Below are 54,140 nucleotides of genomic sequence, written 5' to 3' on the forward strand. Positions count from 1 at the left end.
CAGAAGATCGCGGCCTCGCTGAACAACGGCGACCGCAGCATCGAGGCCGTCGCCGCGCTGCTCGACAACGACCCGGCCCGCAAGATCCACGGCAAGGAGGCGTTCCGCGACTGGATGCAAGGGCTTGCCGACACCGCCGTCCGGGATCTCGCCGGGACGCACTTCGACATCCCCGACTCGATCAAGCGGATCGAGTGCATGATCGCGCCGACCTCGGACGGGTCGATCTACTACACCGCGCCGAGCGAGGACCTCACCACCCGGCCGGGCCGGATGTGGTGGGCCGTGCCCGCCGGTGTGGAGGACTTCGCCACCTGGCGCGAGGTCACCACCGTGTACCACGAGGGCGTGCCGGGGCATCACCTCCAGGTCGCGCAGACCATGCTCCGCAGCGACCAGCTGAACCGCTGGCAGCGCATCGGCTGCTGGGTCTCCGGACACGGCGAAGGCTGGGCCCTGTACGCCGAAAGGTTGATGGAGGAGCTCGGGTATCTCGAAGAGCCCGGCGCCCGGCTCGGCATGCTCGACGCGCAGGGATTCCGGGCCGCCCGGGTCATCGTCGACATCGGTATGCACCTGGAACTGGAGATCCCGCGCGACAACCCGCTCGGCTTCCGGCCGGGGGAGACCTGGAATGCCGACCTCGGTTTCGAGTTCCTGCGGGCGTACTCGCGGATGGAGACGGAGTTCCTGCGGGCGGAGCTCAACCGGTACCTCGGCTGGCCCGGCCAGGCGCCGTCGTACAAGGTCGGCGAGCGGATCTGGCTGCAGGCTCGCGACGAGGCCAAGGCGCGGGCCGGATCGTCGTTCGACCTGCGCACCTTCCACTCCGAGGCGCTGAACCTCGGCTCGATCGGGCTCGACCCGCTCCGTCGCGCACTTGCCCGGCTGTGAGCACGGCGGTGGATTCGGCTGTGGAAGCTGCGGAGAGTGCTGTTGCCGCGGGCAAGCAAAGGCCCCGGTTCATCCTCGCGTCGGCGTCGCCGGCGCGATTGCAGACCCTGCGCGACGCCGGCGTCGAGCCCGAGGTGATCGTCTCCGGCGTCGACGAGGACAACGTCACGGCCGAATCGCCGGGTGAGCTGGCGCGGACCCTGGCGACGTTGAAGGCGCGCGCTGTCGTCGCCAACCTGGACGATCACGCGACCGTGCTCGGCTGCGACTCCGTGCTCGAGATCGACGGCGTCGCCTACGGCAAACCCGGTACGGCGGAGGTCGCACGCGAGCGGCTTCGCGCGATGCGCGGGCGATCCGGAATCCTGCACACCGGGCACTGCCTGTTCGACACCACGACGCGGCACGAACTACGCGAGCTCGCCTCCACCACGGTGCATTTCGCCGATCTCACCGACGACGAGATCGACGCGTACGTGGCGACGGGCGAACCGCTGGTGGTGGCCGGTTCGTTCACGGTCGACGGGCTCGGCGGCCCGTTCGTCACCGGCATCGAAGGCGACTACCACAACGTCGTCGGCGTCTCTTTGCCCTTGCTGCGAAGGATGTTGGCCGAGGTCGGCATCCCCTGGCCGGCCCTGTGGCAACGCCCCGAACCGTTCGCATATGACGAGGCCGAAGCGGCCCGGTACGACGAGACGCGCGGCGGCACCGAGCGGGCTCAGGCCGCCGCTGCTGCCGTCCACTCGTTGCTCCCGGGCGGCGGCCGCGTCGTGGAACTTGCCGTCGGCACCGGAATCGTCGCCGCCGAACTGGTTGCTCTCGGCAACCTCGTACACGGTGTCGACCTGTCGCCGGCCATGCTCCGGCACGCAAAGGTTCGCCTACCTGGCCACGTCGCCGCGGCCGACGCCGCCCGGCTGCCCTTCGGCGACCGCCGTTGCGACGCGATCGTCGCCGTCTGGCTCCTCCACCTGCTGGAAGACAGCGACCCGATCCTGGCCGAGGTCGCCCGCGTACTACGGCCTGGCGGCGTCTTCGTCACCACCACGGAGAAGACGGAGTCCAGCCGCTACGCCTCCGGCCTCACCCCGGCCGACCACCGGATCCAGGACGCCCTACCCCACCTGATCGCCCGCGCCACGCAGTACGGCCTGACCCTCGACGGCGCCACCACCTTCCCCGGCCCCGCCAAGGGAACGGTGCCCCCGGCCACCTACCCGCTGGTCCGCTTCCGTCGCTCGCTCAGGTGATGCCGGCTTTGGCGTCCAGGAGTTGGAGGAGGTCGTGGGCGGCCAGTTCGACCTTCTTGTGGCGCCATTCGGAGGCTCGGTAGACCGACGCGATCAGCGCGGTGCGGTGGATGCGGCGGAAGTCGCCGAAGACGAAGGCGTAGCGGGCCTTGGTCTCGTCGTTGGCGCCGTCGGTGAGGCCGAGGTGCCAGGCGGCGTACTCGGCCCAGGAATGCTTGTCCAGGAAGGCGTTCTGGTCGTCGGCATGCGGCTGCACCTCGCCCCAGTCGCTGTCCAGCACGTACTGCCGGGCTTCGATCAACTTCCGGGCGTTCTCGACCGCTGCGTCGTTGACCTCGTATTTGGCCATGGGACCAGTGTTTACGGGTGAGCGCTTGCGCGCCACCTGCCGGGGCCCGGGCGCAGCGGCGAGCGCGCGTTGCGCCAGTAGGTGGCCCAGTTGCTGGCGCGGGTGGTGTCGGGGGCGGGCGCCGGTGCGGTGGCGCGGGCGGTGACGACGGCGATGAGGGCGGCCAGTTCCTCGGGAGTCGGGTCGCCCTTGACGACACGTAGTACGGGATCAGTCATTTCGAAGGCTCCGATCACAGCGGGATGTTGCCGTGCTTCTTCGGCGGGAGGGTGTCGCGCTTGGTGCGGAGCAGGCGGAGGGCGCGGACGATCTCGGAGCGGGTCTCGCTCGGTTTCACGACCGCGTCGATGTAGCCGCGCTCGGCCGCGATGTACGGGTTGGCGAGATGGTCCTCGTACTCCGTGATCAGTTGCTGCCGGCGGGTTTCGACGTCCTCAGCGGCTGCCAATTCCCGCCGGTGCAGGATGTTGACCGCGCCCTGCGCGCCCATCACCGCGATCTGGGCGGTCGGCCAGGCGAGGTTGATGTCCGCGCCGAGGTGCTTGGAGCCCATCACGTCGTACGCGCCGCCGTACGCCTTGCGGGTGATCACGGTGATCATCGGGACGGTCGCCTCGGCGTACGCGTAGATCAGCTTGGCGCCGCGGCGGATGATGCCGTTCCACTCCTGGTCGGTGCCGGGGAGGAAGCCCGGTACGTCGACGAAGGTCAGGATCGGCACGTTGAACGCGTCGCAGGTCCGGACGAACCGGGCCGCCTTCTCCGACGCGTCGATGTCCAGGGTGCCGGCGAACTGCATCGGCTGGTTCGCGACCACGCCGACCGGGCGGCCCTCGACCCGGCCGAAGCCGACCAGGATGTTCGGAGCGAACAGCGCCTGGACCTCGAGGAAGTCGCCGTCGTCGACCACGGCCTCGATCACCGTGTGCATGTCGTACGGCTGGTTCGGCGAGTCCGGGATCAGCGTGTCCAGCGCCGCGTCGCTCTCGCTCACCTCGAGATCCGCGGTGAAGTCGTACGCCGGCGGGTCCTCCAGGTTGTTCTGCGGAAGGTGCGAGACCAGGGCCTTCACCCAGTCGATCGCGTCCTCCTCGTCGCTGCCGAGGTAGTGCGCGTTGCCCGACTTGGTGTTGTGCGTCCGGGCGCCGCCGAGATCTTCCTGGCTGACGTCCTCACCGGTGACGGTCTTGATCACGTCCGGGCCGGTGATGAACATGTACGACGACTCGTCGACCATCACGGTGAAGTCGGTCACGGCCGGGGAGTAGACCGCGCCACCCGCACAGGGCCCCATGATCAAGGAGATCTGCGGGATCACCCCGGAAGCACGGACGTTGCGGCGGAAGATCTCGCCGTACAGGCCGAGGCTGACCACGCCTTCCTGGATCCGGGCGCCGCCGGAGTCGTTGATGCCGATCAGCGGGCAGCCGATCTTCATCGCCAGGTCCATCACCTTGACGATCTTCTCGCCGAACACCTCACCGAGGCTGCCGCCGAAGACCGTGAAGTCCTGCGCGAACACACACACCTGGCGGCCGTCGATGGTGCCGAAGCCGGTCACCACGCCGTCGCCGTACGGGCGGTTGGCATCCAGGCCGAAGGCGGTGGACCGGTGCCGGGCGAACTCGTCGAGTTCGGAGAAGGAGCCCTCGTCCAGCAGCAGCGCGATCCGCTCCCGGGCGGTCTTCTTGCCCCGGGCGTGCTGTTTCTCGACCGCGCGCTCCGAACCGGCGTGCACGGCCTCGTCCAGCCGGTGCTCCAGGTCCGCGAGCTTCCCGGCGGTGGTGTGGATGTTCACGGTCTCTCCCATAAGCGGGCAGCCTAACTTCCCTGAGCGGGTTCGTGTGCTGTGACGTCTGCCGCAACGTTACTGCGCAGTACGGCGGAACGCGGCCCGGCGGCACGCAGGTCTCAGTGCGGACCGGCGGCGAAGAGTTTGGTCAGCCGGGCGGCCAGGGCCAGGTCGCCACGGACCGAGAGGCGGTGTTTGAGGACTGCGGTGACCGGGTCCTCGTTGCCGGTGACGATCCTCAGCAGCGTCGCGGGATCGGTGCGGACCGAGATCTCGGGCTGCGCCGCGCTCCCGTCGAGGACGTCGCACCGCCCGTCGTGCACGCGGATCAGGTATTCGTCGACGCCACCGCCGCAGGCACCGGTGATCTGCCAGGCGACGACGGCCTCGAACCCGGTCGCCCGGGCGGGACGAAGGTACTCCGGCATCCGGCGAAAGATCTCGCGCAACGCGACCTCTCGCACGCCCCCGATGAGCCGATGCCGGAGCTCCCGCTCCGAAGTCCGGTCGACCAGCCGGGCCAACTCACCCGGCGCGAGAGTGGCGAGCTCACCCGCCGCCAACCACCGAGCAGTGCCACGTTCGGCCACCCGAACCTCCCCGGCGGTGATCGGAAAACCCGTCCCGGACCAGCCGGGCGAGTTCCTACCAGACCGTAGGAATTTCCTACGACCTGGTAGCTTTGTCAAGTGGTCAGCCCCGATGAACCGGTTGCGGAATCGCCGCGCCGCCGGGCCGCGCACCTCGGCCCGGAGCGCCGCCGGCCGATGATCCTGGACGCCGCGCTGGAGGTCTTCTCCGAGCGCGGCTACGCCGGTACGACGATGCAGTCGGTCGCCGACGCGGCCGGCGTGACGAAGCCGGTGGTCTACGACTCCTTCGCCAATCGCGACGAACTGCTGCTGGCCCTGCTGGCCCGCGAGGAGCAGCACCTGGTGACCTCGATCGTCGCCGCGCTGCCCGCGGACCCGGCCGTCGGTACGCCGGAGGAGCACGTGCTCGAAGGCCTGACCGCGTTCCTGCGATCGGTGGCGAAATCGCCCCAGTCGTGGCGGATCGTCTTCGGCGCGCAGTACGGTGCTGCACCGGTGGTGTCCAACCGGGTGCGGGCGGCCCGGGCGTTCCTGGTCGAGGGCCTTCGCCTCACCTTGCTGAAATCGTTGCCCGGGGTCACCGATCCGGACGCGAACCTGCCGGTGCTGGCCGAGATGCTCGCTTCGATGACCGAGAGCTGCGCCCGGATGCTCGTCGTGGACGGCACCGACCGCACGCCCGAAGAGCTGGCCAGGACGGTCTCCCGGATCGTCGCCGGTGGCTTCGGCGGGGTCTAGCCGGCCATCGGCCGGTGCGAATACTGTCGCGTCATGTGAACTCGGTGTGACGATCCGCGCCCACTGTGCGGACCAGGCGGCAAGAGACCGCCGGCCCGGATATCGTGGGCGAACGTGACCGAGACCGGCAGTCAGGCGAACGCCCGCACCCGTACCCGCGCACGTTTCGAAGTCCCCGAGGAGCTGCGCGCCGACGTGCGCCTGCTCGGCGAGATCCTCGGCCGCGTCCTGGTCGAGTACGCCGGCCAGCCGCTGCTCGACGACGTGGAGAAGCTCCGGGAGCTCACCATCGCCGGTGACGGCGAGGCGGCCGAGAACCTGGTCGCCTCCTGGCCGCACGAGCGGGCCGAGGACGTCGCGCGCGCCTTCACCTGCTACTTCCACCTGACCAACCTGAGCGAGGAACTGCACCGCGCCCGCGTACTGCGTGAGCGCGACCGCTCCTCGGACGCGCCGGCCGTGTCGGAGCTGGCCCAGGCGGTCGAGCAGATCTCCCGGGACAGCGGTGAGCAGCAGGCGCGTGCCCTGCTCAACGGGCTGGAGTTCCGCCCGGTGCTGACCGCCCACCCGACGGAGGCCCGGCGTCGCGCAGTACTGGCAACTATCCGGCGCATTTCCTCCTTGCTGGAGGAGCGCAGCGACCCGCGGGCCGGCGACAGCGAGCTGTCCGAGAACCAGCGGCGCCTGGTCGAGCAGGTCGACATCCTCTGGCGTACTTCGCAGCTGCGGACCAGCCGGCCCACTCCGCTCGACGAGGTCCGGTCGGCGATGGCCGTCTTCGAGGAGACGCTGTTCGATGTCGTGGGCAACGTCTACCGCCGGCTGGACGACGCGCTGGCCGGTGACGAGGCCGGGATCCGGCAGCCGGTGGTCGCCCCGTTCGTCCGGCTCGGCTCCTGGATCGGCGGCGACCGCGACGGCAACCCGAACGTCACCGCCGCGATCACCCGCGAAGCCATGCAGATCCAGGCCGATCACGTACTACGGGCGCTCGAGCGGGCCACTGACGAGCTCGGCCGTGCGCTCACCCTCGACTCGTCGACCACGCCGCCCTCGGCGCCGGTGCGGCGGATCCTGGAGGATGCCCGTGCGGTCAACCCCGCACTGATCGCCGACATCGAGACCAGGTCGCCGTCCGAGCCGCACCGCCAGCTCTTGCTGCTCGCTGCGCGCCGGTTGGCAGCGACCCGGGCCAGGGACGCCGACTTCGGCTACCCGCGCGCCGGTGACTTCCTGCACGAGCTGAAGGTGCTGCAGGACTCCCTGGTGTCGGCAGGGGCACCACGACAGGCGTACGGCCAGTTGCAGCAGCTGATCTGGCAGGTGAGCTCGTTCGGGTTCCACCTGGCCGAGCTGGAGGTTCGGCAGCACTCCTCGGTCCACGCCAAGGCGCTGGAAGAGGTACTGAGCGGTGGCGAGCTGTCCGACCAGACCGAAGAGGTGCTGGCCACGCTGCGGGTGATCGGCCAGATCCAGCAGCGCTTCGGCCCTGAGGCCTGCCGTCGGTACGTCGTGTCGTTCACCCGCAACGCAGGCGACCTCGCGGCTGTCTACGAGCTGGCCGACGCCGCGATGGACGGCCGGCCGATCGAGCTGGACGTAGTACCGCTGTTCGAGACCGGTGAGGACCTGCAGAACTCCGTGGAGGTGCTGGACAACGCGATCCAGCTCACCCGGGTCCGGCACCGCCTCACCGCGAACGACCGCCGCTTCGAGGTGATGCTCGGCTACTCCGACTCCGCCAAGGACGTCGGCCCGGTCTCGGCCACCCTCGCCCTGTACGACGCGCAGGCGCGGATCACCGCCTGGGCTCAGCGCAACGCGATCCGGCTGACCCTGTTCCACGGTCGCGGTGGAGCGCTGGGACGCGGCGGCGGCCCTGCGAACCGCGCTGTGCTCGCACAGGCGCCGGGGTCGGTCGCGGGACGGTTCAAGCTCACCGAGCAGGGCGAGGCGATCCCGGCTCGCTACGGCAACGCCGCGATCGCCCAGCGCCACATCGAGCAGGTGACCGCCGCGACGCTGCTGGCGTCGACTCCTGCCATCGAGGAGCGCGCGCTGGCGGCCGCGGACCGGTTCGCCGTGGTGGAGAAGACGCTCGACGAGGCTGCGCGTACGGCGTACCACCGGCTGGTGAAGGCGCCTGGCTTTGCGGAGTGGTTCGGGCGGGTGACTCCGCTGGAGGAGCTCGGGCAGTTGCCGCTGGGTTCGCGGCCTGCGCGACGTGGTGTGGCGGTGTCCTCGCTGGAAGACCTCCGGGCGATTCCTTGGGTGTTCGCCTGGTCGCAGGCTCGGGTGAACGCACCGGGCTGGTATGGGCTTGGCTCTGCTTTGTCGGCGGTCGGCGACGTCGCAGTACTGCAGGACGCGAACAAGAACTGGCCGCTGTTCCAGGTGATGCTGGAGAACGCGGAGATGTCGCTGGCGAAGACGGACCGGCGCATCCTCGGGCGCTACCTGGAGCTGGGTGACCGGCCGGACCTGAGCAAGCTGATGCTGGACGAGCACGAGCTGACCACCGAGTGGGTGCTCAAGGTGCTCGGCGGCGACCGGCTGCTCGCCGGCCGCAGAGTCCTCGGCCGCGCTGTCGAGCTGCGCAACCCGTACGTCGATGCGCTGAGCTACCTGCAGCTGCGGGCACTCCGGACGCTGCGGACCGACGACTCGCTGGACGAGCAGCAGATCGTCAGGACCAGGCGGTTGCTGCTGCTGACCGTGTCGGGTGTTGCCGCCGGCCTGCAGAACACCGGCTGATGTTCGGCGACCTGGAGAGGCCCCCGCTGGACGCACGGTTCCTGCAGGGGCGTCTGGTGCGGCCGGGCGCACTGTGGACTCGCATCGAGGTGCTGGCCGAGACGGAGTCCACCAATGCCGTCGTGGCCCAAGCAGCCCGCTCTGGGGCGGCTGAGGGGCTCGTAGTGGCAGCGGAGTACCAGTCGTCCGGTCGTGGGCGACTGGGCCGGACGTGGACTACTCCGCCGCGCTCAGCGCTGCTCATGTCGGCTCTGCTGCGTCCGGCAGCTGTCCCGGCCGGTCGCTGGCCTTGGCTGGGGCTGCTGGTTCCCCTGGCCGTCGCAGCCGCAGTACGGCGGGTTGGTGAGATCCCGGCGCAGGTGAAGTGGCCCAACGACGTACAGGTCGATGACCGGAAGCTTGCTGGGATTCTCCTGGAGCGGGTGGATACGCCCGACGGGCCTGCTGCGGTCGTGGGCATGGGGCTGAACGTCACGCTCAGAGCGGACGAGCGGCCTACGGAGGTGGCGACCTCGCTGGCCCTTGAAGGCGCGGCGACGACGGACCGGGCCACTGTGATGGCAGCAGTACTGCGGGAGCTGGCTGGTCGCTACGAGACCTGGGTGGAGGCCGCGGGGGATCCCGAGACGATCCTGCCCGACTACCGCGAGCTGTCGGCGACCTTCGGGCAATCGGTGCGGGTGGAGTTGCCGGACGGCACGTTCCTGGAGGGCGTGGCGTCGGATCTCGACGCCGACGGCCGGCTGGTGGTCCTCACCGCCGACGGCCCGCATCAACTGGCCGCCGGCGATGTGACCCACCTGAGGGTTACTCGGTAAAAACTCTTACTCGGTAAAGATCTTCACCGCGGTGATCAGCGTTTCGATGATGCCGTAGCCGAGCAGGACGGCGACCAGGAGCCAGGAGACGACCAGGCGAGGGGTCTGATTCATCGGGCTGCCTCCTTGGCTTCCGCGCTCGCGGTCTGCTCGTGGTACCGGTCGGCGACCGGCCGGATCAGCAGGTTGGCGACGAATCCGACCGCCAGCACGCCGACCATCGTGAACAAGGCAGGCCGGTACGCCGAGGCGGTCAGCGTGCCCGGTTTGCCTTCGCGGTCGAGGAACCCGTTCACGATCAGCGGCCCGGCGACGCCGGCGACCGACCAGGCCGTCAGCAGCCGGCCGTGGATCGCGCCGACCTGATAGGTGCCGAACAGGTCACGCAGGTACGCCGGGACGGTCGCGAATCCGCCGCCGTAGAAGGAGATGATGACCGCGGCGAGCAGGACGAAGATCGCCGTGTTGTTGTGGCCGACGGTCGCGAGCAGGGCGTAGAGCACGATGCCGACGCCGAGGTACATCGCGTAGATCGGCTTGCGGCCGATGATGTCCGAGGTCGTAGACCAGGCGAATCGTCCACCCATGTTGAAGATCGACAGCAGGCCGACGAATCCGGACGCGGCTGCGACCGCGACGGTGGACTTGCCGTCGGCACCGCGGAAGAAGTCCTGGATCATCGGGCTGGCCTGCTCGAGAATGCCGATCCCTGCCGTCACGTTGCAGGCGAGCACGACCCAGAGCAGCCAGAACTGCGGCGTCTTGATCGCGTTGGCAGCGGAGACGTTCGCGGTGGTGACGAGGGTCTTCGCCTGCACCGTCGAGGGGTCGAAGCCGTCCGGTTTCCAGCCCTCGGCCGGGACCCGGATGTTCACCACGCCGAACATCATCACCAGGAAGTAGCCGATGCCGAGGGTGAGGAACAGCGCGACCAGGGCATGGCCGCCCGCGACCGACGCGGAGTTGCCGGGGTCGTAGTTGTCGTCGTACAGGCCGAGCAGTTGGCGCGACAGCGGGCTGGCGACGAGCGCGCCGCCGCCGAAGCCCATGATCGCCAGACCGGTCGCGAGTCCCGGGCGGTCCGGGAACCACTTGATCAGCGTCGACACCGGCGAGATGTAGCCGATACCGAGACCGATGCCGCCGATCACGCCGTACCCGAGATAGACCAGCCAGAGCTGACCGGTACCGATGCCGAGGGCACCGACTACGAAGCCGGTGGCCCAGAAGCAGGCCGAGGTGAACATCGCCTTGCGGGGCCCGTTGCGCTCGACCCAGGTGCCGCCGAGCGCGGCGGACAGGCCGAGCATCACGATCGCGATGCTGAAGATCACCCCGATCGCGGTCTGGCTGGCGTCGAAGTGCTTGACCAGCGAGGTCTTGTAGACGCTGGTCGCGTAGGCCTGCCCGATGCACAGGTGCACGGCCAGCGCGGCCGGCGGGATCAACCACCGGCTGTACCCCGGTGGCGCGACCGTGTGCTCCCGGTCGAGTACCGACAAGATGCCCATCACGGCTCCTAAATCGTCGAGCCCCCCAGATCGGTGACGCATCCCCCTCGCGCATCTTGGCCGACTGTATGCATTTTGTGAAGTCTTCAACCACCGTGTCGATCCGGTCCGGCGAGGGAACTCCGCCGGTACTGCGGCCGCCGGGCCTCGTGCCGACCGACGACAGCGGGCCGTGTCGACCGGCGACAGGGGGCCCGAGAACTGTGAGACTGGGTGTATGGCGATCTCGGCGAAGTTGTTGGGTGAGGACGAGTACATCGTCGTCAGCACCCGGACGCACTGGAAAGCACTGATCTTCCCGGTGTTCCTGCTCCTGGTGGTGGCGGCCGGCGGCGGCTTCCTGGCCGCGATCGTGCCCGACGGCAGCATGCAGACCGCGGCCCGGATCGCGATCGGGGTGGCCGGCCTGCTGATCCTGCTCGGGTTCGCCGCGAAACCGTTCCTGAACTGGTTGTTCTCGACCTACACGCTGACCAACCGGCGGCTGATCACCCGGCACGGCATCCTCACCCGGACCGGCCGCGACATCCCGCTGATGCGGATCAACGACGTCTCCTACGAGCACGGCCTGATCGACCGGATGCTCGGCTGCGGCACCCTGCAGATCGAGTCGGCCGGCGAACGCGGCCAGGTGATCCTCCCCGACGTCCCGCACGTCGAGCACATGCACCTGCAGATGTCCGACCTCCTCTTCGGCGGCCCCGAAGGCAAGCCCGGCGACGGCATCCTGGATGACGAGGCCCCGCCCGAACACCTCCAACGCCGCCGCCCCGCCCCGGCCCCCGAACCCGACTCCCAAACCCTCTTCAACTCAGAAGACAACGACCGCTAGTCACGCTTCGCGCTGAGCGAGCAGTTCGTCGGTCGACTCCTGGTATGCGACGGCAGCCTTCGTGAAGTAGTCGAACAAGGTGGCCTGCTCCTCGCGGTCGTACCCGCCGATCACCGCGCCCAGTCGCCGGCGCGCGCCCGCCACCGCACGATCGACGTGATCCGGCGCCGCGACCATCTCGACGATCACCTTCCGCCGGTCCGCCGGGTCCAGCACCCGCCGGACGTGCCCACCCTTCTCCAGCCTGTCGATCAACCGGGTCGTCGCGCCCGTCGTCAGGCCGGTCCGGCGCGCCAGCTCGCCTGAGGTCAACGACCCGGCCAGGTCGAGCAGGTTCAGCGCGAAGTAGTCCGTCGGATTCAGTCCGGCCGCCTCGGCGCTCGCCAGGCTGTGGATGACCATCGCGCTCAGGTAGCGCCGGAAGACCACGCTCGGATCCACGTCAGTTGACACAGCCGACTCCTCCTCATAGTTTTACCTGCATCAGTGCAGATAAATACTCAAAACAACTACTGCAGAGGAGAAGCTATCATGATCGACACTCGCGTCGAGACCGAGATCCGCCAGATGCTGGACCGGCTCGCCGACAGCTGGAACCGCGGCGACGCGACGGCGTACGGCGAGCACTTCACCGCGGACGCGAGCTACGTGACCTTCGGCGGCACCGTCTACCGGGGACGCGACGACCTGGTCGCCGGACACGCGGCCCTGTTCGGCAAGTTCCTCAAGGACACCCAGATGTTCAGCGAACTGGTCGAACTCCGGCTGTACGGCGAAGACACAGCGATCGCCGTCACCCGCGGCGACGTCGGCAAGCGCCGCCCCCGCCGCTTGTCGAAGGTCCAGACCTTCACCCTGATCCGCGAGGCCGACGGCCACTGGCGAGTGGCCGCATTCCACAACACCAAGCACGCCCACCTGATGGAAGCCATCTCCTTCCGCCTCCTCCCCACCAGCGCACCCCGCCGGCGCTGACGGCTGCTGACGGCCGCGGGCGTGGTCGCGTCAGAGCTGCTCGATGCGGAAGATGGCGATCCGGTCGGCTGCCGCCGCTACCGCGTCGGGCGTCGGGGCGGCGGCGAGTCCATTGGTCACGTACCGCTGGGCCGCGCTGGCCGGCTGCGTTTCGACAACCTCGCGCAACAGCGGGCCGCGCTCCTGGACCGGCACCTCCACCAACCGGACCGCCGAGCTTCGCCGGCCTCGCTTCAAGGTGGCCGTGTCGGCCGCGCGGGCGTTGGCGACCCACGCTGCGTTCGGGAACGCCTGCACGACGTACCGGTCTCCGGACAGGGGGAGGACGGCGATCGGAAAGGTGCGGGGTTGTCCGGTACGCCGACCCGGGACGGTGAGCAGGTACATGGAACCGAAAGCGATGCCGATCCGCTGCAAGCCGATGATGACCTTGTTGATCCGGTTGACCATTCGCCGGTACTTCACAGCCGCGGATGCTTGCTGGGTCATGACTTCTCAGCTCCTCGGTCCTCGTCGTACCGGATGTCGTATCTGGCGGCGATGGGGTTGATCTTCACCGGATCGAGCCGTCCGTCGGTGAGTACCGCCGGCCCCGCCTCGAAGAGGTCTTCCAGGTAGCACTCCCAGCCGCCGGGCGAGGAGATCTGCAGCACGCGGGGAGGCGGCGTCGAGTTGCAGCGCAAGGCGTGCGGTACGCCGTGTGGCAGCAACACGAACATGCCCGCGGTTGCGATCACCTGACGGTCGTCGAAATCCACGCCCAGCTCACCATCGAGGACGTAGATCAGCTCATCCGCGACGTGGTGCGTATGGCGAGGAATGTCGCGCGCCACGCTCACCTCCAGCAGCGACAGTCTGCCTTCGACGTCATCGGTGGTTGCCTTCACGGAGAACGCACCCGGCAGCGGCACGCGCCCGGGTCGCGCCTCACCGGGCGCGAGCAGGAGAAAACGATCGTGGGACATGGGCAGCCTTCCTCGAGATCCAACGGCGACAGCCGAGAGTCATATTATATGATTTAGATATTATATGACTATGTGGGCGGTACTCGCCGCCCACTCATGGAGGGATCCGCATGACCGGAATTGGAAAACGACTGGCTACTACTGCACTGGCGGCCTCGCTCGTCCTTGCCGGCACCGCTGAACTGGGCGTCACGACCGCTAGCGCTGCTACCGCATGCCGAACCAACACCAAGAGTGTGAGCCTGCCTGGCAAGCCGGACGTGACCTTCAAGGTGCAGTTGTGCGTCAGTGGATCTGGAACCCTCCGGCACGCGCAGGCCACGTTCAGCTGGAGCGGCAACTACGGCTACATCGGCGGCACGCGCTTCAACGTGGTCTATCTGACCGTCCTGCTGGAGCAGCACGACGGCGGGCGCGGCGCGACGGGCAGTTACTACACCGCAAACGTTGACGATCAGTACTCAGGCACTGTGAGTCTCGGCGTGTCGAAGACCGGCAGCCTCTCGTCTGGTGGGTGGAGTGCTGACGGTGACCTTCAGTACGACGTCACGGATGACGGCAATCCGACCCACACCTGGGAGCTCTACGGTTCGCCCGAGATCAGCTGATTCGAGGCCCCGGCCCCGCGGCGAGCGCGCCGCGGGGCGGGGGATTGTCAGGTGTCGAGGTTGTCGGCGGCGGTTCGAGCGGCCGCGAGAGTGCGGTTCATGAAATCGGTGATCAGTTCGAGTTCGGCGTCGGTGTAGTCGGCGCAGATTCGATCGAGCGCGGTGTTCATCCCGCCGAAGAGCTCGTACAGCTCCGGGGCTCGGTCGGGCAGCGCGCGGACCCGGATCGCACGCCGGTCGGGGATCTCGGGGTCGCGTTCGCGGGTCACCCAGCCGCCACGCTCGAGGCGATCCAGGACGCCGGTCATGGTCGCGGGATGCAGCCCGGCTTGGCGCGCCAGCACGGTCGGGCTGATCGGTCCATGGAGGTTGAGCAACTCGAGGCAGTCCAGGTCGACGTCTTTCAACTCGGCTTGCCCGCTGACGTGACGATTGAACAGCGACAGCTGGTTGTTGAGGCCACGCAAGGACTGCCGGACGTCGGTGATCAGACGCCGCCGCCGACGCCTCACCGCAGCCGCCTCGGTAGCAGTCACAGCACCCGTCCTCTCCGACGATCCGATGGTCTCCTCACTTTACGGCACGCTCCCGCACCTGAATCCGCACGGACTCAGATAAAATACGGCGTCCGTACTACACGCGTTACAAAGTTCTCCCACAGTCGGCGGAGCCTCCCCTCCCGGTTCGGATGGGAGTCATGATGCGGGCCAGCGGAACTGTGAGTGCGACCGAGGCCAGGAGGGAAGCGGTCGCGAAGGCGGCGATCGCCGGGGCCGGCGAGGTGAGGTCGGCGAGGGTGCCGGCGACGATCGCGCAGACACCGAAGGTTGTCATCCGGAGGGCGGACTCGATGCCGAGCACCTGTCCGCGCAGATCTGGGGGAGTGAGCTCGACCAGTACTTCCTGCTGGGCCAGCGAGGCGGCGTAACCGCAGCTGCCGACGGCAACCAGCGCAGCCAGTACGCCGAGCGGAAGGTCGATGGCGAAGGCGAGAAACGGAACAGCCAGCACGAAGCGGAGCCAGCGCGCTGCCAGCCGGCGCTGCGAACGGTTCAGGAAGCGGCCGATGACCAGATCCCCCGACATCATGCCGGCCGCTCCGGCAGCCAGCAGCCAACCGGCGCCGGCGCCGGCGTACGGCACGAAGAGTGCTTCACACCCCACGATGAGACCGTTCGGGATGGTGAGCGCGAGCAGCAGGGGCCTGGTACGGCGCTCGCCCAGCAGCCGGCGGTTGCCGCGCCAGGTCTCGGCGAGGCTGGTGCGTGCTCCGCGCCGTGGCGCGCGGTCGAGGAGGCCGAAGCGGAGTACGGGGATCGCCAGCGCCGAGCAGCCGGTGGCCAGCCAGAGCACAGTGCCGGGACTCATTGCCTGGAGCAACAGTCCGGCGACGCCGAAGCCGGCGATCTGCATGGCGCCGACCGAGAGGTTCATTGCTGAGCGGCCGAGCACGAAGTGGTCCGGGGTGACGACATCGTTGAGCAGACCCCAGCGGACGCCGGAGCCGATCGAGAGCCCGTAGGCGACCAGGAGAGCGAGCACGAGGCGCGCGGCGGCGGGGAGTTGGAAGGCTGCCTGCGCGGCGACCGCGGTGGTCGACAGCAGCGCGAGGACGATGAGTATCCGGCGCGGCCGGGCGGTATCGGCGGCCGACATCAGGGTGGAGACGCCGAGCACCTGTGCGAGCGACGGACCGAACATGACGAGCGCCGCGAGCAGTGCTGAGCCGGTCGCCGCGTTCACCACCAAGGCGAGCGTCAGGCTGGTCATGGTCGAGGAGGCGTTGCCGAGAGCGCTTGCGATCCACAGCCCACGGAACTCGGCGTTGACGAAGAGCTGCCGGTAGGTCGGGACGAAAGCGGGCGGCGGCGCGGTAGTTGAGCTCATACCGGGAGCTTCGGGCGTGGTCGGGCGACGTCCTACAGTTTCGGGTGGAGGCGAAACCATTGTCCGAGTTCCTCGTCGACGCCGACACCTTGGCGACCGCGCGGTTCGCCACGTCCGAGCTCACCGAGACCGTCTCCGCGCTCAAGCTGCTGCTGCGACCCGTCGAGCCGTGGTTCCGCGCCTGGAAGGACCTCCACCGGCCGGCGTTCGAGCAGCGCCTCGCCGCCGAGCCGATCTGGGTGGCGTTGCTGGACAGCGCTTTCGGCCGAAGTTGGACCGCTGACTTCCTGACCAGCCTGCCGCTCGATCCGGATGCGCGGCTGGGGGATGAGCTCGACGCTCTGCTCGCGCTCGACGACGAACAGATCCGGGCGGATCTGCGCGTGGTCCGGTCGCCGCTGTCCGCGATCCTGGAGTCGGAAAGCGGGCTGGCTGCAAGGGCGGCGGAGCTGCTGACCTGGGTCTGGACGCACACGGTCGAGCCGGACTGGCCGCGCCGCAAGCGGATGCTCCAAGCCGACATCGTGTCCCGGACGTCGCGACTGAGCGAGCAGGGGTGGTCCGGCGTACTGCGAGGGCTTGGTCCCGATGTGCAGTGGCTGGGCGACGGACGCATCCAGGTCAACCGCTGGGACTACCCGGTGACCGATGTCCGGGGGCGCTCGCTGATGTTCATCGCCACCCACACGCAGCGAGTCAGCGTCAGTTGGCGGCTGCCCGACCGGTTCGCGCTGACCTATCCCGTCACCGGAATCTTCGCCGGCACCACCGTCCTTGCCGAACCACTCGTCGAACTGCTCGGCCGCAACCGCGCCCGCATCCTCAGCGCCGCCATCGACCCGATCAGTACGACGGCACTGGTCGCGGCGACGGGCCTCTCCCTGTCCACCGTCTCCGAGCACCTCCGCGTCCTGACCGCAGCCGGCCTACTCGAACGCCGCCGCTCCGGCCGCTCAGTCCTCTACTGGCAATCAGACACCGCGCACCGCCTAGCCCAAGCCCCACCAACCGACACCGGCCAGGGATAGTGCTCTGACGACGCTTGCCCCACGTTGCGTCGTTACAGCGGGATCAGGTCGGCGACCTCCTCGGGCAGGCCAGGCGACGTCAAGCTGTGTCCCATGCCTGGTACGACGTGCAGTACGGCACCCGGGATAGCGGCTGCGAGCGCCTCCGCGTGACGGAGCGGATAAACAGGGTCCTGGTCTCCGTGCACTATGGATGTCGGCGCTGTGATCGAAGAGAGCGGGACCCGCAGATCGGGAGATTCCATCCACACCGCCCGTCCGTGATTGGCGGCGGCCGCCGGATCGACAGCTCGCGACCACGCCAGCTCCAGCATCGCCCGGGTAGCAGGCTCGTCGAACGGGCGCACTGGCCCGTTGAACATCCGGAACAGGGCGACATCCGAATCCACACTCGGCGGCGACCCAGCGGCCAGGTGCGCGAGAAACGCAGGTGAAGGCGGCGGGAGATCATCTGGATCTGCAGGCTCTCCGGCCTGCGCTCGTGACCAGGCGGGACGCGGATCGTGGCTCATCGGCGAAGTGGAGAGCAGCGTCAAGGACCGGACGCGCTCCGGCGCGTGCACCCCCAGCCACTGCGCGATCATCCCGCCGAGGGAGGTTCCGGCGATATGAGCAGACGCCAATCCGTATCCGTCGAGTACAGCCAGACAATCGCGAGCCATGTCCCCGATCGTGTACGGCTGCGCATCGAAGTCGACAGTACTGGACCGGCCGGTGTCACGATGGTCGAACCGGATCACTTGAGCCCCGCGGCTCACCAGTCGCCCCACCAGCGCGTCCGGACACAAAATCCCCTGAGCAGCAGAGCCCATGACCATCAGAACGGCGGGCAGCCCTGGCTCTCCCGCCCGTTCTGTCCAGAGCCGCAGCGGCCCCGAGTCCACGAATCGCTCCAGCACGTCGATCATGCCCGCCGACTGTAGCCACGGCAGCTGTCCAGTGCGACCTAATTGCGTTCCCCCGCAGTACAGCGCACGGGAGCCCTTCCACTCCCTCGGGCCGAAGCGGGTGTTTCCCCGCAGTACAAGGGGTTTAGTTGAGACCCTTGAGGAGTTGGCGGGCCATGACGATGCGCTGGACCTGGTTGGTGCCTTCGTAGATCTGGGTGATCTTGGCGTCGCGCATCATGCGCTCGACGGGGTAGTCGTGGGTGTAGCCGTAGCCGCCGAGGAGTTGGACGGCGTCGGTGGTGACGGCCATGGCTACGTCGGAGGCGAAGCACTTGGCGGCGGCGCCGAAGTACGTGAGGTCGCTGTCGTTGCGCTCGGAGCGGGCGGCTGCGGCGTACGTGAGTTGGCGGGCCGCCTCGATCTTCATGCCCATGTCGGCGAGCATGAACTGCAGGCCCTGGAACTCGGCCAGTGCCTTGCCGAACTGCTTGCGCTCCTTGACGTAACCGAGCGCGTAGTCGAGCGCGCCCTGGGCGATCCCCAACGCCTGCGCGGCGATCGTCACGCGGGTGTGGTCGAGCGTCGCCATCGCGGTGGCGAAGCCGGTGCCAGGTGCGCCGATCATCCGCGACGCCGGGATGCGGACGTTGTCGAAGTACACCTCGCGGGTCGGTGAGCCCTTGATGCCGAGCTTCTTCTCCGGCGCGCCGAACGAGACACCGTCGTCGGACTTCTCCACCACGAAGGCGCTGATGCCCTTCGAGCGGGCGTCCGGGTCGGTCACCGCGAAGACCGTGTAATAGTCGCTCACGCCGGCGTTGGTGATCCACCGCTTCACGCCGTTGAGCACGAAGTCCGAGCCATCAGCGACCGCGCGCGTCTTCATCGACACTGCGTCGGAGCCGGCTTCGGGCTCGGACAGGCAGTACGAGAACATCGCGTCGCCGGCGGCCACCGGCGGCAGGTACCGGTCCTTCACCTCGTCGGAGGCGGACAGCAGCAGGGGCAGCGAGCCGAGCTTGTTCACCGCGGGGATCAGCGAGGTGGAGGCGCAGGCGCGGGCCACCTCCTCGATCACGATGACCGTGGCGAGCGCGTCCGCGCCGGCCCCGCCGTACTGCTCGGGGATGTGCGGCGCGTGGAAGTCGGACGCCTTGAGCGCGTCGTACGACGCCTTCGGGAACTCGGCGAGTTCGTCCACGTCACCGGCGTTGGGTGCCACCTTGGCGTCGCAGACATCGCGAACGGCGGCCCGGATCGCCTCGTGCTCCTCGGACAGCGCGTACAGCTCGAATGAGTTACTCACGAGTCACAATCTACGACGAAACACTCCGATGAGCGATGCAGCAGACCGCGAAAGTGATGAACAGCGCACAGCATGCAAGCGTTTGGCCATGAGCCGGTCATGAGGTGGCAATTGTGGTCGGTAGAGTCGCCCGCATGACTGAAGGCACGCCCACCCCCAGCGAGCGACCGCTGCGGATCTCGGTGATCGGTACCAACTACCTCGGCGCGAACACGGCCGCGGGGATGGCCGAGTTCGGTTTCGACGTGATCGGGGTCGAGATCGACGAGCACCGGCTGAAGCTGCTGAACGACGGCAAGGCCCCGCTCTACGAGCCGGGTCTGGATCCCCTGCTGAAGCAGCACACGGACTCCGGCAGGCTGCGGTTCACCAACGACTACCGCCAGGTGGCCGACTGGGCCGACGTGCACTTCATCTGCGTGGGTACGCCGCAGCAGGAGGGCAGCGACGCCGCCGATCTGGCCCAGGTGAACTCGGTGGTCGACATGCTGGCACCGCTGCTCACCAGACCGTGCCTGGTGGTCGGCCGGTCCACCGTGCCGGTCGGCACGTCGAAGCTGGTCGAGAAGCGCTTCCACAGCGAGTCGCCGGCCGGCCAGGGCGTCGAGATCGCCTGGCAGCCCGAGTTCCTGCGCGAGGCACACGGTGTCGACGACACGCTGCACCCGGATCGCCTCGTCTTCGGCGTCCAGTCGGCGGCCGCGGAAGCGACATTGCGGCAGGTGTTTGCAGCGCCGATCGACGAGGGTACGCCGGTCGTCGTCTGCAACCTGCCGACCGCCGAGCTGGTCAAGGGCGGCGCGAACGCCTTCCTGGCCACGAAGATCTCGTTCATCAACGCCCTCGCCGAGATGTGCGACGCGACCGGCGCCGACGTCACCCAGCTCGCGGACGCCCTCGGCCACGACAAGCGGATCGGCCGCGGCATGCTCAACGCCGGGCCCGGGTACGGCGGTGGCTGCCTGCCGAAGGACCTGCGCGCGTTCATGGCGCGCGCCGGTGAGCTCGGCGTGGAGGAAGTCATCACGCTGCTCCGCGAGGTCGACGACATCAACCAGCACCGGCGGGCCCGGGTCGTGGACGTGACCCACGAGCTCCTCGGCGCCGAGTGGGTCGGCCGCAATGTCACCGTGCTGGGGGCGGCGTTCAAGGCGGGCACCGACGACGTACGGGACTCGCCCGCACTCGATGTGGCCGGCCGGATCCAGCTGCACGGCGCGACCGTCACCGTCTTCGACCCGGAGGCGATGGAGAACGCGCGCCGGGTGCGGCCGACCCTGCGGTACGCCTCGTCCGCGGCCGAGGCGTGTGAGGGCGCGCACCTGGTCCTGCACCTGACCGAGTGGCCGGAGTTCCGCGAGCTCGACCCGGCCGCCCTGCGCGGCGCGGTGGCGCACCCGGTGATCGTGGACGCCAGGCTGTCCCTGGACGCCCAGAAGTGGCGTGACGCGGGCTGGACCTACCGCGCCCCCGGCCGCCCCTGACAAAAGCCCCCGGCCGCCCTGACAAAACTGAGCAGCCGCAAGTCCTGGAGAATCAGGGCTTGCGGCTGTTTCGCGTCAGGCGACGGTCGCGTTCCGGAGTACCGGCCGGGTAAGTGCACCGAGGCCGATCAGGGCCGAAGCGACGGCGATGCCGAGGCAGACGCCGGTGATACCGACTCCGTCCAGGTCGGCGAGCGAGCCGAGGACCGGGTTCATCACGACGAGCGCGATGCTCTGACAGAGCAGTACGACGGATTGCAGGCGGGACTGGTACTCGCGCTCCACCGAGTTCATCAGCAGCGGCAGGACGTGACCGGTGAAGGTGCCCACCCCGACGCCGCTGACCACGCCGGCGGCGATCACCAGCGGCAGCGGATGCAGGGACGACAACCCGAGCAGTCCGGCACCGGCGATCAGCAGCCCGAACGCGGCCACCATCCCCGGCCGCGGGAAGGCGCCCTTGGCCAGGATCCGCAGCGCGATCATGCCGACCCCGAGACTCCGGCTGGCGACCAGCAGACCGGCCGTCGCCGCGTTCCAGTGATGGTCGCGGGCCAGCAGCGGCAGCAGCAGGACGTCCAGCGGCATCAACAGCCCGGCCGCCATCGTCATCATGATCAGCAGGGCCCTGGTCAGCGGCCGCCCGAAGGCCGTCCTCACGCCGTCCGAGATCGAGCGCAGCATTCCGGTCGTGATCCGCCTCGGCACCGTGATGGCATCCCGCAGGGACAGCAGCACGACGATCATCACGATGAACGTCAGCGCGTCGAATCCGGCCGCCGAGGTCAGTCCGGCCCAGTTCACCAGCAGGCCGCCGACCGCCGTACCGGTGACCGCGAAGATCACACCGGTCACCTGGAAGCTGGCCAGCGCCCGGGGCACCTGCTCCGGCGGCACCAGCAGCCTCGGCATCGAGCGCGACGACGGCAGGAAGAACGCGTCGATCACACCGATCACCAGTGCCGCGGTGAACAGCAGCGCGACCGGCTCCCCGATGGCGATCGTGATCGGCACCAGCGCGGTGGTGATCGCGAACATCGCCGTACAGCTGACCAGCAACACCCGCCCGGCGCCGAACCGGTCGCCGATCGCCCCGCCGACCAGCAGCAGGGCTGCGCGCGGCGCCGCGGCCAGGAGAAGCACGAGCCCGGCGACGCGGCCACCGTGCTGGCTGGCGGACCATCCGATCGCGAAAGTGATCGTCAGATCGCCGAGGAGGGACACAGCGGCGCCGAAGAGCCAGATCCAGTAGCGGACCGGGATGCGCTGTGTGTCCGGTTCTGCGGGCGGAGTCACGATCGACGACCTTAGACGACATTCGGGTGGATCACACGGCTACCCGCTCGCAGCCTGTGGAAACCGCCCCGGTTCAGGATTTACGCAGCTCTGCCGCGCCTTCACGGACAGTGTGCCCCTTCGCCTTCGCCATATCCGCAAGTTCTGCCTGGAAAGCGCTCATCCGCTCCCGCAGCGCCTCGTCGTACGCGGCCAGGATCCGGACCGCCAGCAGGCCCGCGTTGCGCGCGTTCCCGATCGAGACCGTGGCGACCGGTACGCCGGCCGGCATCTGCACGATCGACAGCAGCGAATCCATCCCATCGAGATACTTCAGCGGCACCGGTACGCCGATCACCGGCAGCGGGGTGACCGCGGCGAGCATGCCCGGCAGGTGTGCGGCTCCACCGGCTCCGGCGATCAGCACCTTCAGGCCCCGCTCGTGCGCCGACCGGCCGTAGTCGATCATCTCCACCGGCATCCGGTGCGCCGAGATCACGTCCGCCTCGAACGGCACGTCGAACTCGACACACACCTCCGCGGCCGCCTTCATCGTCGGCCAGTCGGAGTCCGACCCCATCACGATTCCCACGCTCATTGCTGGTCCCTACTCGTCGATGGTGCCGGTCAGGTACGCCGCCGCGTGCCGGGCGCGCTCGCGGACCTCGTCCAGGTCGTCGCCGTACGCCGTGACGTGGCCGACCTTGCGCCCCGGCTTCACGGCCTTGCCGTAGAAGTGCACCTTGAGCCCCGGATCCCTTGCCATGCAGTGCAACAGGCCGCGATGCATGTCCTCGACATCACCGCCCAGCACGTTCACCATCACCGTGTACGGCGCTCGCGCGGCCGGCGAACCGAGCGGCAGATCCAGCACTGCACGCAGGTGGTTCTCGAACTGCGAGGTCACCGCACCGTCGATCGACCAGTGCCCGGTGTTGTGCGGGCGCATCGCCAGTTCGTTGACCAGCAGCCGGCCGTCGCGGGCCTCGAACATCTCGACCGCGAGGATCCCGACGACGCCGAGCTCCTTGGCGATCCGCAGCGCTGTCTGCTGTGCTTGCGCCGCCTTGTCGGGCGCTAGCCCGGGGGCCGGGGCGGTCACCTCGACGCAGATCCCGTTCTCCTGCACGGATTCGACGATCGGGTAGGCGACCGCCTGTCCGTGCGGTGAGCGGGCGACGATCGCGGACAACTCGCGGACGAAGTCGACCTTCTCCTCGGCCAGGATCGGCACGTTCGCCGCGAACGCCTCGTCGACGACCGGGTCCTCGGCGCTCTCGGCGACCCAGACACCCTTGCCGTCGTACCCGCCGCGGGTCGTCTTCAAGATGATCGGGAAGCCACCGATCCGCTTGGCGAAGTCGGCGATCTCGTCCCGGCTCGCGACCACCTGATGCGCCGGCGCGGGCGCGTCGAAGGCGTCCAGCCGCTGCCGCATCACCGCTTTGTCCTGGGCGTGCACGAGGGCGTCCGGGCCCGGCCGTACGGCGATGCAGGCGGCCTCGAGCTCGTGCAGGAGCTCGGTGGGGACGTGCTCGTGGTCGAAGGTGACCACGTCCGCCTCGGCGGCGAACCGGCGTACGGTCTCGGGGTCGCGGTAATCGCCGACGGGGGCGTCGGCGACGGCCTGCGCGGCCGAGACCGTCGGGCCCTCCGCGAGCACGCGCAGCTGGATGCCCAGCGCGACGGCCGTCTCCTGCGTCATCCGGGCCAGCTGTCCGCCACCGATCATGCCGACCACGGGGGTGCCGGCCGGCAGGTCTTTACGCTCGAACTTCACACGCCGGAGCCTAATGTGCTGACCTGGCGGGTATGGCGCTGGGCTGCCCGGATTTCGGCGCGGGCCCGATCGGCAGGTACCGTGAGAAGCTGTTCAGCCGCGCCCCGCGTTCACAGAGAGCATTCCGGTCCGTTGAAAATCGTCACCACGCTGTATCGCCAGGTCGAGCATCTGGTGCACGAAGTGGCCAAGTTCGGCCTGGTCGGACTGCTGGGCATGCTCGTGGACCTGCCGATCTACAACTGGCTGGTCTTCGACAACCCGCTCATCTTCGGTACGCCGGGCGACGGCATGCTGCACCACAAGCCGCTGACCGCGAAGGTCATCTCGGTCACCGCGGCCACCATCGCCACCTACCTGGGCAACCGGCACTGGACCTGGCGGCACCGTGAGCGCACCGGCCTGCACCGTGAGTACGTGCTCTTCTTCGTGCTGAACGGTATCGGCCTGCTGATCGCCGCCGGCTGCCTCGGCTTCTCCCGGTACGTGCTCGACCTGCACAACGCGCTGGCCGACAACATCTCCGCCAACGTGATCGGCCTCGGCCTCGGCACGCTGTTCCGCTTCTGGTCCTACCGGAAGTTCGTCTTCAAGGAAGAGCTCGCGCTCGAGGAAGCCGAGCACGAGCACGCCACGGACGACGCCGACAACACCGGCGACCTCCCCGCCATCCGCTGACCCAGTCGCCGCTTTCGCGGCGGGCGGTGAATCCTTTCGGCCTGGTCGAGCCTCTTGTGTAGGTGCAGATCAAAGTGAGAGACCATCAACCACGCGCCGGCGCCTGGGTCACCGACCAGCTGATCGCTTCGGCCCAGCAGGGCGACGTCGAATCGATCAGCGCTGTGGTCTACAGCGCGCATCCGCATGTCCTGCGCTTCGCCCGGACGCTGTGCGCGACGCCGCAAGACGCCGAGGACGCTGCCCAGGAAGCGTTGATCACCCTGTTCCGCAAGGTCGGCTCGCTGCGGGCCTCCGCCGCGCTGGCCTCGTGGATGTTCCGGATCGTCCGCAACGAGTGCCTTCGCCTGCTGCGTCGACGACGGCCTGAGGAGCTCGATCCGCCGGGCGCCGACTCCGTGGAAGACGACGTACTCCGCCGGCTCGAGGCCGACCGGGTTGCCGCAGCGATCGGTGCCCTCCCCGATCTGCAACGCCGCGTGCTGATCATGCGCGATGTCCAGGGGTACCCCGGCCGATCGGTCGCCGACGCGCTCGGGCTCAGCCTGGCGGCGATGAAATCCCAGCTGCACCGGGCGCGCCGCGCCGTACAGGCCGCTTTGGCCGGACCAGACGCGAGCTGACGACGGACCAGGGGAGATTCTCATGCTTGAAATCGGCTCTACCGCACCGTTGCTGGAGCTTGAAGACACCGAGGGACAAGGAGTGACGCTTGCCGAGTCCGGCAGCCGAGGGGTGCTGGTGTTCTTCCTCCGATCGGCGTCCTGCCCGGTCTGCAACGCGCACGTCCGGAACCTGATCAAGAAGGCCGACGAGTACGCCGCCGCCGGCGTACAGATCATGATCGCGGTGCCCGAGGGCCGCGAGGAGGCCGCTCAGTGGAAGTCCAAGGGGAAGATCCCGTTCCGGGTCGTGACCGGTCGTCGCGGCAGCCCGCACGAGGCGTTCGGTCTGGTCCGGAAGCTGTTCGGCTCGATGCAGCAGTCGGGCAGCGTCCTCGTCGATGCGGACAACGTGGTCCGGCACGCTCACGGTGCCACGAATCCGATGAACAGCTACGACAAGGCGGGCATCGCCGACGCCGTCGAGCGACTGCGGGCCACTTCGGCAAGCTGACCGGGCGGGCGTTGCCGAGGTTGCCCACCGCGCCGGTTAAGTCGCTGGCCGCTGGTCGGAGCTGCGTGTGAGGATGCGGCCATGACAGAGATCGCTGTTCGGGTAGGTGTGGCCGAGGACTACGACGCGATATCGGCGGTGTTCGGCACCGCGATGATGTTCGAGCCGTCCGCTGACGACGAGCTGGGCAAGCGGCTGTTCGAACCCGAGCGGGCGCTGGTGGCGACCGACGGCGAGCACATCGTCGGAACGACCAAGGCGCTGACGCGGGATCTGTCCGTGCCCGGAGCAGTGGTGCCGGCCGCGCATGTCACCGGCGTCGGTGTGCGGGCAACCCATCGCAGGCGTGGCGTGATGTCGGCGTTGATAGGTCGCCAGTTGCGCGAGATACCGGAGGCGATCGCCGTGCTGTGGGCCAGCGAGCCGGGCATCTACGGGCGTTTCGGGTACGGCGCTGCCGCGTGGGGCACGTCGTACGAGGTTGACCTGCATCGGGTCGGTCCGCCAGTCGTGCGGACTCGTCCGGGCGAGCTCAGTGAGCTGACTGTGGACGAGGCCTGCAAGGAGCTGCCGACGCTCCTGCGTCAACTCCAGGAACGGCGTCCCGGGGTGTCCGGCCGGTCCGAGCTCGAGTGGCAGAAGCACCTGGAGGACAAGAAGGACGACCGAGGCGGCCGGACCGCGCGCCAGATCCTCGTGCATCGCGACGAGACCGGCGCCATCGACGGGTACGCCTTGTGGCGCGGCAAGATGAACTGGGAGCCCACGGGCCCGGCCTACGACGTGCGCGTCGAAGAGCTGGTGGCGCCCGAACCCACGGCGTACAAGGCGTTGTGGAGCTATCTCCTCACGCTGGATCTGGCTGCGACGCTCGGTTACGGGTACGCCGCTGTGGACGAGCCGGTGCAGCAACTCGTCACCACGCCGACTGCCCTGAACCGACGAGTGAGCGAGTCACTCTGGCTACGGGTGACCGACGTGGCCCGCGCCCTCGAACAGCGCCGGTACGCCGCTGCGGTGGACCTGGTGATCGAGGTGACCGACGAGCTGATCCCGGCCAACGCCGGCCGGTACCGGCTCACCGCCGACGGCACGACGGCAGTGTGTACGCCGACCGACGACCCGGCTGACCTGACGATCCCGGTGCGAGAGCTCGGCGCCGCCTATCTCGGCGGACGCCGGCTCGCCGAGTTCGCCGCTACGGGGCGCGTCGTGGAGCACACGGCAGGCGCCCTCGACACTGCGACCACGGCCTTCTCCTGGCCGGTCCAGCCGGCCAGCATCGAGGTCTTCTGACCCGGATCGCCGGCCGGCGATGACTTCCGGGTGCCGAAGTGGTCTACACAGAGACGGCTATCGGCACAACGGAAGAGGAAGTCTCACATGGTCACACTGAAGCCGGGCAGTTTGCTGCTGGGAAGCACCCGGCCCGAGCAACTCCGCGACTGGTACCGCCGCACGCTGGCGCCGGAGTACAACGGCGAGGGGCCGATCGATCTCGGCGGCTTCCTGCTGGTCATCGACTCGCGCGACGACCTCAGCGCCACCAATCCCGAGCCCGGGCGCTCGATCCTCAACTTGCACGTCGACGACTTCGACGCCGTCCAGCAGCAACTCGAGGCCGCCGGAGTCACCTGGCTGAATCCGGTCGAAGACCGCCCGGTCGGTCGCTTCGGCACTTTCACCGATCCGGACGGCAACTACCTGCAGATCATCCAGTTCAAGAACCACGCGTAGCTGGAGGCTTTGCCCTGCAGGTGATGCCGGGTGGATGTCAGGATGTGTGCGTGACGTTCAGTTCGGTTCTCCGGGTGTCCACGCCAGTGCTCGAGGTTGCGTATCAGGAGGCGGGCGATCGCGGCGGCCTGCCGGTGTTCTTGCTGCACGGCTTCCCGTACGACGTGCGCGCGTACGACGAGGTGGCCGGCCTGCTCGCCGACGCCGGGTTGCGGGTGATCGCGCCGTACCTGCGAGGGTTCGGGGAAACCAGGTTCAGGGATCCCGGTACGCCGCGGTCCGGGCAGCAGGCCGCGCTCGCCCAGGACCTGCTCGAGTTGATGGATGCGCTCGAAGTCGAGCGAGCGATCGTCGCGGGCTACGACTGGGGTGGACGGGCTGCCTGCATCGCGGCGGCGCTCTGGCCGGAGCGGGTGCACGGGCTGGTGTCGGCGGCCGGCTACAACGTGCAAGACATCGCGAACGCCGTTGAGCCGGCCAAGCCGGAGTGGGAAGTCACCTACTGGTACCAGTACTACTTCGGCACCGAGCGCGGTCGCCGGGGTCTGGAACGCAATCGGGACGAACTGTGCGAGCTGCTGTGGGGCATGTGGTCGCCGACCTGGGCCGGAGCGGCCGCGGCGTTCCCGGCCAGCGCTCCGAGCCTGCACAACCCGGACTTCGTCGAGGTCGTGATCCACTCCTACCGGCACCGCTACGGCCTGGTCGCCGGCGACCCGCAGTACGACGGGCTGGAGGCGGAGATCGCGAAGCAGCCGGTGATCACCGTGCCGACCGTGGTACTGGAGAGCGGGGCCGACGGGGTCGGTGGGCCTAGCGATCCCAAGGAGCGCGCGAAGTTCACCGGGCCGTATCAGCAGCGGATGCTGGCCGACATCGGGCACAACGTCCCGCAGGAGGCGCCGGCGGAGTTCGCGCGGGCCGTGCTGGACCTCGTCCGCCGGTAGTACCGTCGGCGGGTGCGGATTCTCTTCGTCGGAAACAGTTTCACGGGCCGGAACAACCTGCCCGGGCTCATCGCCGGTCTGGCGAAGCAGCGTGATCTGGTGATCGAGCATCGGCTGATCTCGGCCGGGGGAGCGTCACTGCGCCAGCACCTGAACGCCGGTACGGCGCTCGCCGCGATCGCCGACGGCGGGTTCGACACCGTCGTCCTGCAGGAGCAGAGCACCTTGCCGGCCAAGAATCCGGCGCGGATGCACGACAGCGTCCGGGACTTCCACGCGGCCATCGAGAAGGCAGGCGCCCGGACCGCGCTCTACATGACTTGGGCTCGCCAGAACGGCGCGCAACAACCGATCACCACCGCGTACGCCGCTATCGCGGCGGAGCTCGGCGCCACGCTAGTTCCGGTCGGGATGGTCTGGGAACGCTTTCTCCGGGCCAACAGCGAGCCGCCCCTGCACGACAAGGACGGCAGTCATCCGGCCCTCGCCGGCAGCTACCTCGCCGCCTGCGTCTTCCTGATCTCCTTGCTGGCCGAGGATCCTGTCGGCATCGAGGCCCCGGTGAAGGGCCTGGCGGCGGACACCGCAGCCCTGCTTCGTGAAGAAGCCTGGTCCATCTGCGAGGCACTGGCCGGCGGGAACTGAGCGACGGCCGGTACGACGAAGTTCAGCAGGGCACCGTCGCGTTCGACTGGGGCAGCCGGCCAGCGACGCCGGATCATCCGGGCCACCCGGTCGTTGGCGGCGCTGACCACGAACAGGAAGCGGGTCGCTCCGGTCTCGAAGGCATGGCCGGCCGCGACGGTGAGCATCCGAAGCCCCAAGCCACGGTTCTGCTCCGGCTCGCTGATCACGACGGCGAGTTCGGCGGTCGGCTCTGTGCTGCCGGTCGCCCAGGCCCACATCGCGTGCCCGATGACGGCGTCGCCGCGGGTCGCCACCCAGGCGCAGCCGGCCGGCCGGAGCAGCCGTAGTACGAGTGAATCGCGAGGCGGGCGACCGACCGCGGTCTGGAAGCGCATGTAGAGGCTGAAATCCGTCAGCGCGGTCAGCATGGCCGCCAGGTCGTCCAGGTCCGCCTCACCGGCGGTGCGGATCCGCGGTATCTGAGTCTGATTCACGGATTCAGGGTCGCCTGGCTTGGCTGAGTCTGTCAAGGAGACTTATCCTCGGAGCATGATCCAGGAACAGACCGTGCCCGAGGCGATGCGGTGGTCGACGGAGAACTGCACGATCTCCCGGACGATGGAGATCCTGGGCGAGAAGTGGATGTTCCACCTGCTGCGCGAGGTGTTCGTCGGCGTCCGCCGGTTCGAGGACATCCGGGCCCGGGCGGAGATTCCGCGTCAGGTGCTGACCGACCGGCTGGCCGCGCTGATCGACCGCGGCCTGCTCCGCCGCGAGCCTTACCGGGTGCCGGGCCAGCGCGAGCGGTACGAGTACCGCCTCACCAAGGCCGGCTTCGATCTCTATCCCGTCCTCGTCGCCTTGGTCCAGTGGGGCGATCAGTACCTGCCGCTGGACGACGGACCGCCGATCGTCGCGCAACATCGCGGCGACTGCGGCGAGAAGGTCAGCGTCGTCATGCGGTGTGCGGCCGGCCATGAGCCGGCCCCACGCGAGGTGGCGATGCGCCCCGGCCCCGGCGCCCAGTTGAGAGTCACCGAGAAGCTTGCCTAGGGCATCCAAGTGCCCAGGCGTCTACGCTGCCTCGCCTTCGCACCCTTCCGGGCCGCGAAGGCGAGGAGCTGGCATCAGCCCTGGCGGGCCTTCTGGCGGGGGTCCAGCCGGTTGATCACGTAGACCCGCCGGCCGCGGCGCACCACCTGCGCACCCCGCTTGGTCTTCAGCGCCTTCAACGAACGTCGCACCTTCATGCCGGATCCTCTCTGTCAGCCCGTCCAACACGAACCGGCCCGCGAATCTTCCCGGATGTCGATCTGCGCCGCGGCGGTTCGACGCTGAGGTAGTGGCGGGCAGGCCGGCACGGACGAGAAGGGGTGCGAGATGTCTTTTCAGGCTTATCTGGACAAGATCGAGGAGAAGACCGGGCTGACTCCGCGGCAGTTGCTGGAGATCGCCGGCGAGAAGGGGTACGCCACGCCGGAGACGAAGGCCGGCGCGGTGGCCGACTGGCTCAAGGCGGACTACGACCTCGGCCGCGGGCATGCGATGGCCTTGTTCCACGTACTGAAGAACGGTCCGAAGATCAGCAGCAAGCACGTCAACTCGGGCACGGCACACAGCGATCCCTCCGACACCCTCTGGCTGGACGGCAAGGCGACCAACCCGGGTCGGTGAGGTCAGGTGAGGGCTTTGATGGCGGTGCGGAGGAGTTCTTCGGTGTGGCGGGGGCGGAGGGCCGTGATCGCGAGCGAGTCCATCGTGACGGCGTACTCGTCGAGGTCCTCGCGCTTGTCCAGGTAGACGGCGCTGGTGAGGTGCTCGATGTAGACGACGTCGGGCAGGTCCATCTCGCCGAACCGCAGGATGCTGAACGCGCCGCCGGTGGCCGTGTAGCCGCCGCGGTCGAACGGGATGATCTGCAGCGTGACGTTGTGCCACTGGGACACCTCGATCAGGTACTCCAGTTGGGCGCGGAACACCTCGCGCCCGCCGATCGGGCGCTGTAGGACCGCTTCGTCGATCACCGCCCACAGGCGCACCGAGCGCTTCCGCGTCAGCACCTGCTGGCGGCCGGTGCGCAGCGCGACCAGGCGCTCGACCTCCTCGGCGGGCAGCGGCCGGTCACGGCCGAGTTGCACCACGGCCCGCGCGTAGTCCGGGGTTTGCAGCAGTCCCGGCACGAACTGGAGCTCGAAGGTACGGATCAGCTCGGCCGCCATCTCCAGGCCGAGGTAGGAGTGGAACCAGGTCGGCGTCAGGTCGTCCCAGCGTTGCCACCAGCCCGGGTTGTTCGCTTGCTGGGCCAGTTCGAGCAGCCGCTCGCGCTCCTCGGCGTCGTCGAGTTTGTACAGCGTCAGCAGATCGTCGACGTCGCGGACCTTGAAGCCGACCCGGCCGAGCTCCAGCCGGCTGATCTTGGATTCCGAACCGCGGATCGCCCAGCCCGCATCGGCCCGGCTGATATCGGCCGCCTCGCGCAACCGGCGCAGATGTGCGCCCAGCATGATCCGCAGGGCGGTCGGCCCGCCGTACGCATCCTGCTCTGTCACGGAGTCTCTCCAGCTGTTCGTGTGGCCGCCGGAGGATCATTTCACGAGATTGCCGGATCCGGCTCGGACAGGCGCGCGCACAGCGCGTGAAACCCACCGCGACTGCTAGTAAGGTCAGGCACCTACACCCCAATCGAGAACGAAGGTCGCCGATGCCCGACGTTTCCAAGGCCCCCAGCTCCGCGCCTGTCGGCGTCGACACCACCAGGGCCAGCATCGCCCGCGTGTACGACGCGTTTCTGGGTGGCAAGGACAACTTCGAAATCGACCGGGAGGTACTGCGGCAGGTCGCCACGGTGGCCCCGCAGGTGACCGACCTCGCCTGGTCGAACCGGAACTTCCTGATCCGCGCCTGCCGGTTCCTGGCCGGCCAGGCAGGCATCAAGCAGTACCTCGACTGTGGTTCCGGCCTGCCCACTGCGGAGAACACCCACCAGGTGGTCCAGCGGCTGCAGCCGGACGCGAAGGTGCTGTACATCGACAACGACCCGGTGGTGCTCGCGCACGGCCGCGCGCTGCTGGAGGAGAACGAGAACACGCTCTTCGTCAGCGCCGACATCTTCGAGCCCGAGCAGGTCCTCGGGCTGCCGGAGGTGCGGGAGTTCCTGGACTTCTCCCAGCCGATCGCGCTGATCCAGAACGGCACCATGCACCACTACCTGGGCGACGACGGCCCGCAGCTGATCCAGAAGTACATCGACGCCCTGGCTCCCGGCTCGTACGTCGTGATCTCGCACTTCCTCGACCCGCAGACCCCCGAGCACGCCAAGACCGCCCGGGCGCTGGAGGAGCGGTTCACGCACAGCCCGATGGGCTCGGGCCTGTTCCGTCCTTACGACGCGATCCAGGCGATGTTCAACGACCTGGAAATGGTCGACCCGGGCCTGGTGCTCTGCGACGAATGGTGGCCGGACGGCCCTCGTGTCACTCCGCTCAGCCAGATCGAGGAGTGCATCGCGGGCGGTATCGGCCGCAAGCCCTGACGCTCAGGAGTACTCCGACAGCAGTACTGCGGTAGTACCGGGCTCCAGGGCCTGGAAGGTGTGCGGAAGGTCGCCCGGGTAGGCGATGTAGTCGCCCGGGCGCAGTTCCACCGGGTCGTCGGTCGGGCCCACGAGGGCCCGTCCGGTGCTGAGCACGACGTGCTCCACCACGCCCGGCATGTGCGGGTCGGAGTTCCGGCCCGGTCCCGGGGCGACCACGATCCGGTAGACGTCGCGCCTTGTGTTGGGCGGGCAGGAGGCGACCAGGGTCGCGCTGTAGTCGCCGTGTTCGGTGTAGACGGCCGGCCCTTCGTTGGCCCGGATCACCTGTACGCGCGGCTTCGGCGGGTCGACCAGTTGCCCGAACTGGATGTCGAGCGCGACACAGAGCGCCCAGAGCGTCTCCACGCTCGGGTTGCCGGTACCGGACTCCAGTTGGGACAGCGTCGATTTGGCGACCCCCGCGCGCTTCGCCACTTCGGTGAGCGAGAGGCCGGTCCGCGCCCGCTCGCGGCGTAGCGAGGACGCGATCACCTCGAGTGGTGCCTTGCCGTCCATCAGTGTTCGCTCCATCGGTCCAACCGTTCGACTTGACGAACAAGTCGCTGACTGTTCATCATAAAACCCATGCGTTCGATATGGCGAACTCTTCGGCAGGATCTCGGTAGACCGCTGGCCCGAGACATCGCACTGGTCTGCCTTGCCGACGGCGTGGTCGGCCTTTCGTACGGCGCGATCAGCGTCGGTGGCGGACTCCAGTTCTGGGTGCCCGTGCTGCTCTCGCTGCTCGTGTTCGCCGGCGCGTCGCAGTTCCTGTTCGTCGGCATCGTCGCCGCGGGCGGTAGCCCGATCGCTGCCACCATCGCCGGTCTGCTGGTGAACAGCCGCCACGTTGCCTTCGGGCTCGCCGTCAGCGACGTGATCGGCGGAGGCTGGAAGAAGATCCCGGGCAGCCATCTGATGACCGACGAGAACGTTGCCTTCGCCCTCGGCCAGGACGACCCGCGGCGCAAGCGCGCGGCGTACTGGGTGTGTGGCATCGGGATCTTCGTCTGCTGGAATCTCGGCGTCTTCGCAGGCGCCCGGCTCGGCTCGGTGATCACCGACACGGACGTGCTCGGCTTGGACGCTGCCTTCCCCGCAGTACTGCTGGCTCTTGTGCTGCCGTCGCTGCGCGACAGGTCCACCCGTACTGCGGCGTTGGTCGGCGTCGTGGTCGCGCTCGCCGCGACACCGTTCCTCCCAGCCGGTCTGCCGGTCCTGTTTGCCCTTGTGGGGTTGGTGTTCTACCGCGTCGGGCGGCCGGTTGAGGAAGAGGCGGTCCGATGAGGAATCCGGGGCTGCTGCTGATCGCGGTACTGATACTTGCCGTGGGCACCTTTTCGTTGCGCGTCGCCGGACCGTTGCTGCGGACGCGGTTCGAGCTTCCGGAGCGGGCCCAGCAGTTGATGTCTGCGGCGACTGTGGTCCTGCTGGCCGCGTTGGTGGCGACGGCCGCGTTGACGGCGGGGCACGGTGCGGCCGGGATCGCCCGGCCGGCCGGCGTACTGGTCGGGGGAATCCTTGCCTGGCGCAAGGTTCCGTTCGTGCTGGTGATCCTCGCGGCGGCGGCGACAGCGGCCGGCCTGCGGCTCATCGGCGTACCGTGACGTGGAAAGGCTCATCGGCGTACCGTGACGTGAAAACCGGACCGGCTCGCCGCGAGCCGGTCCGGTTTTCAGGTCATCGCTCGGTCAGGTCGCGGCGCCCAGGACCTTCCCGTTCTTCGGGCGCAGCAGGAACGCGCCGAGGTAGAGGACTGCGGCGATGATCAGCAGGCCGTGGAAGCCGATCAGCAGGCCGGCGTACTCCAGGCAGCCGCCCAGCATCGCGCCGAGCAGGTTGGCGCCGAAGCTCGCCGTACCGTCCGCGGTGTCGGTGAACCGCTTCGCGAAGATCACATTCGCGGCGAAGATCGGGGTGAACGCGATCACCACCGCGACCAGTGCCCGCAGGCCGACCGGCATCGAGAGCATCCAGCTGTCCGGGAAGATCCAGCTCAGCAGCAGTCCCGCGAACAGCACGACGAACATCACCTTGATCGGTGGGGTCTTGAACCGTCTGGTGACTTCGACGGCGGCCAGGACGGCGACCAGCACGCCGGCGAACACGATCGCGTTCACCACCCACGTCGTACCGAACAGCAGGGCGAACCCGGTGATGCTCTTGGTCTCCAGCAACATGAAGCCGGCGCCGAGCAGGAACAGGTCGGTGTACGGCCGCATCCGCCGGTACGACGAACCGCCGCCCGCGATGCCGACGCCGATCAGGCCGGCCAGCAGCACCAGCCCGAGCGTGACCAGGTACAGCGACGGGATGCGGTCGGTGAACAGGTACAGGAACGGCCGGTTGTCGGTGGCCGGCGGCGGGGTGATCGCGCTCGGCCCGGGCCACGCGGCTTGGCAGGTCTGGTCGGCCTCGGTCAGCCCCACGGTCACGACCGCCTGCTGCAGGCCGTCGCCGACCTTGTCCACGCACGGCTTGTGCCCGAAGGCCTTCTCGGCCGTCGACGCCAGCCGGTCGATCAGCCAGGTCTCGCGGTAGTAGTTGTACATCGCGAAGGCGCCGCCCGGGTTCAGGTGGTCCTTGGCGGACTCGAAGGCTTGCTGGGTGAACAGGTAGCTCTCCAGCCGCAGCGAGCTCGCGCCGTTCACCAGCGTCAGCGAGTCCGGCAGCGCGAGCAGGATCAGGTCGTACTTCTTGTCGGTCCGGGACAAGTAGGCCCGGCCGTCGTCGATGTGCGAGGACACCCGCGGGTCCTGGTACGGGTGGTCGGGGTTCTTCGCCTTGCCGATGTCGCGGATCCGCGGGTCGATCTCGACCGCGTCCACGTGCGCCGCGCCCTTCTTCAACGCGATCGCCACATCGGAACCCGAACCGGCCCCGATGATCAGCACGTTCTTCGGGTTCTTGCCGACGTTCGCCCGCTCGTACGGCAGGCCGTACTGCGGTTCCCACTGCAGCCGCGAGTCGGCCGGGATCGCCTGCTGGTGCGGTACGCCGTTCACCGTGATCGTGAGCAGCGGCACGCCCTTCCACTCGTAGCCCGCGGTCTGCACCTTGTAGTACGGCGACCAGCTGTTCTCCGGGCGGGTCGACTCGTGAAACAGCACGCCCACCATCACCAGCAGCGGCGCGAGCACCAGCGCACCGCTGAGCACGGTCGCGGTCAGCTTCTGCTGCCCACGAGGCCTCGGCACCATCAGCGCCACGAACATGGCCGTGACGATCAAACCCCACCAGATCGGCGGCGCGCCCAGGAACGACAGTGCGGTGAAGGCGACGATGCCGACCAGGCTGCCGATCAGATCGAACCGGTACGCCGTGAGGCGCGGCAGGTCGGCGAAGCACCGGCCGACCAGCTCGGCCGGTCCGGCCAGCACGACGGCCGCCGCGACGAAGATGATCGGCAGGATCACCCAGGTGGGCGGGCCGGTGGTGTTCAGGCTGGTGAAGTAGATGACGCTGGACGACGTACCGCGGTTGACCGTCACCGGTTTCCACGCGATCACAGCGACCAGCAGGCCGAGCATGACGGGGGAGTAGTACGGCAGCCGCTTCGCCCGGCCCGAGCGCAGGATGCCGATCCCGATGCCGAGGAACGAGCCGAGCAGCACGAAGTTCGAGAAGTAGCTCAGGTGCACGACGTTCGAGCCGGTCCAGCGGATCAGCGCGAGCTCGAGGAAGAGCATCAGCGCGCTGGCCGCGACCAGGCGGGGCTTCACCCCCAGCGGATGCTGCCAGCTGTCAGGGGCTACTTGACGGGGCGTGGAGGAGTCGACTGCCATGGGCGGGGACGTTACCCGATCGGGTGTGTCCGGCATCACCCCAGCAGGGTTTTCTGTGGACAACCGTAGTACTGGCTGTTGTTTCGACGCCACGGACGGCGACCGGGAGGGCCGCCGTCCGTGGATCGTCGGTCAGTTGTGCGTGGTGCGGGTGGCCGGCTTCACCAGTTGGCAGCCGGTCTTGTTCAGGTCGATCGTGCGGGAGGAGGTCAGGCAGGTGTAGAACCACCAGGTCTGCTGGCCGTACGCCGCGCCCTGGTCGACCGTGACGTTGCCGTTCGCATCGACCTCGCAGGGGTTGTTCACCGTGCAGCGCTCGCCGTCCTCGTTGCCGGTGTTGTTGATGCCGATCACTTCACCGGTGCTGGTGCTGACGATCGGTGAACCCGAGGTGCCGCCGATGGTCTCGCAGCCGGGCTGCTGGTACTTGATCGAGTTCTGCCAGGTCCAGTTGCCCTCGCGCAGGGTCGGGATGGTGGCCTGCACCGAGCAGGTGTAGATCCGCTTCCAGTAGCCGGAGACGACCGCCAGGCCGGCGCCGTTGGCCGGGGCCTGCTTGGCCAGTGTGAGCGGCGTGACGTTCAGCCGGGACTTGATCGAGGCGTAGCTCTCGTTCACTTCGTACAGGATGACGTCGGTCTTGGTCATCGTGCCGTAGAGGATCCGGCTCGCGCGGACGGTGCCCGCGTTGCTGGAACTCGGCCGCAGCAAGGTGATCTGCCGGCTGGACGACCGGTTCACCAGCACCTGGCCGGGGCTCAGGAAGCCGTTCTCGTAGCAGTGGCCGTTGGTGAGCACGAGCGCCCTGTCGGTGGACAGCGACTCGGCGTACCGGACGAGGGAGGCAGAGCAGTTGCTGAGGGCCGCGATACCGGTGAAGTCGGTACCTGGTGCGGCGACCTGGGACGCTGCGGGGGCTGCGGTGGCAGTCCCGGCCTCGAGGGCGTAGGCCTGGCTGCCGCCGAGCAGCAAGGCGCTGACCGCGACGGTGGTCGCGGCAACGGAACGGAACAGTCTCATGGGCGGTTTCCTGTCCTCACGACGGAGCTTGCACTTGGGCGATGCAAGCAGGGCGTAGTCGCCTTAGGACTCTTCGTATCGGACTTTCGGTACCGCGAACCATCACAGACTGATGAAACTTGGCCTTGGTAGGGCGCATGCACGGGTTTACCTGCGCGAAGGCCTGGCCTCGGGGTGGCGCCTGCGGTGTGTGGTGGGGCTGTTACTGTTCGTTGCTCGATCCGCCCGCCTCGAACCAGGCCGGCCGCCGGTACGTCGTACCTGATGTCCGGTGGGTACGAGAGGCAGGGCGGCGCGCCTGATTTCGGCGACCGTCCGGCCATGGCCATACTGAACGGCGCGCGACGTGCGGCTACGGGGGCCGTCCCGGTCGAGGATCGGCAGCCGCGCCGTACGGAGAACGGAAGGACGACATGCCGCAGGAGAAGGCTGACCTGGGCAACCTCGCCGAACCGGTGCGATTCAAGCGCGCGCTGACGCTGTTGCTGATGACCTTGGTGCTGCCCGGATCCGCGCAGATCGCGGCCGGCAGCAAACGGGCCGGGCGCTGGGCCTGGCGGGTGATCTTCGGCATCGTCGCGATCGTCGTGTTCCTGGTGCTGCTGTCGCTGGTCTGGCGATCCGGCACGATCAACCTGCTGGTCTCGCCGAAGACACTGCGGCTTGTGCAGATCCTGCTGATCCTGCTCGCGATCGGCTGGGCCGCGTTGTTCGTGGACGCCTACCGGCTCGGCCGGCCGCTGACGCTGGAACGCAACCACCGGCTGACCGCGAGCATCGTCGACGGCGTACTGGTCGTGCTGGTGATGAGTGTGCTGATCTACGGCAGCACCATCGTGTCGGCGCAGCGCGATTTCGTCGCGAGCGTGTTCGGCAACGGCCAGAAGTCGAAGGCCGACAAGGGCCGCTACAACGTGCTGCTGCTCGGCGGCGACTCGGGCGCGGACCGGATCGGCACCAGGCCGGACAGCATCACGATGGCGTCGGTGGACGCCGAGACCGGCCGGACCGTGCTGATCGGCCTGCCGCGGAACATGGCGAAGATCCCGTTCCCGGCCGGCACCGAGATGGCCAAGCAGTTCCCGCACGGCTTCGAATGGAAGAACTGCGGACACGACTGCTACCTCAACGGTGTCTACACCTGGGCGATGGGCCACAAGCAGTTCTTCCCGGGCGTCAAGGAGCCCGGCCTGCTGGCCACCTCGCAGGCGGTCGAGGGAGTCACCGGGATGAAGGTCAACTACTACGTGCTGATCGACATCGCCGGGTTCCAGCACCTGCTCGACGCGGTCGGCGGCATCACCGTCGACGTCGGCAAGAAGGTCCCGATCGGCGGTATCGGCGGGCCGATCAAGGGTTACATCCAGCCGGGGCGCAACCAGCACCTGGACGGGTACCATGCCATGTGGTTCGCGCGGTCCCGGGCGGGGGCCAGTGACTACGAACGGATGACCCGGCAGAAATGCGTGATGACCGCGATGCTGAACCAGTTGTCGCCGCAGAAGGTGCTGACGAAGTTCCAGGCCATCGCCTCGGCCAGCAAAGAGGTGGTCCAGACGAACATCCCGGCCGGCGAGCTCGGGACGTTCACCGACCTCGCGCTGGACTCCAAGAAGCTGCCGGTGTCAAGCTTCTCGCCGGTCCCGCCGCTGATCCACACCGGCGATCCGGACTTCGCGTTGGTCCGTACCAAGGTCGCCGAGGCGATCAGTAAGTCCGAAGCGCTGGACAAGGCGGCCTCGGACGGCAACGGTAAGAAGTCGAACACTCCGAGTAAGGCACCAACCAAACCCGCTACTTCCGGCAAACCCACCGGTAGCCCGTCCAAACCCAGCACCGACGTCGACGACGTCGCATCGATCTGTAAGGCCTGACCTGACCATGGCTTTGTCCCACTGGCCCGCGGTGTCCGTCGTGATGCCGGTCCTGAACGAGGAACGTCACCTCGAGGAAGCGGTCGGCCGCGTCCTCGACCAGGAGTATCCCGGCGAGCTGGAGGTGGTGCTGGCGATCGGTCCGAGCAAGGACCGGACCCAGGAGATCGCCGACCGGCTGGCCGACGCCGACAAACGCATCACGATCGTGCCCAACCCGACCGGCAAGACGCCGGCCGGGCTGAACACCGGGATCGCGCACGCCCGCCACGACATCGTCGTACGGGTCGACGGCCACGGCGTCCTGACCCAGGGCTACATCGCCCGCGCCGTCGAGGTGCTGCTGGAGAGCGGGGCCGACAACGTCGGTGGCGTGATGGCGGCCGAAGGGCGGACGTCGTTCGAGATGGCGGTCGCGTGCGCCTACCGCTCGCGGCTCGGCCTGGGCGCCTCCACCTTCCACCAGGGCGGCAAGGCGGGCCCTGCGGACACGGTGTACCTCGGCGTCTTCCGGCGTACGGCGCTGGAGCGGGTCGGCGGCTTCGACGAGTCGATGCACCGGGCCCAGGACTGGGAGCTCAACTACCGGATCCGCAAGACGGGCGGACTGATCTGGTTCAGCCCGGATCTGTCGGTGACGTATCGGCCGCGCTCGTCGCTGGCCGCTGTGGCGAAGCAGTTCTTCCACACCGGGCAGTGGCGTCGTGAAGTGATCCGCAGGCACCCGGAGACCGCCAACAAGCGCTACCTGGCGCCCCCGGTCGCGGTCGGCCTGCTGGCGATCGGAACCATCCTCGGCATCATCGGCCTGGCAACCGGCGTCAGCGTCCTCGACCTCGGCTTCCTGGCGCCGCTGGGCTACGGGTTACTGCTGCTGGCGGGCTCTGCCATGGAAGGCCGCTACCTGCCCTGGAAGGCCCTGTTCTGGCTCCCCCTGGTCTGCGCCACCATGCACGTCTCCTGGGGCCTCGGCTTCATCATCGGCCTCCAAGAACGCCCAGCCGGCCCCGCTCTCACCAACCCGGGCACCGCCTAGAACTACGCCGACACAGGAGCCCGCTTCGCGGCGCTCCTGCGTCGGCCGATTGCCCTGGAGCTCAGGGGAAAACGGATCAAGGCCGCGGGACCGAGTCCCAGGCCAGCTCGGTCACGGCGCCGTCTGGGCAGCTTGTGGCAGTAGGGCGGTGCTAACTCATCAAGGTCGACATCTCTGTGCGCTAGTGTGCGCAGGCATGTTTGGTGTGCGAGGGCGGACGGGGCAGTTGGCGTGGTACCGGACCGGTGAGGAAGCGGCCGAGGTTGCTTTTCTGCATGGGTTTTCTGACTCTGCGGCGTGCTGGGAGCCGCTGATCCGAGCGATGCCTGGGGTTCGGGCTCTTGCGATCGATGCGCGGGGGCATGGGGAGTCGGGGCTTCCGGAAGAGCCGCTCAGCTATGACGGGCAGAGTGGCGATGCCGCGCTTGTGTTGTCGGGTCAGCCGCGCAAAGGCGGGGTGGTCGTGGTCGGGCATTCGATGGGGGCGATGGCGGCTGCTTACCTCGCCGCGTCGAGGGCTGATCTGGTTCGTGCTGTTGTGTTGGAGGACCCGCCGACCGGAGAGCCCCGGGACGAGCCGCGGGACGAGCCGCGGGACGAGCCGCAGGACGAGGGGCCGGTACCGCGATGGCTTGCGGAACTCCGGGAGCTCGAGTTGCCGGACCGGATTGCGCGTGGCCGATCCAACGAGCCCGGCTGGCCCGAGGACGAACTCGAACCGTGGGCGGTGTCGAAGGCTCAGATCAACGCGCATTTGTTCGAACTGCCGTTTCAGCCACCGGTCCCGCTGACCGACCTGCTGGCCCAGACAACATGCCCCGTCCTGCTGATCCACGGGGACAGCGAGCGCGGCTCGCTGATCTCCACCGAGTACGCCGAGCGCTGCGGTCAAGCGGCGGCCGGCGAGTTCCGCGCGGTACAGATCGCCGGTGCCGGCCATTCGGTGCATCGCGACAACCGCGCGCAGTACGTCGCGGAACTCACGGCCTTCCTCGACCGGCACCGCTGAGCCCCGAGTAGGTACTCAGTTCGAGGCTGCTTCCCAGGTGAAGCCGTCCGGGTCGGTGAAGGCTGCGTCGCTGGTGATCGCGAGGCGGTGGGAACCGGTGCCGTCGGCGGGGACGCCGGCGTCCTTGGCGAGGGCGCTGCGGCCGTAGAGGGCCAGCTTGATGCCCTTCGGCGGCGCGGCGAACTCGACGTACTTGCGGCCGAAGCTGCGCGCGACGGTCAGGCCGTGCTCGACGTAGAACTGCTTGCTGGCGGCAACATCCTCGGCGCCGATCAGCAACACGATGTCGTCGACCTCGCGAGTCGCCGGACCGCTGTCCTTCTTGGCCGAGGTGGCGACCTTCCACAGCGATCCGTCGGGGGCCTGTACGACGCCGCCGTACCCCCACAGGTTCTTCTTGGCGGGCTTGACGACGGTCGCGCCGGCGTCGAGGGCGCTCCCGAGCAGGCTGTCGACAGTCGACGGCTGGGAGACGACGAGCGACAGCGTGTACGCGCGGAAGCCGCTCGTGGGCGCGTCGGAGGCGCGCACGCGGATCCGGTCGCCCAGCCCGAACGCCTTGGCGTAGAAGGCCTCGGCGGCCACCGGGTCGGAGGATTCGAGGGTGATGGCTGCGATGGAAATCTCGGTGAGGTTCATACCGAGAACGCTAGGCGCGCGGCATCCCCTGGCGCTTCTTGATTCCTGACCACCTTGGCGACCATCGCCTTCACTGGAACAAAACTTGTAGATGGCGATTGGAAGTTTCCACCTGGTGAGGGACGTCCCGAGCGACAGGAACTGCGATGAAGGCGCGGGTGTGCTGTCGCCGAGGCGGCTCCTCGTGGGGTCGATGGGCGCCCGGGAGGAGCCGGGCGCGGACGGATGCGAGGTGGATCGTCATGGGCGTGGCGGATCGCGGCGACGCCTAGTGGTGCTCAGGAGGCATGGGCCTGCGGGCGAAGCGCCTTTTAGCCGCGACGGAGGAGCGGCGTCTGGGGGTGGGTGGGTCGAGCGGCCGACGGAGGAGGCGCGAAGCGGGGCATTTTTCCCCGTAGTACAAGCAAAAAACCGCCCAGCCGCGGGGTGCGGGCTGGGCGGTTTTGGAGAGTGCGGTCAGCGTTTGCCGGTGGCTTCTTCGTTGTAGGCGTCTACTACTTCCTTGACGTCGCCGTCCATGCGCAGGACGCCCTTGTCGAGCCAGATGGCGCGGTTGCAGGTGTCGAGGACGACGTCGAGGCTGTGGCTGACCAGGAAGACGCAGCCGGCCGAGGAGCGGAGTTCCTTGATCTTCTTCTCGGAGCGGACCCGGAACTCGGCGTCACCGGTGGCCAGCGCCTCGTCGACGAGCAGGATGTCGTGGGTCTTGGCCGAGGCGATCGCGAACTTGAGCCGCGCCGACATACCCGAGGAGTACGTCGACATCGGCAGGTCGATGAAGTCGCCGATCCCGGAGAACTCGACGATGTCGTCGTAGCGCTCCTCGATCTCGGCCAGCGTCATGCCCATCGCCAGGCAGCCCAGGACGACGTTGCGATCGCCGGTGAGGTCGTTCATCATCGCGGCGTTGACGCCGAGCAGCGACGGCTGGCCGCCGGTGTAGATGGCGCCCGAGGCGGGCGGCAGCAGGCCGGCGATGGCGCGCAGCAGGGTCGACTTGCCGGAGCCGTTGCGGCCGATCAGGCCGATCGCGTCGCCCTTGTACGCCGTGAAGCTGACGTTCTTGACCGCGTGCACCTCGCGGATGGTGGGCCGGTCCTGGCGCTTGAGGATCCGCCGGAACGCGCTCGCGGCGGTGCCCTTGCCACCGGACGCGGTGACCTTGTAGATGATGTTGACGTTGTCGGCGATCACCGTCGGGACAGCATCCGACGCGGCGGCGTACGCCGCCGCCTTCGGAGCTGCCGTCTCAGCCACGGCCATACCTGTCCTCCGCACGCCAGAAGTAGATGAATCCGCCGACCAACGAGATCCCGGCCCAGATGATCGAGATCTCCCACGCGTGCGGGAGCTGGTTCTTCACGTGCTCTTCCAGCACCGCACGGCGGGCGATGTCGATGTACGCCGAGATCGGGTTCAGCGACAGCACCTGGATCACCCAGCCGGGGGCGTGCAGGCCCTCGAGCTTGGCCGGGATCGAGAAGAAGATACCGGACGCGTACAACCAGGTCCGGGTGATGAACGGCAGCAGCTGGCTGATGTCGGTCAGGAACGCGCCGAGCCGGGCGAACACCAAGGTGGCGCCGATGTTGAACAGCGTCTGCAGGAACAGCGCCGGGATCAGCAGCAGCCAGTGCCAGTTGGGTCCGGTGGAGAAGCCGACCATCAGGAACAGGATGGCCATCGAGAGGAACATCTGGTTCAGCTCGTTCACCACGTACGCCAGCGGGAGCGTCGCGCGCGGGAAGTGCAGCGTGCGGATCAGTGACATGTTCGCCGAGATCGCCCGCGAACCCTCGGTCATCGAACGCTGCGTGTAGCTGAACACGAACATGCCGCAGATCAGGAACGACGCGTAGTTCGGGATCCCGTTCTTCGTCCCGAGCAGGACGCCGAACGCGAGGTAGTACACCCCGGCGTTGAGCAGCGGGGTGAGGACCTGCCAGATCGATCCGAGCCGGGCGCCGGCGTAGACCGCATAGGTCCGCGCGCGGGCGTAGCTCACGATGAACTGACGACGGCCCCACAGTTCGATCAGGTAGGTCCGGAGCGACGGTCGTGCCGAGCTCCTGGACAACCCATAACGCTCAGCCATGGCCGCGAGTTCTGCGGTCTTGGCCGACTCAGCGGCGGTTGACATGCGGGCCAATCTACTGGGCTCCGGGCGCGAATATGACATCGGAGCCCCCTGAACCGTTTCAGACGCGTCGCCGTGGGCACACTGTGTCACCAGTTTCACACTGTGACGAAGGGATTGCGGCCAGTTCGCGGCCTCCGGTCGAGCGGTCGAAGGGCCCCTTTTCAGCCGGTCAGCCGCCTGCGCAGTACGTCGAGTTGGGCCGTGGTGAGACCGCCGTGCAGCAGGTAGTTGGTGGGTCCTCCGTACGCCGTGTCGAGGTGCTCCAGGATCGCCACGATCGACTCGGCGCGGGTGTCGCGGAACTCGAGCATCTCCGCATGCAGCGACTCGTCCGGTTCAGCGGCCAGTTGCTCGGCCATCGCCGAGGCGAGCCGTTGTTTGGTGAGGAAGTAGTCGGCAACGATCTCGTCCACCGGTACGCCGGCGACGCTCAGCGCGATCGCGACGACCATACCGGTGCGGTCCTTGCCGCCATGGCAATGGACCACCACCGCGCCCGGCGGGGCCTCGGCGATCGCCAGCACCGCTTCGGCGAATCGCTCCGGGCGCCGGTCGAGCATGTCGATGCAGACCGCGACGATGGTGTCCATGCCCTCGCCAGGCACAGCCGGATCCTGAACCGGTACTGCGTATCCGAGGTCGTCCGACGTGAACGGCGTCGGCGCCTCGGCGACCTCCGCCGGCGACCGCAGATCCACGACCCGGCTCACCCCGGCCCGTCGTACGGCGTCGACACCGGCGGGCGACAGGTAGTGCAAGCTGTCGGCGCGAATCAGCGCGCCCGGCCGGATCCGGCCGCCGTCGTCCGTCGGCAGGCCACCCAGGTCGCGCACGTTCCGGCAGTCGGGCCAATCCAGATGTGGGCTCACGGCCACCATCTTGTCCGCTTCGCGAAGTGGCGACCAGCCGTTCGAGCGCGACGCCCTCGCGCGGCAGCAATCCTCAGCGATCCGTCAGCGGGCCCTCAGCGATCCGTCGGCGAGCCGTCCGGGCCGATCCGGGCGAGCACCTGGTCGTCGAAGGCCGCCGCTTGTTCGGCGATGCGCGCCGGTGTCAGCGCCGACTCCTCCAGAATGGTGATCCGCCCGGGCCGGGTCTGCGGCGCGTACTCGACGACGGCGTTGAACTCCTCCAGCGAGAAGCCGAGATCGGTCGGCCGCACCGGCAACGCGTGCCGGGCAAGGCAATCAACGGTCGCGTGGAAGCGATCCAGATCGCCCCGCAGGAACCAGGCGAAGGCAGCGCCCAGCCCCACCTGCTCCCCGTGGTACCCGCGGCGCGAAGGATGCAGCAGGTCGATCGAGTGGGAGATCTCGTGGCACGCGCCCGACGACGGCCGCGACGTACCGGCGACCACCATCGAGATGCCGGACAGCACCAGACCTTCGGCCAAGGTGGCCAGGAAGTCGTCGTCCGCGACGCTGCCCGGATGGTTCAGCACCGCCTGTGCGGCAGTCCGCGCGAGCGACACCGCAAGACCGTCGATCTCCTCGCCGTGCTGGCGATTGGCGGCTTCCCAGTCGGCGATCGCGGACAGGTTCGACAGGATCTCGCCGATCCCGGACCGCACCGAGCGCTCGGGCGCCTGCCGGACCAGGTCCAGGTCGACGAGGACGGCCAGCGGCGCCGGTACGCCGTACGAGCCGCGGCCGGCGTCGTTGTCCAGCGTGCTGATCGGCGAGGCGATCCCGTCGTGCGCGAGGTTCGTGGCGACCGCGACCATCGGCAGCCCGAGCCGCGCGGCCGCGAACTTCGTCACGTCCAGCACGGTCCCGCCGCCGACGCCGACGATCGCGTCGTACCGCTTGGTGCGGACCTGCTCGACCAGCCGGATCGCCGCGTTGATGGTGCCGCCCTCGACGGAGTACCAGTCGGCGCCGGCCAGGCCGCCCTCGAACGTCTTCTGCACGGTCGGTCCGTACGTCGAACCGACCGCGATGGCGACCCGCCCGGAGGTGGAGATCCGCTGGTCGGTGAGGATCGTGCCCAGCTCGGCGAGAGCACCGCGGCGTACGTCGACGACCAGCGGCGCGGTGATCATCCGGGCTAGGAGGGGCATACGATCTCCCGCGCCCGGGCCAGGTCGTCGTGGTTGTCGATCTCGACCCAGTCGACCTTGCCGATACCGGCCACGTCGATGCGGCGGCCTCGGTTGACCAGCTCCTGGTAGCCGTCCTCGTAGTACAGGTTCGGGTCGCGTTCCCAGGTGGTCTTCAAGGCATCCGCGAGGTCCGCGGCGGCGGACGGCTCGATGAGAGTCAGTCCGATGTACTCACCAGTTGCGTCCGAAGGCTCCATCAGCTTGGTGATCCGCTCGACACCGTTGGCCTCCGACCAGATCACCTTCATCTCCTCGTCCGCCAGCGACTTCACGGTGTCGAGGGCAAGGATGAGTTGCTGGTCGCCGCCGCGGGCCTCGAGCAGCGTGTGCTCGACCGAGACCGGGTGGACGGTGTCGCCGTTCGCAAGCACCATGCCTTGGCTGAACAAGTCACGGGCACACCACAGCGAGTAGGCGTTGTTCCACTCCTCCGCCTTGTCGTTGTGGACGAGTTCGAGCGTCACGCCGTACCGGCTCTCCATGTCCTTCTGGCGGTCCGCGATCGCCTGCGCGGCGTACCCGACGACGATCGCGACATCGGTGAGGCCGACTTCGGCGAAGTTGGCGAGCGTCAGGTCGAGCACGCTGGTCTCCGCGTCGATGGGCACCAGGGCCTTGGGCAGCGTGTCGGTGTAGGGGCGCAGGCGGCGCCCGGCTCCGGCGGCGAGAACGAGTCCGATCATCCCCGGATGCTACTGCCCAGCAGCCCGATGGACCGTGGATGAGAGGATGCCGGGCATGACATGGCTCGTGACTGGTGGTGCCGGGTACATCGGATCGCATGTGGTGCGGGCGTTCCGCGCGGACGGGATCGACGTCGTCGTGATCGACGACCTGTCGAGCGGCAAGCCGGAGTTCCTGGTGGACGGCGTCCCGTTCGTCGAGGCGAACCTGCTCGACGCCGACGCGACCCGCAAGGCGCTCGACGGGGTCAGCGGTGTGGTGCACCTGGCCGGGTACAAGTACGCCGGGGTCTCGGTCGAGAAGCCGATGCACACCTACACCCAGAACGTCACCGCGATGGTCACCCTGCTGTCCGCGATGGCCGAGACCGAGGTCCGCAACATCGTCTTCTCCTCCAGCGCGGGCGTTTACGGCACCCCGAAGGACGAGACCGTCACCGAGCAGACGCCGCCGAACCCGCAGAGCCCGTACGGCGAGACGAAGCTGATCGGCGAGTGGCTGCTCGCGGATCAGGCCAAGGCGGTTCCGCTGAACCACACCTCGCTGCGCTACTTCAACGTCGTCGGCTCCGGGGACCCCAAGGTGTACGACGCGAGCCCGTACAACCTGTTCCCGATCGTGTGCAACATGCTGGCGCAGGGGAAGACCCCGCAGCTCCACGCCGGTCACCCGACGCCGGACGGCACCTCGATCAAGGACTACGTGCACGTGTCCGACCTGGCCCGCGCGCATGTTGCCGCGGCGCGGGCGCTGGACTCGGGCAAGACCCTCGAGCCGGTCTACAACCTGGGTAGCGGCACCGGTACGTCGGTCCGCGAGATCATGGATGCCGCCCGCCGCGTGACCGGCATCGACTTCACCCCCACCGAGGGACCGCGCCGCCCCGGCGACCCGTCGCGCGTGGTCACCTCCGGCGAGCTGGCCGCCCGCGACCTGGAGTGGAAGAACACCCACACCGTCGACGAGATGTTCGCCTCGGCCTGGGAAGCCTGGCCGAAGGGCTGATCAGCCTTTCAGAGCGTCGAAGCAGGCCGCCGGTACGGTGAGGGAGACCTCGCCGCGCCGGTTGAGTTCCTGTTCGACGGCGTCGAGGGCTTCCTGGCCGGCGATCGCGAGCCAGCCGTCGAGGAAGCCCAGCTTGATGAAGTAGTGGTTCAGCAACGCGGTCCCGTCGGCGAAGCGCATCCCGAACTCGGTGCGGGCTACGACGCTCGCGGTGAAGCTCGCCTGCTCCAACAGCCGGAGCGTGCCGTCGACGCTGGCCCGATGCGCGATGTGGTCGTCCAGCGCCTTTCCGTCGGACGCCGAGCGGAAGGCGTCGTAGAACTCGGCCATGTGCCCGACCAGGTTGGTGCTGAGCAGCAGGTGACCACCTGGCCGGAGTACGCGATGGCACTCGGTGAGAACCGCGGCGGCGTTGTCGAAGTTGTTGACGCCCAGGTTGGAGACGACGACGTCGACCGAGGAGTCCGCGAGGTCGAGGCTCGAGGCGTCCGCGACCACCAGCTCGACGTTGGCCAGGCCGAGGTACTCGACCTTGCGCCGTAGTACGTCCATGGCCTCGGCCCACGGATCGACCGCGATCACCCGGGCGGCCGCGCTGCGCTGGGCCAGTTCGACGGTCAGGAAGCCGGTGCCGGCGCCGAGGTCGACGATCGTCTGGCCGCGGCGCAGCGGCACGTGCTCGAGGATCAGCTGCCCGAAGGGCGCCGACCACAACGGCAGCTCGTCGTAGTTGTCCGCGACCGGGTCTCCCATGGCCGCACCCTACGGCTCCCGGCGGGTGTGCGCGGAGAATTTTCGCACCGCGGAGAAATTCTGGCTGGGCGGTCCTGGGCGGCTGTATGTTGTGCCCCAGTTACTACAGCTCGTCGCCGACGGGCTCTGATCGAGGGGTGCGATCCGCATGAGTTACGAGTCCCTGCCGCGGTTCCTGGCGAAGATCGACCTCTTCGAAGGGCTGCCGGCCGACACGCTGACCGACCTGATCGGCCGCGGCACGACCCTGACGACGCCGGCCGGTGCGTCGGTGGTGCAGCAGGGCGGCGACGACAACGGCCTGCAGGTCGTGCTGGAAGGTTCGGCCGAGGTCACGGTCAACGGCGAGGCGCGCCCCGCGCTGGGCGTGGGCGACTACTTCGGCGAGATCTCCTTGCTGGACGGGCAGCCGCGCTCGGCGTCGGTCGTGGCCGGTCCCGACGGGCTGACCACCTTCGCCCTGTCGTCGCTGGCCTTCGCCCCGGTGGTGAAGGAGAACCCGGACGTCGCGCAGACGCTGCTCAAGGCGCTCTGCGGGCGGATCCGCTCGCTCGAGGCCGCCCAAAGGGCCTGAGCGTCAGGCCCGAGAGTAGCCCGGGGCAACCAATGGCCTCCGCCACGGAGCGCAAGGTCGTCTCGGTGCTGTTCTGCGACCTGGTCGGTTTCACGGCCGCCTCGGAGTCCGCGGACCCCGAGGACGTCCGGCGCTGGCTGCTGCCCTACCACCAGTTGCTGCGCGAGGTCGTGGAGCGCTTCGGCGGGACGGTGGAGAAGTTCGCCGGGGACGCGATCCTGGCGGTCTTCGGCGCTCCCCGCTCCCGCGAGGACGACGCCGAGCGGGCCGTCCGGGCAGGCCTGGCGATCCTGGACGCTCTCGCTTCGACGGGCACGCTCGAGGTCCGGATCGGCATCGACACCGGCGAGGCCCTGGTCGAGCTGGGTGCCAGACCCGAGCTGGGGGAGCCGTTCGTCACCGGTCTGGTGGTCAATGCGGCGGCCCGGTTGCAGACCTCGGCCCCCGTCGGCACGGTCGTGGTCGGCGCGGGCACCTATGCGGCAACCAGTCGGGTCTTCGCGTACGAACCGCTGGAACCCGTTGCAGTCAAGGGACTCAGCCATCCACTCGACCGATGGCAGGCCGGCGCTCCGCGGGCCCGCTTCGGCGCGGACGTGATCCGTGACCTCAGTACGCCGCTGGTCGGGCGGCAGCGCGATCTCACCCTGCTCCGCACCGCGTTCGACAAGGCGGTCGCCGAACGCGCACCGCAGTTCGTCACGCTGCTGGGCGAACCGGGCATCGGCAAGTCCCGGCTGGTCGCCGAACTCGGCGCCGAACTGGACCGCCGCGACGAACTGGTGACGTGGCGCGAAGGCCGCTGCCTGCCGTACGGCGAGGGCCCGTTCTGGCCGATCGCGGAGATCTTCAAGGCGCAGGCCGGCATCCTCGACACCGATCCGCCGGCGGTGGCCGCCGAGAAGCTGGACGCGATCCTGCCCGCGGACGGGGACCGGTCCTGGTTGCGCGCCAGGGTCCGGCCGCTGGTCGGTGCCGAGATCGGCAGTGTGCCGCCGGGTTCGGTGACGCAGGAGGAGTCGTTCGCCGCGTGGCGGCAACTGATCGAGGGATTCGCCGAGCACGCCCCGACGGTGATCGTGCTGGAGGACCTGCACTGGGCCAAGGACGCCCTGCTGCACTTCGTCGACCACCTCGTCGACTGGGTCACCGACCTCCCGCTGCTGGTCGTCATCACCGCCCGGCCGGAGTTGCTCGAACGCGGTCCCCGCTGGACCCGCGGACTGCAGAACGCCCTGACGATCGGCCTCTCGCCGTTGTCCGGCAGCGAGACCGACCAGCTGATCACCCGGCTGCTCACCGACAGTGCCCTGCCACCGGAGACCAAGGCCGAGCTGGTCCAGCGCGCCGACGGAAACCCCTTGTACGCCGAGGAACTCGCGCGGATGGTGAAGGACTCCGGCTCGGGGCACGCGACCGTGGATCTGCCGCCGGGAATCAGTTCGATCATCGCCGCTCGCCTGGACACGCTGGAGCCGGATCGCAAAGCCCTGCTCGCGAACGCGGCCGTGATCGGCCGGGTCTTCTGGGCCGAGGCCGTCGCCGTCCTCAGCCACCGCGAGCCGGCGGACGTAGTACAGGCGTTGCAGGAGCTGGCGCGGAAGGAGTTGGTGCGGCCGGTTCGGCAGTCGTCGATGGGTGGGCAGCACGAGTACACCTTCTGGCACGCGCTGACCCGCGATGTCGCCTACAACCAGGTGCCGAGGGCGGAGCGGGCGGCGCGGCACCTCGCCGCGGCGGATTGGCTGGAAGCACAGTGCGCGACCCGGCAGGCCGAGGCGACGAACACCATCGCCCATCACCTGGAGACGGCGCTCGAGCTGTCCCGGGCCGTCGGCGACGATCGGATGATCGCGGAGTTGTCACCGCGGGCCAGGCGCTACGACCAGTTGGCCGCCGAGCTGGCGATGAACGTGGACACCTCCGACGCGCTCAGGCTGCTCGACCAGGCGCTCGCACTGACTCCCGCGGACGATCCGGAGCGGCCGGAGGTACTGTCCCGCTGGGGCTGGGCCGCCTTCCTGACCGGGCGGCTCGACGACGCGCTGGCCGCCTTCCGCGAGGCCGCCGCCGGATTCGATGCCGCGGGCAACATCGTCGGAATGGCCCGCGCCTTGCGGATGTCCACCTATCCGATGAACAACATGGCCGAGCGGCTGGACACGATCAACCGGGTGGTCGCGATGCTCGAGGCTCTCGGCCCGAGTGAGGACCTGGTCGGTGCGCTGGCCGGGCAGGCGAGCATCCTGTCGGTCGCGGGCCGGCGCGACGACGCCTTCGCCGCGGCCAACCGATCGCTGGCGATGGCGTCCGAGCACGGCTACCCCGTACCGTATCGGGCCCTGGAGGCGCACGGGTTGTCCCGGATCGCCAACGGCGACACCGGCGGACTGGTCGACATCAAGGACGCGCTGGCCGCCCTCCAGGAGCTGGGTCAGGCGCGCGACACCGCCGTCACCTGGCTCAACTACGGCTTCGTCGTCTGGCAGATCGAAGGACCGGTAGCGGCACTCGACTCGCTGCGCGAGGCCAGCGAATACACCGCCCGGCGCCGGCTGGTGGAACTCGATCAGCAGGTCACCTGCATGGTGCTGGAGTTGATGGTCGAGACCGGTGAGTTGCAGGAGGTCGTCATTGGTTGCCGGGAGCAACTGGATCACCCCGGCCCGGCGTTCATCCTGCTGCGCCGGATCGAGGTGCTCGCGGCCCTGGCCCGGGCGCAGTTGGAACTCGGCCAGGAAGGCGCTCGGGAAGCCGCAGAAGAGGCGTACCAGCTCGCGATCAAGGTCGGTTGGCCCGATCTCCTGGCGATCTCGGGCGCACCGGTCGCCGGTGCCCGAGCCGCCGCCGGTGACCGCGCGGGTGTCCGCGAAGTGCTCCAGCGCCTACTGGAGTTGGAAGAGCTGACCGGCAGCCACGAGTACGCCGCGCGGCTGCCTGCTTACGTTCGCGCTGCTCTGGCAGTCGACGAGCCCGAGATCGCCGCGGCGCTGACGGCCCGCTTGGTGCCGCTGTTGCCGATGTGGGAGTACTCGGTGACGACGGCCGAGAGCCTGCTCGCAGAGCACCGAGGCGACCGTACGACAGCGGCGGCCGGCTTCGCCAAGGTCGCGGCGCACTGGAAGGCCTTCGGCAGCCAACTCGAACACACCTACGCCCTCAAGGGCCTGGCCCGCACCAGCAATCCCTGATCACGAGTTGAGTGTGTCCGCGATCAGCGCGCCGACCTGGTCGAGTTCGATCAGGAAGCCGTCGTGGCCGTACGGCGACTTGATCAGGTGCAGCGGGCCGGCGTCGGGGCGGGCGTCGATGAGCTCGGCGGACAGGCGCGCTGGGTAGAGCCGGTCGGAGTCGACGGCCGCGATTACCAAGCGGGCGGTCAAGTTCTGCAGGGCCTGGCGAAGGCCGCCCCGGCCCCGGCCGATGTCGTGCGAGTTCATCGCGCGCGTCAGAACGGCGTACGAGCCCGCGTCGAAGCGGTTGACGAGTTTGGCGGCGTGGTGGTCGAGGTACGACTCGACGGCGAAGCGGCCGTCTCCTTGCGGGTTGCGCCCGAAGCGGGTGGCGAGTTCGTACTCCGAACGGTAGGTGATGTGCGCGATCCGCCGGGCGATCCCGAGTCCTGAGGTGGGAGCTACTCCCGTCCCGTAGTAGTCACCGCCCTGCCAGGCCGGGTCGGCTTCGATGGCGGCGAGTTGCGTTGCACACCAGGCGATCTGCTCGGCCGTGGCATACCCGGTGGAAGCCAGTACTACGGACGTCGCGACGCGGTCCGGGTAGAGCAGCGGCCATTCGAGCGCCCGCATGCCGCCCATCGATCCGCCGATCACCGCCGCCCAGCGATCGATGCCGAGTCGGGTGGCGAGCGCGGCCTCGGCGGCGACCTGGTCCCGCACGGTGATCGCGGGGAATCTACTGCCCCAGGCCTTCCCGTCCGGCGCCGGCGACGACGGGCCGGTGGATCCCTGGCAGCCGCCGAGTACGTTCGCGGCCACGACGTACCAGTCGGCCGGATCGACGGGCCGGCCCGGTCCGATCAGGCCGTCCCACCAGCCCGGGGTGGGTTGCCCCGGGCCGGCTGGACCGACCACATGCGCGTCCCCGGTGAGGGCGTGGCAGATGAGGACGGCGTTGTCCCGGGCGGCGTTCGGCCGTCCCCAGGTCTCATAGGCGATCACCACGCCGGGCAGCGAATCGCCACTTTCCAGCACCAGCGTGCCGATGCCGGCAAGCTGCCGCCCGCCGGCCGGCTCCGCACCCGCGCCGCCCTTGCCCGAGGAGCCCGAGCCGGCTGTCGCCGGTGTTGGGTCAGGATCGTCCGCCCACCACTCACCGGCCACCTGACCTGGTGAATGGTTGCCCTGAGCACCGGGGTCCCGCCCCCGGGCGCCGGTGCTCCACTCCCTGACGGGCGTGGACGGACGATCCTGAGTCATCTGCGCCGCGCCGGCTCAGGCCGACTTGGCGGCGGCGAACCCGACCTCGAGGTCGGCCAGGATGTCGTCGATGTGCTCGAGGCCGACCGCGAGCCGGACCAGCCCCGGGGTGACACCGGAGGCGAGCTGGTCCTCGACGGACAACTGGCTGTGCGTGGTCGACGCCGGGTGGATCACCAGCGACCGGACGTCGCCGATGTTCGCCACATGGCTGTGCAGCTGCAGGGCATCCACGAAACGCTTGCCGGCGTCCACGCCGCCCTTGATCTCGAACGCCACTACGGCACCCGCACCGCGCGGCGTGTACTTCTGCGCGAGCTCGTAGTACGGGCTCGACGGGAGGCTGGCGTACGCGACGCTGTCCACCTCGTCGCGGCTCTCCAGCCATTGCGCGACCGCGAGCGCGTTGTCGAGGTGCCGCTCGATCCGCAGCGACAGCGTCTCCAGGCCCTGCGCGATCAGGAACGCGTTGAACGGAGACACCGCCGTACCGAGGTCGCGCAACCACTGCACCCGGGCCTTGAGGATGTAGGCGAGGTTGCCGAGGTCGGAGCCGACGCCGAGCGCAGTGCCGTAGGTGAGGCCGTGGTAGCTCGGGTCCGGCTGGTTGAAGCCGGGGAAGCGCTCGGGGTTCGCGGCGTAGTCGAACTTGCCGGAGTCCACGATCACCCCG

Annotated in this window: 58 protein-coding genes (2 of these 58 running past the window's edge); 27 read left to right on the top strand and 31 right to left on the bottom strand. The window is 68.6% G+C overall.

What is annotated here, in order from left to right:
• Positions 1–894, top strand: the 3' portion of a protein-coding gene (locus tag DIZ26_RS27325; RefSeq protein ID WP_232828626.1) for a DUF885 domain-containing protein. It extends 798 nt beyond the left edge of the window; 894 of the gene's 1,692 nt are visible here — the last part of the coding sequence; its start codon lies beyond the left edge, outside the window; its stop codon occupies positions 892–894.
• A gap of 20 nt (positions 895–914) precedes the next feature.
• Entirely contained in the window at positions 915–2,147 is a 1,233-nt protein-coding gene (locus tag DIZ26_RS38715) for a Maf family nucleotide pyrophosphatase (protein ID WP_112246571.1), read from the top strand.
• On the opposite strand, the gene DIZ26_RS27335 is transcribed toward DIZ26_RS38715, so the two are convergent.
• The 4 genes from DIZ26_RS27335 to DIZ26_RS27350 form a co-directional block, all read right to left on the bottom strand.
• Positions 2,140–2,496, bottom strand: coding sequence for a hypothetical protein (locus tag DIZ26_RS27335; protein ID WP_112246573.1), 357 nt, complete (start codon positions 2,494–2,496; stop codon positions 2,140–2,142). The genes DIZ26_RS38715 and DIZ26_RS27335 overlap by 8 nt on opposite strands.
• Before the next feature lie 11 nt (positions 2,497–2,507).
• Positions 2,508–2,714, bottom strand: coding sequence for an acyl-CoA carboxylase subunit epsilon (locus tag DIZ26_RS27340; protein WP_112247150.1), 207 nt, complete (start codon positions 2,712–2,714; stop codon positions 2,508–2,510).
• 14 nt (positions 2,715–2,728) lie between these two features.
• Positions 2,729–4,306, bottom strand: coding sequence for an acyl-CoA carboxylase subunit beta (locus DIZ26_RS27345; protein ID WP_112246575.1), 1,578 nt, complete (start codon positions 4,304–4,306; stop codon positions 2,729–2,731).
• Positions 4,307–4,407: 101 nt separating this feature from the next.
• On the bottom strand, positions 4,408–4,878 hold the full coding sequence (locus DIZ26_RS27350) for an SCP2 sterol-binding domain-containing protein (protein ID WP_112246577.1): 471 nt from the start codon (positions 4,876–4,878) through the stop codon (positions 4,408–4,410).
• A 99-nt stretch (positions 4,879–4,977) separates the two neighbouring features.
• Here DIZ26_RS27350 and DIZ26_RS27355 point away from each other — a divergent pair, with 99 nt between their 5' ends.
• The 3 genes from DIZ26_RS27355 (at position 4,978) to DIZ26_RS27365 (ending at position 9,191) form a co-directional block, all read left to right on the top strand.
• The gene (locus DIZ26_RS27355; protein WP_112246579.1) at positions 4,978–5,619 is read left to right on the top strand and encodes a TetR/AcrR family transcriptional regulator; all 642 of its coding nucleotides are present in this window, start codon (positions 4,978–4,980) and stop codon (positions 5,617–5,619) included.
• A gap of 114 nt (positions 5,620–5,733) precedes the next feature.
• The gene (locus DIZ26_RS27360; RefSeq protein ID WP_112246581.1) at positions 5,734–8,373 is read left to right on the top strand and encodes a phosphoenolpyruvate carboxylase; all 2,640 of its coding nucleotides are present in this window, start codon (positions 5,734–5,736) and stop codon (positions 8,371–8,373) included.
• The gene (locus DIZ26_RS27365; protein ID WP_112246583.1) at positions 8,373–9,191 is read left to right on the top strand and encodes a biotin--[acetyl-CoA-carboxylase] ligase; all 819 of its coding nucleotides are present in this window, start codon (positions 8,373–8,375) and stop codon (positions 9,189–9,191) included. The genes DIZ26_RS27360 and DIZ26_RS27365 overlap by 1 nt, the downstream gene beginning before the upstream one ends.
• A 6-nt stretch (positions 9,192–9,197) precedes the next feature.
• On the opposite strand, the gene DIZ26_RS39240 is transcribed toward DIZ26_RS27365, so the two are convergent.
• Together DIZ26_RS39240 and DIZ26_RS27370 are read right to left on the bottom strand one after the other, a co-directional pair.
• Complete coding sequence (locus DIZ26_RS39240; RefSeq protein WP_456298636.1) at positions 9,198–9,305, bottom strand: MFS transporter small subunit; 108 nt, start codon at positions 9,303–9,305, stop codon at positions 9,198–9,200.
• Positions 9,302–10,702 (bottom strand): OFA family MFS transporter, encoded by a 1,401-nt coding sequence (locus DIZ26_RS27370; RefSeq protein WP_198676306.1) that lies wholly within the window; start codon positions 10,700–10,702, stop codon positions 9,302–9,304. Before DIZ26_RS27370 ends, DIZ26_RS39240 begins: the two co-directional genes overlap by 4 nt.
• Positions 10,703–10,919: 217 nt before the next feature.
• Between DIZ26_RS27370 and DIZ26_RS27375 the strand changes: the two genes are divergently transcribed.
• Positions 10,920–11,534 (top strand): PH domain-containing protein, encoded by a 615-nt coding sequence (locus tag DIZ26_RS27375; protein WP_112246585.1) that lies wholly within the window; start codon positions 10,920–10,922, stop codon positions 11,532–11,534.
• Here DIZ26_RS27375 and DIZ26_RS27380 read toward each other — a convergent pair whose 3' ends face one another.
• The gene (locus DIZ26_RS27380; protein WP_198676307.1) at positions 11,535–11,987 is read right to left on the bottom strand and encodes a MarR family winged helix-turn-helix transcriptional regulator; all 453 of its coding nucleotides are present in this window, start codon (positions 11,985–11,987) and stop codon (positions 11,535–11,537) included.
• A gap of 78 nt (positions 11,988–12,065) precedes the next feature.
• Here DIZ26_RS27380 and DIZ26_RS27385 point away from each other — a divergent pair, with 78 nt between their 5' ends.
• Positions 12,066–12,509, top strand: a complete 444-nt coding sequence (locus DIZ26_RS27385) for an SgcJ/EcaC family oxidoreductase (RefSeq protein WP_112246587.1) — start codon at positions 12,066–12,068, stop codon at positions 12,507–12,509.
• A 30-nt stretch (positions 12,510–12,539) separates the two neighbouring features.
• Here the strand turns inward: DIZ26_RS27385 and DIZ26_RS27390 are convergent, their stop codons facing one another.
• Positions 12,540–12,998 carry a nitroreductase family deazaflavin-dependent oxidoreductase gene (locus DIZ26_RS27390; RefSeq protein ID WP_198676308.1) on the bottom strand — a complete coding sequence of 153 codons (459 nt, stop codon included), beginning with the start codon at positions 12,996–12,998 and terminating at the stop codon, positions 12,540–12,542.
• A complete protein-coding gene (locus tag DIZ26_RS27395) occupies positions 12,995–13,474 on the bottom strand; it encodes a cupin domain-containing protein (protein WP_112246589.1) in 480 nt (159 codons plus the stop codon). The genes DIZ26_RS27390 and DIZ26_RS27395 overlap by 4 nt, the downstream gene beginning before the upstream one ends.
• A gap of 110 nt (positions 13,475–13,584) precedes the next feature.
• Here DIZ26_RS27395 and DIZ26_RS27400 point away from each other — a divergent pair, with 110 nt between their 5' ends.
• Positions 13,585–14,082, top strand: coding sequence for a hypothetical protein (locus DIZ26_RS27400; RefSeq protein ID WP_112246591.1), 498 nt, complete (start codon positions 13,585–13,587; stop codon positions 14,080–14,082).
• 47 nt (positions 14,083–14,129) lie between these two features.
• Here DIZ26_RS27400 and DIZ26_RS27405 read toward each other — a convergent pair whose 3' ends face one another.
• Both DIZ26_RS27405 and DIZ26_RS27410 read right to left on the bottom strand, forming a co-directional pair.
• Positions 14,130–14,618, bottom strand: a complete 489-nt coding sequence (locus DIZ26_RS27405) for a MarR family transcriptional regulator (protein WP_198676309.1) — start codon at positions 14,616–14,618, stop codon at positions 14,130–14,132.
• 106 nt (positions 14,619–14,724) lie between these two features.
• Positions 14,725–15,969, bottom strand: a complete 1,245-nt coding sequence (locus DIZ26_RS27410) for an MFS transporter (RefSeq protein WP_198676310.1) — start codon at positions 15,967–15,969, stop codon at positions 14,725–14,727.
• 44 nt (positions 15,970–16,013) lie between these two features.
• On the opposite strand from DIZ26_RS27410, the gene DIZ26_RS27415 reads away from it, so the two are divergent.
• Positions 16,014–16,997 (top strand): ArsR/SmtB family transcription factor, encoded by a 984-nt coding sequence (locus DIZ26_RS27415; protein WP_157979828.1) that lies wholly within the window; start codon positions 16,014–16,016, stop codon positions 16,995–16,997.
• A 32-nt stretch (positions 16,998–17,029) separates the two neighbouring features.
• Here the strand turns inward: DIZ26_RS27415 and DIZ26_RS27420 are convergent, their stop codons facing one another.
• Together DIZ26_RS27420 and DIZ26_RS27425 are read right to left on the bottom strand one after the other, a co-directional pair.
• Positions 17,030–17,905 carry an alpha/beta fold hydrolase gene (locus DIZ26_RS27420; RefSeq protein ID WP_112246595.1) on the bottom strand — a complete coding sequence of 292 codons (876 nt, stop codon included), beginning with the start codon at positions 17,903–17,905 and terminating at the stop codon, positions 17,030–17,032.
• 124 nt (positions 17,906–18,029) lie between these two features.
• Complete coding sequence (locus tag DIZ26_RS27425; protein ID WP_112246597.1) at positions 18,030–19,193, bottom strand: acyl-CoA dehydrogenase family protein; 1,164 nt, start codon at positions 19,191–19,193, stop codon at positions 18,030–18,032.
• Between the two features lie 134 nt (positions 19,194–19,327).
• Between DIZ26_RS27425 and DIZ26_RS27430 the strand changes: the two genes are divergently transcribed.
• Positions 19,328–20,677 (top strand): UDP-glucose dehydrogenase family protein, encoded by a 1,350-nt coding sequence (locus DIZ26_RS27430; protein WP_112246599.1) that lies wholly within the window; start codon positions 19,328–19,330, stop codon positions 20,675–20,677.
• Positions 20,678–20,752: 75 nt separating this feature from the next.
• On the opposite strand, the gene DIZ26_RS27435 is transcribed toward DIZ26_RS27430, so the two are convergent.
• The 3 genes from DIZ26_RS27435 to DIZ26_RS27445 form a co-directional block, all read right to left on the bottom strand.
• Complete coding sequence (locus DIZ26_RS27435; RefSeq protein ID WP_112246601.1) at positions 20,753–21,973, bottom strand: MFS transporter; 1,221 nt, start codon at positions 21,971–21,973, stop codon at positions 20,753–20,755.
• A gap of 73 nt (positions 21,974–22,046) precedes the next feature.
• Complete coding sequence (gene purE / locus DIZ26_RS27440; RefSeq protein WP_112246603.1) at positions 22,047–22,550, bottom strand: 5-(carboxyamino)imidazole ribonucleotide mutase; 504 nt, start codon at positions 22,548–22,550, stop codon at positions 22,047–22,049.
• 9 nt (positions 22,551–22,559) lie between these two features.
• Positions 22,560–23,732 (bottom strand): 5-(carboxyamino)imidazole ribonucleotide synthase, encoded by a 1,173-nt coding sequence (locus DIZ26_RS27445; protein WP_112246605.1) that lies wholly within the window; start codon positions 23,730–23,732, stop codon positions 22,560–22,562.
• 132 nt (positions 23,733–23,864) lie between these two features.
• Here DIZ26_RS27445 and DIZ26_RS27450 point away from each other — a divergent pair, with 132 nt between their 5' ends.
• The 6 genes from DIZ26_RS27450 (at position 23,865) to DIZ26_RS27475 (ending at position 28,210) form a co-directional block, all read left to right on the top strand.
• Positions 23,865–24,410 (top strand): GtrA family protein, encoded by a 546-nt coding sequence (locus DIZ26_RS27450; RefSeq protein ID WP_112246607.1) that lies wholly within the window; start codon positions 23,865–23,867, stop codon positions 24,408–24,410.
• 74 nt (positions 24,411–24,484) lie between these two features.
• Positions 24,485–25,033 (top strand): RNA polymerase sigma factor, encoded by a 549-nt coding sequence (locus DIZ26_RS27455; protein WP_112247160.1) that lies wholly within the window; start codon positions 24,485–24,487, stop codon positions 25,031–25,033.
• 22 nt (positions 25,034–25,055) lie between these two features.
• Positions 25,056–25,526 carry a redoxin domain-containing protein gene (locus tag DIZ26_RS27460; RefSeq protein ID WP_112246609.1) on the top strand — a complete coding sequence of 157 codons (471 nt, stop codon included), beginning with the start codon at positions 25,056–25,058 and terminating at the stop codon, positions 25,524–25,526.
• Between the two features lie 81 nt (positions 25,527–25,607).
• Positions 25,608–26,822, top strand: coding sequence for a GNAT family N-acetyltransferase (locus DIZ26_RS27465; protein WP_112246611.1), 1,215 nt, complete (start codon positions 25,608–25,610; stop codon positions 26,820–26,822).
• Between the two features lie 87 nt (positions 26,823–26,909).
• Positions 26,910–27,263: a VOC family protein gene (locus tag DIZ26_RS27470; protein WP_112246613.1), complete on the top strand. Its 354-nt coding sequence runs from the start codon at positions 26,910–26,912 to the stop codon at positions 27,261–27,263.
• A 50-nt stretch (positions 27,264–27,313) separates the two neighbouring features.
• Positions 27,314–28,210, top strand: a complete 897-nt coding sequence (locus DIZ26_RS27475) for an alpha/beta fold hydrolase (RefSeq protein WP_198676311.1) — start codon at positions 27,314–27,316, stop codon at positions 28,208–28,210.
• Between the two features lie 494 nt (positions 28,211–28,704).
• Here the strand turns inward: DIZ26_RS27475 and DIZ26_RS27480 are convergent, their stop codons facing one another.
• Positions 28,705–29,331, bottom strand: coding sequence for a GNAT family N-acetyltransferase (locus DIZ26_RS27480; RefSeq protein WP_232828627.1), 627 nt, complete (start codon positions 29,329–29,331; stop codon positions 28,705–28,707).
• Positions 29,332–29,386: 55 nt separating this feature from the next.
• On the opposite strand from DIZ26_RS27480, the gene DIZ26_RS27485 reads away from it, so the two are divergent.
• Positions 29,387–29,890: a winged helix-turn-helix transcriptional regulator gene (locus DIZ26_RS27485; protein ID WP_112246617.1), complete on the top strand. Its 504-nt coding sequence runs from the start codon at positions 29,387–29,389 to the stop codon at positions 29,888–29,890.
• A 74-nt stretch (positions 29,891–29,964) separates the two neighbouring features.
• Here the strand turns inward: DIZ26_RS27485 and DIZ26_RS27490 are convergent, their stop codons facing one another.
• Positions 29,965–30,087 (bottom strand): 50S ribosomal protein L36, encoded by a 123-nt coding sequence (locus tag DIZ26_RS27490; RefSeq protein ID WP_112246619.1) that lies wholly within the window; start codon positions 30,085–30,087, stop codon positions 29,965–29,967.
• A gap of 130 nt (positions 30,088–30,217) precedes the next feature.
• On the opposite strand from DIZ26_RS27490, the gene DIZ26_RS27495 reads away from it, so the two are divergent.
• The gene (locus tag DIZ26_RS27495) at positions 30,218–30,511 is read left to right on the top strand and encodes a DUF4287 domain-containing protein (RefSeq protein WP_112246621.1); all 294 of its coding nucleotides are present in this window, start codon (positions 30,218–30,220) and stop codon (positions 30,509–30,511) included.
• A 2-nt stretch (positions 30,512–30,513) separates the two neighbouring features.
• Here DIZ26_RS27495 and DIZ26_RS27500 read toward each other — a convergent pair whose 3' ends face one another.
• A complete protein-coding gene (locus DIZ26_RS27500) occupies positions 30,514–31,386 on the bottom strand; it encodes a helix-turn-helix domain-containing protein (RefSeq protein ID WP_232828628.1) in 873 nt (290 codons plus the stop codon).
• A gap of 152 nt (positions 31,387–31,538) precedes the next feature.
• Between DIZ26_RS27500 and DIZ26_RS27505 the strand changes: the two genes are divergently transcribed.
• The gene (locus DIZ26_RS27505; RefSeq protein ID WP_112246623.1) at positions 31,539–32,369 is read left to right on the top strand and encodes an SAM-dependent methyltransferase; all 831 of its coding nucleotides are present in this window, start codon (positions 31,539–31,541) and stop codon (positions 32,367–32,369) included.
• A gap of 3 nt (positions 32,370–32,372) precedes the next feature.
• Here the strand turns inward: DIZ26_RS27505 and DIZ26_RS27510 are convergent, their stop codons facing one another.
• Positions 32,373–32,942: a helix-turn-helix domain-containing protein gene (locus DIZ26_RS27510; protein WP_232828629.1), complete on the bottom strand. Its 570-nt coding sequence runs from the start codon at positions 32,940–32,942 to the stop codon at positions 32,373–32,375.
• A 54-nt stretch (positions 32,943–32,996) separates the two neighbouring features.
• Here DIZ26_RS27510 and DIZ26_RS27515 point away from each other — a divergent pair, with 54 nt between their 5' ends.
• Together DIZ26_RS27515 and DIZ26_RS27520 are read left to right on the top strand one after the other, a co-directional pair.
• Positions 32,997–33,698: an AzlC family ABC transporter permease gene (locus tag DIZ26_RS27515; RefSeq protein ID WP_112246627.1), complete on the top strand. Its 702-nt coding sequence runs from the start codon at positions 32,997–32,999 to the stop codon at positions 33,696–33,698.
• Positions 33,695–34,018: an AzlD domain-containing protein gene (locus DIZ26_RS27520; protein WP_112246629.1), complete on the top strand. Its 324-nt coding sequence runs from the start codon at positions 33,695–33,697 to the stop codon at positions 34,016–34,018. The genes DIZ26_RS27515 and DIZ26_RS27520 overlap by 4 nt, the downstream gene beginning before the upstream one ends.
• Before the next feature lie 84 nt (positions 34,019–34,102).
• Here DIZ26_RS27520 and DIZ26_RS27525 read toward each other — a convergent pair whose 3' ends face one another.
• Both DIZ26_RS27525 and DIZ26_RS27530 read right to left on the bottom strand, forming a co-directional pair.
• The gene (locus tag DIZ26_RS27525; protein WP_112246631.1) at positions 34,103–36,196 is read right to left on the bottom strand and encodes a spermine/spermidine synthase domain-containing protein; all 2,094 of its coding nucleotides are present in this window, start codon (positions 36,194–36,196) and stop codon (positions 34,103–34,105) included.
• A 132-nt stretch (positions 36,197–36,328) separates the two neighbouring features.
• Complete coding sequence (locus DIZ26_RS27530; RefSeq protein WP_112246632.1) at positions 36,329–37,216, bottom strand: S1 family peptidase; 888 nt, start codon at positions 37,214–37,216, stop codon at positions 36,329–36,331.
• A 413-nt stretch (positions 37,217–37,629) separates the two neighbouring features.
• Here DIZ26_RS27530 and DIZ26_RS27535 point away from each other — a divergent pair, with 413 nt between their 5' ends.
• The 3 genes from DIZ26_RS27535 (at position 37,630) to DIZ26_RS27545 (ending at position 41,135) form a co-directional block, all read left to right on the top strand.
• Positions 37,630–39,090 (top strand): LCP family protein, encoded by a 1,461-nt coding sequence (locus DIZ26_RS27535; RefSeq protein ID WP_112246634.1) that lies wholly within the window; start codon positions 37,630–37,632, stop codon positions 39,088–39,090.
• 7 nt (positions 39,091–39,097) lie between these two features.
• Positions 39,098–40,126 (top strand): glycosyltransferase family 2 protein, encoded by a 1,029-nt coding sequence (locus DIZ26_RS27540; protein WP_112246636.1) that lies wholly within the window; start codon positions 39,098–39,100, stop codon positions 40,124–40,126.
• 196 nt (positions 40,127–40,322) lie between these two features.
• Complete coding sequence (locus DIZ26_RS27545; protein ID WP_112246638.1) at positions 40,323–41,135, top strand: alpha/beta fold hydrolase; 813 nt, start codon at positions 40,323–40,325, stop codon at positions 41,133–41,135.
• Positions 41,136–41,150: 15 nt separating this feature from the next.
• Here the strand turns inward: DIZ26_RS27545 and DIZ26_RS27550 are convergent, their stop codons facing one another.
• The 6 genes from DIZ26_RS27550 to DIZ26_RS27575 form a co-directional block, all read right to left on the bottom strand.
• The gene (locus tag DIZ26_RS27550) at positions 41,151–41,774 is read right to left on the bottom strand and encodes a VOC family protein (protein ID WP_112246640.1); all 624 of its coding nucleotides are present in this window, start codon (positions 41,772–41,774) and stop codon (positions 41,151–41,153) included.
• Positions 41,775–42,230: 456 nt separating this feature from the next.
• Positions 42,231–43,037, bottom strand: coding sequence for an ABC transporter ATP-binding protein (locus tag DIZ26_RS27555; protein ID WP_198676312.1), 807 nt, complete (start codon positions 43,035–43,037; stop codon positions 42,231–42,233).
• On the bottom strand, positions 43,024–43,914 hold the full coding sequence (locus DIZ26_RS27560) for an ABC transporter permease (RefSeq protein WP_112246642.1): 891 nt from the start codon (positions 43,912–43,914) through the stop codon (positions 43,024–43,026). The genes DIZ26_RS27555 and DIZ26_RS27560 overlap by 14 nt, the downstream gene beginning before the upstream one ends.
• Before the next feature lie 161 nt (positions 43,915–44,075).
• Positions 44,076–44,792, bottom strand: a complete 717-nt coding sequence (locus DIZ26_RS27565) for a tyrosine-protein phosphatase (RefSeq protein WP_112246644.1) — start codon at positions 44,790–44,792, stop codon at positions 44,076–44,078.
• An 86-nt stretch (positions 44,793–44,878) separates the two neighbouring features.
• Positions 44,879–45,973 carry an iron-containing alcohol dehydrogenase family protein gene (locus tag DIZ26_RS27570; protein ID WP_112246646.1) on the bottom strand — a complete coding sequence of 365 codons (1,095 nt, stop codon included), beginning with the start codon at positions 45,971–45,973 and terminating at the stop codon, positions 44,879–44,881.
• The gene (locus tag DIZ26_RS27575; RefSeq protein ID WP_112246648.1) at positions 45,961–46,698 is read right to left on the bottom strand and encodes a phosphocholine cytidylyltransferase family protein; all 738 of its coding nucleotides are present in this window, start codon (positions 46,696–46,698) and stop codon (positions 45,961–45,963) included. Before DIZ26_RS27575 ends, DIZ26_RS27570 begins: the two co-directional genes overlap by 13 nt.
• A 55-nt stretch (positions 46,699–46,753) precedes the next feature.
• On the opposite strand from DIZ26_RS27575, the gene galE reads away from it, so the two are divergent.
• On the top strand, positions 46,754–47,704 hold the full coding sequence (gene galE, locus DIZ26_RS27580; protein WP_112246650.1) for a UDP-glucose 4-epimerase GalE: 951 nt from the start codon (positions 46,754–46,756) through the stop codon (positions 47,702–47,704).
• On the opposite strand, the gene DIZ26_RS27585 is transcribed toward galE, so the two are convergent.
• On the bottom strand, positions 47,705–48,457 hold the full coding sequence (locus tag DIZ26_RS27585; protein WP_112246652.1) for a class I SAM-dependent methyltransferase: 753 nt from the start codon (positions 48,455–48,457) through the stop codon (positions 47,705–47,707).
• 148 nt (positions 48,458–48,605) lie between these two features.
• Between DIZ26_RS27585 and DIZ26_RS27590 the strand changes: the two genes are divergently transcribed.
• Together DIZ26_RS27590 and DIZ26_RS27595 are read left to right on the top strand one after the other, a co-directional pair.
• Positions 48,606–49,031 carry a cyclic nucleotide-binding domain-containing protein gene (locus DIZ26_RS27590; RefSeq protein WP_112246654.1) on the top strand — a complete coding sequence of 142 codons (426 nt, stop codon included), beginning with the start codon at positions 48,606–48,608 and terminating at the stop codon, positions 49,029–49,031.
• Between the two features lie 32 nt (positions 49,032–49,063).
• On the top strand, positions 49,064–52,222 hold the full coding sequence (locus DIZ26_RS27595; protein WP_112246656.1) for an ATP-binding protein: 3,159 nt from the start codon (positions 49,064–49,066) through the stop codon (positions 52,220–52,222).
• Here the strand turns inward: DIZ26_RS27595 and metX are convergent, their stop codons facing one another.
• Positions 52,223–53,467: a homoserine O-acetyltransferase MetX gene (gene metX, locus DIZ26_RS27600; protein WP_198676313.1), complete on the bottom strand. Its 1,245-nt coding sequence runs from the start codon at positions 53,465–53,467 to the stop codon at positions 52,223–52,225.
• A 15-nt stretch (positions 53,468–53,482) separates the two neighbouring features.
• A protein-coding gene (locus tag DIZ26_RS27605; protein ID WP_112246658.1) for a bifunctional o-acetylhomoserine/o-acetylserine sulfhydrylase crosses the window boundary here: on the bottom strand, positions 53,483–54,140 show its end. Its footprint extends 659 nt past the window's final position; only the last 658 of its 1,317 coding nucleotides appear in the window; the start codon falls outside the window, past its right edge — the gene reads right to left on this strand; it ends in the stop codon at positions 53,483–53,485.

It is taken from the genome of Kribbella monticola, assembly GCF_003261635.1.
GTDB classification, from domain to species: Bacteria; Actinomycetota; Actinomycetes; order Propionibacteriales; family Kribbellaceae; genus Kribbella; species Kribbella monticola.

What these genes read in the sequence shown, in the direction of transcription:
- DIZ26_RS27515 (WP_112246627.1), top strand. Translation starts at nt 32,997, where the DNA reads ATGCGTTCGATATGGCGAACTCTTCGGCAGGATCTCGGTAGACCGCTG.
- galE (WP_112246650.1), top strand. Translation starts at nt 46,754, where the DNA reads ATGACATGGCTCGTGACTGGTGGTGCCGGGTACATCGGATCGCATGTG.
- DIZ26_RS27410 (WP_198676310.1), bottom strand. Translation starts at nt 15,969, where the DNA reads ATGAGCTCAACTACCGCGCCGCCGCCCGCTTTCGTCCCGACCTACCGG.
- DIZ26_RS27570 (WP_112246646.1), bottom strand. Translation starts at nt 45,973, where the DNA reads ATGCCCCTCCTAGCCCGGATGATCACCGCGCCGCTGGTCGTCGACGTA.
- DIZ26_RS27420 (WP_112246595.1), bottom strand. Translation starts at nt 17,905, where the DNA reads ATGATCGACGTGCTGGAGCGATTCGTGGACTCGGGGCCGCTGCGGCTC.
- DIZ26_RS27595 (WP_112246656.1), top strand. Translation starts at nt 49,064, where the DNA reads ATGGCCTCCGCCACGGAGCGCAAGGTCGTCTCGGTGCTGTTCTGCGAC.
- DIZ26_RS27395 (WP_112246589.1), bottom strand. Translation starts at nt 13,474, where the DNA reads ATGTCCCACGATCGTTTTCTCCTGCTCGCGCCCGGTGAGGCGCGACCC.
- DIZ26_RS27495 (WP_112246621.1), top strand. Translation starts at nt 30,218, where the DNA reads ATGTCTTTTCAGGCTTATCTGGACAAGATCGAGGAGAAGACCGGGCTG.
- DIZ26_RS27385 (WP_112246587.1), top strand. Translation starts at nt 12,066, where the DNA reads ATGATCGACACTCGCGTCGAGACCGAGATCCGCCAGATGCTGGACCGG.
- DIZ26_RS27560 (WP_112246642.1), bottom strand. Translation starts at nt 43,914, where the DNA reads ATGTCAACCGCCGCTGAGTCGGCCAAGACCGCAGAACTCGCGGCCATG.
- DIZ26_RS27590 (WP_112246654.1), top strand. Translation starts at nt 48,606, where the DNA reads ATGAGTTACGAGTCCCTGCCGCGGTTCCTGGCGAAGATCGACCTCTTC.
- DIZ26_RS27545 (WP_112246638.1), top strand. Translation starts at nt 40,323, where the DNA reads ATGTTTGGTGTGCGAGGGCGGACGGGGCAGTTGGCGTGGTACCGGACC.
- DIZ26_RS27520 (WP_112246629.1), top strand. Translation starts at nt 33,695, where the DNA reads ATGAGGAATCCGGGGCTGCTGCTGATCGCGGTACTGATACTTGCCGTG.
- DIZ26_RS27430 (WP_112246599.1), top strand. Translation starts at nt 19,328, where the DNA reads ATGACTGAAGGCACGCCCACCCCCAGCGAGCGACCGCTGCGGATCTCG.
- DIZ26_RS27525 (WP_112246631.1), bottom strand. Translation starts at nt 36,196, where the DNA reads ATGGCAGTCGACTCCTCCACGCCCCGTCAAGTAGCCCCTGACAGCTGG.
- DIZ26_RS27555 (WP_198676312.1), bottom strand. Translation starts at nt 43,037, where the DNA reads ATGGCCGTGGCTGAGACGGCAGCTCCGAAGGCGGCGGCGTACGCCGCC.
- DIZ26_RS27465 (WP_112246611.1), top strand. Translation starts at nt 25,608, where the DNA reads ATGACAGAGATCGCTGTTCGGGTAGGTGTGGCCGAGGACTACGACGCG.
- DIZ26_RS27585 (WP_112246652.1), bottom strand. Translation starts at nt 48,457, where the DNA reads ATGGGAGACCCGGTCGCGGACAACTACGACGAGCTGCCGTTGTGGTCG.
- DIZ26_RS27530 (WP_112246632.1), bottom strand. Translation starts at nt 37,216, where the DNA reads ATGAGACTGTTCCGTTCCGTTGCCGCGACCACCGTCGCGGTCAGCGCC.
- DIZ26_RS27550 (WP_112246640.1), bottom strand. Translation starts at nt 41,774, where the DNA reads ATGAACCTCACCGAGATTTCCATCGCAGCCATCACCCTCGAATCCTCC.
- DIZ26_RS27490 (WP_112246619.1), bottom strand. Translation starts at nt 30,087, where the DNA reads ATGAAGGTGCGACGTTCGTTGAAGGCGCTGAAGACCAAGCGGGGTGCG.
- DIZ26_RS27460 (WP_112246609.1), top strand. Translation starts at nt 25,056, where the DNA reads ATGCTTGAAATCGGCTCTACCGCACCGTTGCTGGAGCTTGAAGACACC.
- DIZ26_RS27400 (WP_112246591.1), top strand. Translation starts at nt 13,585, where the DNA reads ATGACCGGAATTGGAAAACGACTGGCTACTACTGCACTGGCGGCCTCG.
- DIZ26_RS27485 (WP_112246617.1), top strand. Translation starts at nt 29,387, where the DNA reads ATGATCCAGGAACAGACCGTGCCCGAGGCGATGCGGTGGTCGACGGAG.
- DIZ26_RS27470 (WP_112246613.1), top strand. Translation starts at nt 26,910, where the DNA reads ATGGTCACACTGAAGCCGGGCAGTTTGCTGCTGGGAAGCACCCGGCCC.
- DIZ26_RS27510 (WP_232828629.1), bottom strand. Translation starts at nt 32,942, where the DNA reads ATGGAGCGAACACTGATGGACGGCAAGGCACCACTCGAGGTGATCGCG.
- DIZ26_RS27575 (WP_112246648.1), bottom strand. Translation starts at nt 46,698, where the DNA reads ATGATCGGACTCGTTCTCGCCGCCGGAGCCGGGCGCCGCCTGCGCCCC.
- DIZ26_RS27535 (WP_112246634.1), top strand. Translation starts at nt 37,630, where the DNA reads ATGCCGCAGGAGAAGGCTGACCTGGGCAACCTCGCCGAACCGGTGCGA.
- DIZ26_RS27375 (WP_112246585.1), top strand. Translation starts at nt 10,920, where the DNA reads ATGGCGATCTCGGCGAAGTTGTTGGGTGAGGACGAGTACATCGTCGTC.
- DIZ26_RS27340 (WP_112247150.1), bottom strand. Translation starts at nt 2,714, where the DNA reads ATGACTGATCCCGTACTACGTGTCGTCAAGGGCGACCCGACTCCCGAG.
- DIZ26_RS27345 (WP_112246575.1), bottom strand. Translation starts at nt 4,306, where the DNA reads ATGGGAGAGACCGTGAACATCCACACCACCGCCGGGAAGCTCGCGGAC.
- DIZ26_RS27390 (WP_198676308.1), bottom strand. Translation starts at nt 12,998, where the DNA reads ATGACCCAGCAAGCATCCGCGGCTGTGAAGTACCGGCGAATGGTCAAC.
- DIZ26_RS27370 (WP_198676306.1), bottom strand. Translation starts at nt 10,702, where the DNA reads ATGGGCATCTTGTCGGTACTCGACCGGGAGCACACGGTCGCGCCACCG.
- DIZ26_RS39240 (WP_456298636.1), bottom strand. Translation starts at nt 9,305, where the DNA reads ATGAATCAGACCCCTCGCCTGGTCGTCTCCTGGCTCCTGGTCGCCGTC.
- DIZ26_RS27540 (WP_112246636.1), top strand. Translation starts at nt 39,098, where the DNA reads ATGGCTTTGTCCCACTGGCCCGCGGTGTCCGTCGTGATGCCGGTCCTG.
- DIZ26_RS27335 (WP_112246573.1), bottom strand. Translation starts at nt 2,496, where the DNA reads ATGGCCAAATACGAGGTCAACGACGCAGCGGTCGAGAACGCCCGGAAG.
- purE (WP_112246603.1), bottom strand. Translation starts at nt 22,550, where the DNA reads ATGAGCGTGGGAATCGTGATGGGGTCGGACTCCGACTGGCCGACGATG.
- metX (WP_198676313.1), bottom strand. Translation starts at nt 53,467, where the DNA reads ATGACTCAGGATCGTCCGTCCACGCCCGTCAGGGAGTGGAGCACCGGC.
- DIZ26_RS27565 (WP_112246644.1), bottom strand. Translation starts at nt 44,792, where the DNA reads ATGGTGGCCGTGAGCCCACATCTGGATTGGCCCGACTGCCGGAACGTG.
- DIZ26_RS27505 (WP_112246623.1), top strand. Translation starts at nt 31,539, where the DNA reads ATGCCCGACGTTTCCAAGGCCCCCAGCTCCGCGCCTGTCGGCGTCGAC.
- DIZ26_RS27365 (WP_112246583.1), top strand. Translation starts at nt 8,373, where the DNA reads ATGTTCGGCGACCTGGAGAGGCCCCCGCTGGACGCACGGTTCCTGCAG.